Source organism: Zongyangia hominis, assembly GCF_014385095.1.
Taxonomy (GTDB): Bacteria; Bacillota; Clostridia; order Oscillospirales; family Ruminococcaceae; genus Zongyangia; species Zongyangia hominis.
This window is the reverse complement of sequence record NZ_JACRTC010000003.1, coordinates 224,596-282,266: the sequence shown is the minus strand read 5'-3', so window position 1 is coordinate 282,266 and position 57,671 is coordinate 224,596. Positions and strand designations below refer to the sequence as shown.

General features: G+C 56.2%; 51 protein-coding genes and 1 tRNA gene (2 of these 52 only partly in view). 25 read left to right on the top strand and 27 right to left on the bottom strand.

Annotated elements, in window-relative coordinates; translation table 11 throughout:
- Window positions 1–273, top strand: the 3' end of a protein-coding gene (locus H8709_RS06665; protein ID WP_262397592.1) for a pyridoxamine kinase. Its footprint begins 603 nt before the window's first position; only the last 273 of its 876 coding nucleotides appear in the window; its start codon lies beyond the left edge, outside the window; it ends in the stop codon at window positions 271–273.
- Window positions 274–444: 171 nt separating this feature from the next.
- On the opposite strand, the gene mscL is transcribed toward H8709_RS06665, so the two are convergent.
- The 5 genes from mscL to H8709_RS06640 form a co-directional block, all read right to left on the bottom strand.
- Complete coding sequence (mscL, locus tag H8709_RS06660; RefSeq protein WP_262397591.1) at window positions 445–888, bottom strand: large-conductance mechanosensitive channel protein MscL; 444 nt, start codon at window positions 886–888, stop codon at window positions 445–447.
- Window positions 889–1,223: 335 nt separating this feature from the next.
- Window positions 1,224–2,093 (bottom strand): class II fructose-bisphosphate aldolase, encoded by an 870-nt coding sequence (locus tag H8709_RS06655; protein WP_262397590.1) that lies wholly within the window; start codon window positions 2,091–2,093, stop codon window positions 1,224–1,226.
- 546 nt (window positions 2,094–2,639) lie between these two features.
- Window positions 2,640–4,124: a DUF1846 domain-containing protein gene (locus H8709_RS06650; protein ID WP_262397589.1), complete on the bottom strand. Its 1,485-nt coding sequence runs from the start codon at window positions 4,122–4,124 to the stop codon at window positions 2,640–2,642.
- 219 nt (window positions 4,125–4,343) lie between these two features.
- The gene (locus tag H8709_RS06645; protein WP_262397588.1) at window positions 4,344–4,979 is read right to left on the bottom strand and encodes an HAD family hydrolase; all 636 of its coding nucleotides are present in this window, start codon (window positions 4,977–4,979) and stop codon (window positions 4,344–4,346) included.
- A 26-nt stretch (window positions 4,980–5,005) separates the two neighbouring features.
- Window positions 5,006–5,341, bottom strand: coding sequence for a DUF4870 domain-containing protein (locus H8709_RS06640; protein ID WP_262397587.1), 336 nt, complete (start codon window positions 5,339–5,341; stop codon window positions 5,006–5,008).
- Window positions 5,342–5,612: 271 nt separating this feature from the next.
- On the opposite strand from H8709_RS06640, the gene H8709_RS06635 reads away from it, so the two are divergent.
- The 6 genes from H8709_RS06635 to H8709_RS06610 all read left to right on the top strand — a co-directional run bounded on the left by H8709_RS06635 (window position 5,613) and on the right by H8709_RS06610 (window position 11,380).
- Window positions 5,613–5,831, top strand: coding sequence for an HPr family phosphocarrier protein (locus H8709_RS06635; protein ID WP_262397586.1), 219 nt, complete (start codon window positions 5,613–5,615; stop codon window positions 5,829–5,831).
- 216 nt (window positions 5,832–6,047) lie between these two features.
- The gene (locus H8709_RS06630) at window positions 6,048–7,079 is read left to right on the top strand and encodes a LacI family DNA-binding transcriptional regulator (protein ID WP_262397585.1); all 1,032 of its coding nucleotides are present in this window, start codon (window positions 6,048–6,050) and stop codon (window positions 7,077–7,079) included.
- 26 nt (window positions 7,080–7,105) lie between these two features.
- A complete protein-coding gene (locus H8709_RS06625) occupies window positions 7,106–8,002 on the top strand; it encodes a ribokinase (RefSeq protein ID WP_262397584.1) in 897 nt (298 codons plus the stop codon).
- 119 nt (window positions 8,003–8,121) lie between these two features.
- A complete protein-coding gene (locus H8709_RS06620; protein WP_262397583.1) occupies window positions 8,122–9,288 on the top strand; it encodes an aldo/keto reductase in 1,167 nt (388 codons plus the stop codon).
- A gap of 124 nt (window positions 9,289–9,412) precedes the next feature.
- Window positions 9,413–10,396 carry a radical SAM protein gene (locus tag H8709_RS06615; RefSeq protein WP_262397582.1) on the top strand — a complete coding sequence of 328 codons (984 nt, stop codon included), beginning with the start codon at window positions 9,413–9,415 and terminating at the stop codon, window positions 10,394–10,396.
- Between the two features lie 162 nt (window positions 10,397–10,558).
- Window positions 10,559–11,380 (top strand): helix-turn-helix domain-containing protein, encoded by an 822-nt coding sequence (locus H8709_RS06610; RefSeq protein ID WP_262397581.1) that lies wholly within the window; start codon window positions 10,559–10,561, stop codon window positions 11,378–11,380.
- 34 nt (window positions 11,381–11,414) lie between these two features.
- Here the strand turns inward: H8709_RS06610 and H8709_RS06605 are convergent, their stop codons facing one another.
- On the bottom strand, window positions 11,415–12,287 hold the full coding sequence (locus tag H8709_RS06605) for a PHP domain-containing protein (protein ID WP_262397580.1): 873 nt from the start codon (window positions 12,285–12,287) through the stop codon (window positions 11,415–11,417).
- A gap of 290 nt (window positions 12,288–12,577) precedes the next feature.
- On the opposite strand from H8709_RS06605, the gene H8709_RS06600 reads away from it, so the two are divergent.
- Window positions 12,578–13,426, top strand: a complete 849-nt coding sequence (locus tag H8709_RS06600) for a patatin-like phospholipase family protein (protein ID WP_262397579.1) — start codon at window positions 12,578–12,580, stop codon at window positions 13,424–13,426.
- A gap of 54 nt (window positions 13,427–13,480) precedes the next feature.
- On the opposite strand, the gene H8709_RS06595 is transcribed toward H8709_RS06600, so the two are convergent.
- The gene (locus tag H8709_RS06595) at window positions 13,481–13,906 is read right to left on the bottom strand and encodes an RNHCP domain-containing protein (RefSeq protein WP_262397578.1); all 426 of its coding nucleotides are present in this window, start codon (window positions 13,904–13,906) and stop codon (window positions 13,481–13,483) included.
- A 372-nt stretch (window positions 13,907–14,278) separates the two neighbouring features.
- The gene (locus tag H8709_RS06590; protein ID WP_262397577.1) at window positions 14,279–14,854 is read right to left on the bottom strand and encodes a CDP-alcohol phosphatidyltransferase family protein; all 576 of its coding nucleotides are present in this window, start codon (window positions 14,852–14,854) and stop codon (window positions 14,279–14,281) included.
- Window positions 14,855–15,137: 283 nt separating this feature from the next.
- Between H8709_RS06590 and H8709_RS06585 the strand changes: the two genes are divergently transcribed.
- From H8709_RS06585 to H8709_RS06550, 8 genes are all read left to right on the top strand, one after another.
- Entirely contained in the window at window positions 15,138–15,461 is a 324-nt protein-coding gene (locus H8709_RS06585) for a DUF2651 family protein (protein ID WP_262397576.1), read from the top strand.
- Window positions 15,462–16,129: 668 nt separating this feature from the next.
- Window positions 16,130–18,922, top strand: a complete 2,793-nt coding sequence (locus tag H8709_RS06580) for an ATP-binding protein (protein WP_262397575.1) — start codon at window positions 16,130–16,132, stop codon at window positions 18,920–18,922.
- A 283-nt stretch (window positions 18,923–19,205) separates the two neighbouring features.
- Window positions 19,206–19,874, top strand: a complete 669-nt coding sequence (locus tag H8709_RS06575) for a response regulator transcription factor (RefSeq protein ID WP_262397574.1) — start codon at window positions 19,206–19,208, stop codon at window positions 19,872–19,874.
- Window positions 19,871–21,298 carry a sensor histidine kinase gene (locus H8709_RS06570; RefSeq protein ID WP_262397573.1) on the top strand — a complete coding sequence of 476 codons (1,428 nt, stop codon included), beginning with the start codon at window positions 19,871–19,873 and terminating at the stop codon, window positions 21,296–21,298. The genes H8709_RS06575 and H8709_RS06570 overlap by 4 nt, the downstream gene beginning before the upstream one ends.
- Window positions 21,273–22,034, top strand: a complete 762-nt coding sequence (locus tag H8709_RS06565) for a hypothetical protein (protein WP_262397572.1) — start codon at window positions 21,273–21,275, stop codon at window positions 22,032–22,034. Before H8709_RS06570 ends, H8709_RS06565 begins: the two co-directional genes overlap by 26 nt.
- Window positions 22,035–22,206: 172 nt before the next feature.
- The gene (locus tag H8709_RS06560) at window positions 22,207–23,565 is read left to right on the top strand and encodes a hypothetical protein (protein ID WP_262397571.1); all 1,359 of its coding nucleotides are present in this window, start codon (window positions 22,207–22,209) and stop codon (window positions 23,563–23,565) included.
- 2 nt (window positions 23,566–23,567) lie between these two features.
- Window positions 23,568–24,314, top strand: coding sequence for an ATP-binding cassette domain-containing protein (locus tag H8709_RS06555; RefSeq protein WP_262397570.1), 747 nt, complete (start codon window positions 23,568–23,570; stop codon window positions 24,312–24,314).
- A 17-nt stretch (window positions 24,315–24,331) separates the two neighbouring features.
- Window positions 24,332–26,749 carry a hypothetical protein gene (locus H8709_RS06550; RefSeq protein WP_262397569.1) on the top strand — a complete coding sequence of 806 codons (2,418 nt, stop codon included), beginning with the start codon at window positions 24,332–24,334 and terminating at the stop codon, window positions 26,747–26,749.
- 275 nt (window positions 26,750–27,024) lie between these two features.
- Here H8709_RS06550 and H8709_RS06545 read toward each other — a convergent pair.
- The 4 genes from H8709_RS06545 to H8709_RS06530 all read right to left on the bottom strand — a co-directional run bounded on the left by H8709_RS06545 (window position 27,025) and on the right by H8709_RS06530 (window position 30,248).
- Window positions 27,025–27,115: transfer RNA gene (locus tag H8709_RS06545), tRNA-Ser, on the bottom strand.
- A gap of 142 nt (window positions 27,116–27,257) precedes the next feature.
- Entirely contained in the window at window positions 27,258–28,328 is a 1,071-nt protein-coding gene (locus H8709_RS06540; RefSeq protein WP_262397568.1) for a lipid II:glycine glycyltransferase FemX, read from the bottom strand.
- 30 nt (window positions 28,329–28,358) lie between these two features.
- Window positions 28,359–29,726, bottom strand: a complete 1,368-nt coding sequence (locus H8709_RS06535; protein ID WP_262397567.1) for a hypothetical protein — start codon at window positions 29,724–29,726, stop codon at window positions 28,359–28,361.
- The gene (locus tag H8709_RS06530; protein ID WP_262397607.1) at window positions 29,727–30,248 is read right to left on the bottom strand and encodes an RNA polymerase sigma factor; all 522 of its coding nucleotides are present in this window, start codon (window positions 30,246–30,248) and stop codon (window positions 29,727–29,729) included.
- 320 nt (window positions 30,249–30,568) lie between these two features.
- Here H8709_RS06530 and H8709_RS06525 point away from each other — a divergent pair, with 320 nt between their 5' ends.
- The 3 genes from H8709_RS06525 (at window position 30,569) to H8709_RS06515 (ending at window position 33,147) form a co-directional block, all read left to right on the top strand.
- Complete coding sequence (locus H8709_RS06525; RefSeq protein ID WP_262397566.1) at window positions 30,569–30,907, top strand: helix-turn-helix domain-containing protein; 339 nt, start codon at window positions 30,569–30,571, stop codon at window positions 30,905–30,907.
- Window positions 30,908–31,052: 145 nt separating this feature from the next.
- Window positions 31,053–31,964 carry a DMT family transporter gene (locus H8709_RS06520; protein ID WP_262397565.1) on the top strand — a complete coding sequence of 304 codons (912 nt, stop codon included), beginning with the start codon at window positions 31,053–31,055 and terminating at the stop codon, window positions 31,962–31,964.
- A 229-nt stretch (window positions 31,965–32,193) separates the two neighbouring features.
- Complete coding sequence (locus H8709_RS06515; protein WP_262397564.1) at window positions 32,194–33,147, top strand: polysaccharide deacetylase family protein; 954 nt, start codon at window positions 32,194–32,196, stop codon at window positions 33,145–33,147.
- Window positions 33,148–33,185: 38 nt separating this feature from the next.
- Here H8709_RS06515 and H8709_RS06510 read toward each other — a convergent pair whose 3' ends face one another.
- Window positions 33,186–34,277 carry a M23 family metallopeptidase gene (locus H8709_RS06510; RefSeq protein WP_262397563.1) on the bottom strand — a complete coding sequence of 364 codons (1,092 nt, stop codon included), beginning with the start codon at window positions 34,275–34,277 and terminating at the stop codon, window positions 33,186–33,188.
- Between the two features lie 374 nt (window positions 34,278–34,651).
- On the opposite strand from H8709_RS06510, the gene H8709_RS06505 reads away from it, so the two are divergent.
- Both H8709_RS06505 and H8709_RS06500 read left to right on the top strand, forming a co-directional pair.
- Window positions 34,652–34,864 carry a helix-turn-helix domain-containing protein gene (locus H8709_RS06505; protein WP_262397562.1) on the top strand — a complete coding sequence of 71 codons (213 nt, stop codon included), beginning with the start codon at window positions 34,652–34,654 and terminating at the stop codon, window positions 34,862–34,864.
- Window positions 34,865–34,880: 16 nt separating this feature from the next.
- On the top strand, window positions 34,881–35,084 hold the full coding sequence (locus H8709_RS06500; protein WP_262397561.1) for a helix-turn-helix domain-containing protein: 204 nt from the start codon (window positions 34,881–34,883) through the stop codon (window positions 35,082–35,084).
- A gap of 121 nt (window positions 35,085–35,205) precedes the next feature.
- Here H8709_RS06500 and H8709_RS06495 read toward each other — a convergent pair whose 3' ends face one another.
- From H8709_RS06495 to H8709_RS06480, 4 genes are all read right to left on the bottom strand, one after another.
- Window positions 35,206–35,775, bottom strand: coding sequence for a DUF1349 domain-containing protein (locus H8709_RS06495; RefSeq protein ID WP_262397560.1), 570 nt, complete (start codon window positions 35,773–35,775; stop codon window positions 35,206–35,208).
- Window positions 35,776–35,954: 179 nt separating this feature from the next.
- Window positions 35,955–36,410 carry an RpiB/LacA/LacB family sugar-phosphate isomerase gene (locus H8709_RS06490; RefSeq protein WP_262397559.1) on the bottom strand — a complete coding sequence of 152 codons (456 nt, stop codon included), beginning with the start codon at window positions 36,408–36,410 and terminating at the stop codon, window positions 35,955–35,957.
- A gap of 15 nt (window positions 36,411–36,425) precedes the next feature.
- Complete coding sequence (dhaL, locus tag H8709_RS06485; protein WP_262397558.1) at window positions 36,426–37,064, bottom strand: dihydroxyacetone kinase subunit DhaL; 639 nt, start codon at window positions 37,062–37,064, stop codon at window positions 36,426–36,428.
- A 93-nt stretch (window positions 37,065–37,157) separates the two neighbouring features.
- Window positions 37,158–38,162: a dihydroxyacetone kinase subunit DhaK gene (locus H8709_RS06480; protein ID WP_262397606.1), complete on the bottom strand. Its 1,005-nt coding sequence runs from the start codon at window positions 38,160–38,162 to the stop codon at window positions 37,158–37,160.
- Window positions 38,163–38,534: 372 nt separating this feature from the next.
- On the opposite strand from H8709_RS06480, the gene H8709_RS06475 reads away from it, so the two are divergent.
- Window positions 38,535–39,947, top strand: coding sequence for an L-fucose/L-arabinose isomerase family protein (locus H8709_RS06475; protein ID WP_262397557.1), 1,413 nt, complete (start codon window positions 38,535–38,537; stop codon window positions 39,945–39,947).
- A 442-nt stretch (window positions 39,948–40,389) separates the two neighbouring features.
- On the opposite strand, the gene H8709_RS06470 is transcribed toward H8709_RS06475, so the two are convergent.
- Window positions 40,390–41,463, bottom strand: coding sequence for a YIP1 family protein (locus H8709_RS06470; protein WP_262397556.1), 1,074 nt, complete (start codon window positions 41,461–41,463; stop codon window positions 40,390–40,392).
- A 341-nt stretch (window positions 41,464–41,804) separates the two neighbouring features.
- Between H8709_RS06470 and H8709_RS06465 the strand changes: the two genes are divergently transcribed.
- The gene (locus H8709_RS06465) at window positions 41,805–43,028 is read left to right on the top strand and encodes an ROK family protein (protein ID WP_262397555.1); all 1,224 of its coding nucleotides are present in this window, start codon (window positions 41,805–41,807) and stop codon (window positions 43,026–43,028) included.
- Window positions 43,029–43,100: 72 nt separating this feature from the next.
- Here H8709_RS06465 and H8709_RS06460 read toward each other — a convergent pair whose 3' ends face one another.
- The 9 genes from H8709_RS06460 to H8709_RS06420 form a co-directional block, all read right to left on the bottom strand.
- The gene (locus tag H8709_RS06460) at window positions 43,101–44,501 is read right to left on the bottom strand and encodes an oligosaccharide repeat unit polymerase (protein ID WP_262397554.1); all 1,401 of its coding nucleotides are present in this window, start codon (window positions 44,499–44,501) and stop codon (window positions 43,101–43,103) included.
- Window positions 44,502–44,535: 34 nt separating this feature from the next.
- Window positions 44,536–45,645, bottom strand: a complete 1,110-nt coding sequence (locus tag H8709_RS06455) for a leucine-rich repeat domain-containing protein (RefSeq protein ID WP_262397553.1) — start codon at window positions 45,643–45,645, stop codon at window positions 44,536–44,538.
- A 339-nt stretch (window positions 45,646–45,984) separates the two neighbouring features.
- On the bottom strand, window positions 45,985–48,348 hold the full coding sequence (locus tag H8709_RS06450; protein WP_262397552.1) for a glycogen/starch/alpha-glucan phosphorylase: 2,364 nt from the start codon (window positions 48,346–48,348) through the stop codon (window positions 45,985–45,987).
- A 94-nt stretch (window positions 48,349–48,442) separates the two neighbouring features.
- Window positions 48,443–49,990, bottom strand: a complete 1,548-nt coding sequence (malQ, locus tag H8709_RS06445) for a 4-alpha-glucanotransferase (RefSeq protein ID WP_316248749.1) — start codon at window positions 49,988–49,990, stop codon at window positions 48,443–48,445.
- Window positions 49,987–51,021 (bottom strand): LacI family DNA-binding transcriptional regulator, encoded by a 1,035-nt coding sequence (locus tag H8709_RS06440; protein WP_262397604.1) that lies wholly within the window; start codon window positions 51,019–51,021, stop codon window positions 49,987–49,989. Before H8709_RS06440 ends, malQ begins: the two co-directional genes overlap by 4 nt.
- 355 nt (window positions 51,022–51,376) lie before the next feature.
- Window positions 51,377–52,345: a carbohydrate kinase family protein gene (locus H8709_RS06435; protein WP_262397551.1), complete on the bottom strand. Its 969-nt coding sequence runs from the start codon at window positions 52,343–52,345 to the stop codon at window positions 51,377–51,379.
- Window positions 52,346–52,659: 314 nt separating this feature from the next.
- Window positions 52,660–54,081, bottom strand: coding sequence for an L-fucose/L-arabinose isomerase family protein (locus H8709_RS06430; protein WP_262397550.1), 1,422 nt, complete (start codon window positions 54,079–54,081; stop codon window positions 52,660–52,662).
- A 167-nt stretch (window positions 54,082–54,248) separates the two neighbouring features.
- Window positions 54,249–55,187, bottom strand: a complete 939-nt coding sequence (locus H8709_RS06425) for a transketolase family protein (RefSeq protein ID WP_262397549.1) — start codon at window positions 55,185–55,187, stop codon at window positions 54,249–54,251.
- Window positions 55,188–55,200: 13 nt separating this feature from the next.
- Window positions 55,201–56,025 (bottom strand): transketolase, encoded by an 825-nt coding sequence (locus H8709_RS06420; protein ID WP_262397548.1) that lies wholly within the window; start codon window positions 56,023–56,025, stop codon window positions 55,201–55,203.
- Between the two features lie 697 nt (window positions 56,026–56,722).
- On the opposite strand from H8709_RS06420, the gene H8709_RS06415 reads away from it, so the two are divergent.
- Together H8709_RS06415 and H8709_RS06410 are read left to right on the top strand one after the other, a co-directional pair.
- Window positions 56,723–57,649, top strand: coding sequence for an ROK family protein (locus tag H8709_RS06415; RefSeq protein WP_262397547.1), 927 nt, complete (start codon window positions 56,723–56,725; stop codon window positions 57,647–57,649).
- Window positions 57,642–57,671, top strand: partial view of a D-sedoheptulose-7-phosphate isomerase gene (locus H8709_RS06410; RefSeq protein ID WP_262397546.1) — the 5' portion only. The gene runs 525 nt beyond the window's last position; only the first 30 of its 555 coding nucleotides appear in the window; its start codon is at window positions 57,642–57,644; the stop codon falls past the right edge of the window. The genes H8709_RS06415 and H8709_RS06410 overlap by 8 nt, the downstream gene beginning before the upstream one ends.

The following is a 57,671-nucleotide window of genomic DNA, read 5'->3' as shown; positions in this document are numbered from 1 at the left end:
CGGGGCAACGACACCTTCTGGAAGGTGGGCTGCCGCTACATTCCCGCCTCCTACCCCGGCACCGGGGACACCTTCGCCAGCGTGGTGATCGGCAGCCTCCTCCAGGGGGACAGCCTGCCGGTGGCCATCGACCGGGCGGTGCAGTTTATCTCCCAGTGCATCAAGGCAAGTTACGGCTTTAACTATCCCAACCGCAACGGGGTTCTTTTAGAAAAGGAGTTGGGCATCCTCAAAATGCCGGTACTCATCAGCGGCTATGAGATGCTCGAATAAACGCGCTTTGGCACCACATTTTTGTTTTGCATCCGCAGTCTTCTCGAATCGTTCCCACACGGTTCCCGGGAATTTGAAGCCTTCGTGGCGGGTGCGTCTCTTTCATGATCAAATACAAAAAGCCCCGGACTTTTGCGTCCGGGGCTTTTCTCGTTTTCTTTTGGGCCGCCGCTATTCCCTTTGGTTCTTCTGCTCTTTGAGCAGGTCTCTGATCTCGGTGAGCATGGCAAGCTCTGCGGAAATTTCCGGCTCCTCAGGCGCTTCCTCCGTGATCGGCTCCTCCTTTTTGCGGTGGAACAGGTTGATGGCTTTGACCATCAAAAAGACCACCAGGGCAATCAGCAGGAAATTGATGATGTTCTGGATGAAGGTGCCGTAATAGATGGCTGTCTCGGGGACCTCCCCCACCGCCTGGGACAAGACGATCTTAAATTCCGTGAAGTCGATTCCGCCGATGAGGTAGCCGATGGCCGGCATGACCACATCTTTGACCAGGGAGTTGACGATGGCGGTGAAGGCGGTGCCGATGATGACGCCCACTGCCATGTCCATCACATTGCCGCGGGAGATAAATTCCTTAAACTCCCCGATCAGGCTTTTCGCTTTTTCTTTCATCTGCCCATCTCCTTAGCTTTTGCGCACGCCGGGCGTGATGCGCCGGACGCCGCTTCTGTATTGGATCGGCTGCGCTGACCATGAAGGGAGTTTGCCTCCATCGATGGCACTTCGTAAAACAGGCCGCGCTATCGGGTGTGCAGCTCTCCGCGCCCCAATGCGTTGGCGCCACGGCGTCGACCTTTGTTCCACAAGCACAGCTTCGCTGTTTTTCAGTATAATGCGACAAACATGACTTGTCAACGCGCTCTTTGGGTCGGAAAGGCCGGGCCAAGGAAAAGAAAAAAACCGGTATGGAAAAATCCATACCGGTTTTACTTTTTTAAAAGGAGAGATTATTCGCCAGCCTGAATCTCGAAGGTGGGCAGGCCTTTGACTTCGGGAGTCCAAGCCTTGTCTTTTCCACCCAGGATCTCGATGAGCTCGCCCAGACGACGTTTGAAGCCCTTCTTAACCAGGACCCACAGGTCGTAAGCGCCGTTGCCCTCGGTGTTGGCGTTGACAACTTCCGCGACAGCTGCTTTGAGCAGGTCGTTGCAGAGGTTGACTTTGTTGATGCCCATGGAGCAAGCTTTGCGCAGCTGCTCGTCGCCGGTGCCGGAACCGCCGTGCATAACCAGCGGGAAGTTATTGGTGACTTCTTTGATCTCTTTGAGCAGGTCGAACTGCAGTTTGGGAACGACATTGACATAAGCGCCGTGAGCGGTACCAACGGATACTGCCAGGCAGTCGATGCCGGTATCTTTAATGTACTGGAGCGCTTCCTTCGGATCGGTGTAAACGCCAGCGTCTTCCATGTTCTCGCCGTTGCCTACGTGGCCCAGCTCAGCCTCGACAGAAACGCCGACTTCGTGAGCGATTCTCACCAGCTCTTTAACTTCTTTGACGTTCTCATCGTAGGGCAGCATGGAGCGGTCAACCATGATGGAAGTGAAACCGGAGCGGATGGCCAGGATAGCCTGATGGAAGTCAGCACCATGATCCAGGTTGATGGCGACCGGAACTTTGGATTCCTCGGCGAGTTTGCGGAAAACCGGGCCGATGAACTCAAAATCAGGATGATGGGTGATATGTACATCAAGAATGATCGGTGCGTTGAGCTCCTCCGCGATTTCGATGGCTGCGCGTGCATCCAGCTCGGAACCCACGTTTGGCGCTGCAACGGCGTAATTGCCTTCGCTTGCACGATCAAGGATTGCTTTCATGGTTACTAACATAAGTAAACGCTCCTTTTTCAAACAGTATTTGTTTTTCTTGCGGTGAATTGTCCCTACATTTTACCGCCATGTTCATTGTAGCAGTTTACCCGGAATTTTACAAGCTTTTACAATGCCAAAGTTCGTCCATTTCCTCCCACAACTATTGTGAAGTTTGATTCATCTTGTTAAAAATATAACAATTTTATGAAAAGCCCTATCTATCGCTCCCAGTTTGGGACAAGTTTCATCCACAACTTCCAAAAAAACCGGCACTTTTACCGCTTTTCCACTCTTCCTGTACGGACAGCCCCGTGGAAAAGATGGAACTTGTTTCATCCCAAAATCTTAAAAAGGCGAAAAAAGCACCTTTGAAAGCCTCCTTCCAAAGGTGCAACAATTACCCACAATGGTTAACTTTTGGTGATCTTTTGTTTTTCGCCTCTTCCGGGAACGGACAGGCGAAAAGCTGTCCGTTCCCGGGACCCCTATGAAACCCTACTCGCTCGCATGGATTTGGAAGGTAGGCAGGCCCCACACCGCAGACGTCCAGGCCTATTTATGATAGAGCTTTTTGGTTTGATATTTTGGCTCGCAGGTCAGGTTGATGCCCAGCTTGCGGAAGACCGAATCGTCCACCTGGGAGAGGATGACGGAGGAATGTGCCTCGCATCCGCGGAGTTTGGGAAGTTGGCGCATCGCAAGCTCCGCCGTGGGATTGGTTGCGGCACAGATGGAGAGAGCGATCAAAATCTCGTCGGTGTGGAGCCTCGGATTGTGGTTGCCCAGGTGCTTGATTTTGAGGTTCTGGATGGGCTCAATGATGATGGGGGAAATCAGATGCATGTCGTGGTTGATGCCGCCCAGGGCTTTGAGTGCGTTGAGGATGACGGCAGCCGACGCCCCCAGCAGGGAGGAAGTCTTGCCGGTGATGATGGTTCCGTCGGGGAGCTGGATGGCGGCGGCAGGCAGGCCGGTGGCCTCCGCCCGGTCTAAAGCCGGCTGGACCACCGCCCGCTTTTCGGGGGATACACCCGCCTGGTTCATGAGCAGTTCCACTTTATAGACGGCGTCGGCGTCCACCCGTCCCTGGCGCTGGTCGCACAGGGCGTGGTAGTAGCGGCGGATGATCTCTTCCCGGGAGGCCTCGCAGACCGCGTCGTCGTCCACAATACAGTTGCCCGCCATGTTGACCCCCATGTCGGTGGGGGACTTATAGGGGCTTGTCCCCGCGATCTTTTCAAAGATGGCGTTGAGGACCGGGAAGATCTCCACGTCCCGGTTGTAGTTGACCGCCTTCTCCCCGTAGGCCTCCAGATGGAACGGGTCGATCATGTTGACGTCGTTGAGGTCGGCGGTGGCGGCTTCATAGGCCAGGTTCACCGGGTGCTTGAGGGGCAGGTTCCAGATGGGGAAGGTTTCAAACTTGGCGTACCCCGCCTTGATGCCCCGCTTGTACTCATGGTAGAGCTGGGACAGGCAGGTGGCCATCTTGCCGCTGCCGGGGCCGGGGGCGGTGATGACCACCAGGGGCCGGGAGGTTTCGATATATTCGTTCTTGCCGTAGCCGTCGTCACTGACGATCAGGGGGATGTTGGCCGGGTAACCGGCGATGGGATAATGAAGGTAGACTTTGATGCCCAGGTTCTCCAGCCGCTTTTTGAAGGTCTCGGCGGCTGGCTGTCCGGAAAACTGGGCGATGACCACGCTGCCCACATAGAGGCCGATGCCCTGGAAGGCGTCGATGAGACGCAGGACATCCACGTCGTAGGTGATGCCCAGGTCCCCGCGGACCTTGTTCTTCTCGATGTCCGCGGCGTTGATGACGATAACGATCTCCGCCTGGTCTTTCAGCTCCAAGAGCATCTTGACCTTACTGTCGGGAGCAAAACCCGGCAGCACCCGCGACGCGTGGAAATCGTCGAAGAGCTTGCCTCCAAATTCCAGATAGAGCTTGCCTCCAAACGCTGCAATCCGTTTGAGAATGTGCTCGGACTGGAGCTGTACATATTGGTCGTTGTCAAATCCTTGCCTTTTCATCCCGTTCCCCCTTGCTTTTCTCTTTCCATCCTAAAACTGACAAGGAAAAACAGCACGTCATCGGTGCTGTCCTTTTCCATCTGCCTTTGGTTTTCTTTCGCCGGTTTTCCCCCGGCGGTCCGGCCCCCATCCCCGCAGGGCGCGGGCGTTTCGCTCCCGGGGCCGAAACGAAATCACTATGTTGTATTATAAAGAATAAATGCGCGTTTGACAACCGTTTTACAACAGTTCTTCAAAGCTCGTGATATAAAAGGTGGAGAGCCGCTCAATTTCTCCCGCGTCCACCGCGGCGCTGCCGCCGTCGGCCACGCCGCAGGTGGCAAATCCCGCGCCCCGGGCCGCCTGGATGCTGTGGAGGGCGTCTTCATACACACAGCATTCCTCGGCCGGCAGGGCGAGACGCCGGGCGCACTCGAGGAAGATCTCGGGGCGCTCTTTGCCGACCCCCACTTCCTCCACCGACACCACAAACTGGAACAGGTCCAAAATCCCCTGCCGCTCCAAGGCCGGGAGGGCCAGCGCCCGGTCGGTGGCGGTGGCCACGCACAGGGCGACGCCCTCCTCCCTGAGCTTTTCAAGATAATCCCGCACGCCGGGCTTTAGCTGCACCGTATGGGTATACTCCCAGAGCATCAGGTCGTTGAGGCCCTTCATGACGTCCGCGGCGGTCATGGGCAGGGAAAACCGGTCCACCGTGTACTGCGCGCCGTCGACAAAGGTCATGGCGGCAATGGCGATGTTGATGTCCCCCGGGTCCGCAACCCCGTGTTTTTTTAAAAAGAGGGGGACCACCCGGTCCCACGCGCCCATGGAATCGAGCAGGGTGCCGTCCATGTCAAAAATCGCGCCTTTCATGGGTCACTTCCTTCCTTTTGCTAAGTTTAGCCGACAATTCCCTCAGCGATGGCGCCGATGAAGGGAATGCGGAAGTCCTTGTAGCTGGCCGCCTGGACGATGCAGATGAGCCAGACGAGGAAGAAGGCAAAGCTCAAAACGCCAAGAATGAGTTTCCCCAGGAAAAACCAGCCCAAAACAAACCGGATGACCGCGGTGAGAACGGTAAAAATGGCGGACACCAGAATGGACTGCATGGCGTGGATGCGGACATAGCGGTCCTGTTTCTCTAGGAAAAAGATGATCAGTCCGGAAATCCATCCGAACACATAGGAGAGGGCCGCGGCGACGTTGGGCTTCATATTGAGCGTTTGATTCGACATTTTCTTTCCTCCCGCTTGTAATATGTGCCTATTATACCATATTTCCGGCCGGCGGCACAGCCAAACTTTCAAAAAGATTGGCCCGCTCTGTTGGCTCCATTCAGGGAGAATCCCAGCGTTTTTGTAAGTTCTGCATAAAATATTCCGTCTAATTTTTAACACTTCTACTAAAAAAATATTGATATCTGTGAAAAAGCGTGCTATAATAAAACCATACTCAAAGAGTAAAAAATTGGATTGCAATTTGATAAACGAAAGGTAGGTTTTGATCATGGTAGCATTTATCAAGCTGGAAAGCGCTGAAGATTTAAAGACATTCATGAACATGGCTTGGAATTGCGAGGACGATGTGGGCGTCCACACCACCGACGGTAAAATCGCGGATGCGAAATCCGTCCTTGGACTGATGGCGCTGGATTATTCAAAACCCGTACAGGTCGTCACTGAAAACAGCAAGTTCATCGAAAGCCTGGAGAAGTGGAGAGTCTAATCTTCGGGAGCTTTTTGACCCATTGCACGAAACGAACAAAACGGCTGTTAAATCCTCATTTAACAGCCGTTTTTCTCTGTCCATCTTCGGTTGACAAATGACAGCGGGCATATTATGATTACAGTAGAAAAACGATTTTATTTTGACATACTAACCAATTGACATAACGATCATCCCTTCGCTTTAAGTCCGAATCTGGAAGGTGGGAAGCTCTCAATGAAAGAAAACAAGCCTGCAACGATCAAAGATGTCGCGCTCCTAGCCGGTGTCGCTCCCTCCACCGTTTCGCTGGTGCTCAACAGCAGCGACAAGGTGCGTAAGGAAACCCGGGACAAGGTGCTCGACGCCGTAAAAAAGCTCAACTATGTGCCCAATAATTTCGCCGTCTCTCTGCGCCAGTCCCATTATATCTGCCTGGGGGTGCTGGTCCCCGATCTCTATAACTCCTTTTATTTGGAGATCGTCAAGGGGCTTAGAGACCGTTGCAACGAGACGGGATACCCCATCTATGTCTCCGAGACCAAAAATTCCCTGGCGGAGGAGGAGCGGCAGATTTCCTATCTGCGCAGTATCAAAGTCAACTGCTTTGTCTTTATCGGCACCGGGGACGACGACACACAGCTGGTGCAAAATCTGCTCATGAACCCCAATAACCATGTGGCCTACGCGGACAAGTACGACGAGACCGGCACCATTCCCCATGTGGTCATCGACAACTACCGTTCCGCCTACGACGCTATGACCTGCCTGATACAAAACGGATGCGAGAACGTCTATTATGTCACCCAGAAGGTCATGTCTGCGCCGGTGCAAAAGCGCATGGACGGGGTCATCGACGCCATGAAACAGCATGGGATTTACAGTGAAAATAAAATTGTGGTGGCAAACGACGTGCTGCTGGGCAAATTGGAGGCGGGCTATTACGCCATGACCTCCATCCTTTCCAAAGAGGTCCCCGACGGCGTCATGGCCTCCTCCGACTACCTGGCCATCGGCATGAAGCGGGTGCTGTCCGAGCGGGGGTTGCGCATCCCTCAGGACGTATCCATGATCGGTTTTGACAACATCGACATCAGCCGCTACACCGTCCCCTCCCTCTCCACCGTCAACCAGCCCCGGGAGCAGATGGGACGCCTCACCTTCTCCCTGGTCACCGACCGGGACGCCACCTACACCGCGGCCAACAACCGCTTTGTTCTCCAGCACGACTTCATCATCCGCGAGAGCATCCGCAGCCAAAAAGGATAAGATTTTACATAAAGGAGCGTTTCCCTATGAAAATTCTCAACTTTGGTTCGTTAAATATTGATAACGTCTATTCCATGGATCATTTTGTCCGGCCCGGTGAAACCACCGCTTCCCTCAAAATGGAAATTTTCAGCGGCGGCAAAGGGCTCAATCAGTCGGTGGCCCTGGCCAAGGCGGGGGCGGAAGTCTATCACGCCGGCAAGGTGGGCGTGGACGGACAGATGCTCATCGACGTCCTCACCCAATACGGCGCCGACGCCTCTCTCGTCAAAATGACCGAGGGCCGCACCGGCCACGCCATCATCCAGGTGGACAAGAACGGGCAAAACTGCATCCTGCTCTACGGCGGCGCAAACCAGGAGATCACCGCCCAGGATGTGGACGAGGTCCTCTCCCACTTTAACAAGGGGGACATGCTGCTATTGCAAAACGAGATTAGCTCCATCGACGCCATCATCGAGAAAGCCTATGCCAAGGGAATGGTGCTGGCCCTCAATCCCTCCCCCATCAGCAAGGAGCTCCTCCAAATGGATTTGAGCAAGATCACCTACTTTATCCTCAATGAGATCGAGGGCAACGAGATGACCGGGGAAGTGGAGCCCGAAAAGATCGCCCGGAAGATGCGGGACATCTATCCCGGTTGCATTGTGGTGCTCACTTTAGGCAAGCGGGGTGTCATGTACTACGACGGAAAGTCCACCTACACCCACGGCATCTACGACGTCCAGGTGGTGGATACCACCGCCGCCGGGGACACTTTTACCGGCTTTTTCCTCTCCACCGTCATGGCGGGAGAGCCGGTGCCCAAAGCGTTGGAATACGCTTCCATCGCCTCCTCCCTGGCCGTCTCCAAAAACGGCGCGGCCCCATCCATCCCCACCATGGAGGAAGTAAAGAGCGCCCATCTCACCCAAAAAGCATAACCGGGGCCGCGGGCCCCTTTCCTACCAAACGATAGGCGCCGGCTGAAGTCCCGGCGCCTTTGGCCTATCCTGACGGGAAGAAAGCATCCCGCGGGAACAGTAGAAAAGGAGAAAGTGCGATGAAGGAGAACATTACACGCCGTCCGCTGGGAAAATCCGGCGTTTTGGTCAGCCAGGTAGGCCTTGGCTGCGAGCATTTACAGGGCATGGAGGCCGGCGCCATCCGCGCCGTAGTGGACGAAGCTCTCAAGCAGGGGATGAATATCTTTGATATCTTTATGTCCGAGCCCCAGGTCCGCACCGATATCGGCAGCGCGCTGGCCGGGCGGCGGGACCAGGTGCTTTTGCAGGGCCACATCGGCGCGGCTTGGCTCAACGGCCAATACTGCCGCACCCGGAAGATTGACGAGTGCGAGCACTTCTTCGAGGACTTCCTTGTCCGCCTGCGCACCGACTACGTGGACATCGGCATGCTCCACTATGTGGACACCCCCGCCGACTTTGAAGCGGTCTTCCACAGCCCGGTCATCGAGTATGCCAAGCGCCTTAAGAAAGAGGGCGTCATCCGCCTTTTGGGCATGAGTTCTCACGACCCCGGCGTCGCCCGGATGGCCGTGGAGACCGGGCTCATCGACGTACTAATGTTCAGCATCAACCCCTCCTTTGACCTCGCCCCCGCCGGGACCGACCTGGACGGCCTGTTCGGCGGCATCACCGAGCGGCGGGAGGGTGTGGCCGGCATCAACGCGGCCAGGGAGCAGCTTTACCGCACCTGTGAAAGAATGGGGGTGGGCATCACCGTCATGAAGCCGCTGGGAGCCGGACGGCTTCTCAGCGCCGACACCTCCCCGCTGGGGGTCTCCCTCACCCCCGCCCAGTGCGTCCACTACGCCCTGGACCGCCCGGCCGTTTCCTCGGTGTTGGTGGGCTGCCGCACCCCGGAGGAGGTCCGCGCCGCCGCGGCCTATGAAAAAGCCTCGGCCCAGGAGCGGGACTACACCGAAGCGCTGGCGGGCGCTTGGCAGTTTGCCGCCGCCAAGGGCCAGTGCATGTACTGTAACCACTGCCTCCCCTGCCCCAAGCACATCGACGTGGCCCAGGTGGGCAAGTTCCTGGACCTGGCCGCCGCGGAGCCGGAGGTGCCCGCCACCATCCGGGCCCACTATGAGGCTTTGGAGCACCACGCCAGCGAGTGCATCGCCTGCCGCAGCTGCGAGCGCAACTGCCCCTTCCAGGTGCCGGTGGTGGAGCGGATGGAAAAAGCCGCGGCAATTTTTGGAAAATAGACCCGTTTAAGGGGACGCGCCCGCACGTCCCCTGTGTTTTGTAAAAAAAGGGACAGGGAGGGTGTCGGACCGAGCGTTTTAAGCCCTTTCTGCCGAAGGAACCCGGGAAAGGAGCGTGCCCCTCATGAAAATCGGACCCATCCACAGCATGGGCGTCATCGTCAACTACAAATGCAGCGCCAAGTGCCGCCACTGCTGCTATTCCTCCTCCCCCGGATGGCCGGGGGATTATATGAGTGTAGAAACCGCCGGGCGGGTCTTCTCCTGGATGAAAAGCCGCCGGGTGCGCAGCTGCCACATCGGCGGCGGGGAGCCGTTTCTTCGCCCCGAGGCGCTCCTTTCCATCTGTTCCCTCGCCAAGGAGCACGGCATCGGCATCGAATACATCGAGACCAACGCCTCCTGGCACATCTTGGAGGAAAAGACCGTTTCCCTCCTCCGGCAGCTGCTAAAAGTGGGGGTAGACTGTCTGCTCATTTCGGTAGACCCATTTCACAACGAGTTTATCCCCTATTCGAAACAAAAGGAGCTCATCCGCCTGTGCCGGAAGGAGGGCATGGGGACGTTCATCTGGCCCGGCAATTTCGGCGGGGACCTAGAGCTTCTCGACACCAGCGTCCCCCACCCCATTAAAGAGTTCGACGCCCTCTTCGGCGGGGACTACCAGTCCGACGCCGCCCGCTCCTATGGGCTCAACTGCAACGGCCGGGCCATCTCCCTGTGCCGCGGGGCCTATGTGCAAAAGCGGCCGGGGGACATCGCGGGAGAAAACGGACCCTGCACCTGCCTGACCTCCACCGGCCACTGCCATTTGGACCTCTACGAAAACTATATTCCGCCGGTCTGCACCGGCTTTACCATCGCTTTGGCCGACGTGGACGGGGTTTTGGACCGGGAGAAATATCCCGCCCTTTACGCCGCCTATGAAAGAGGGCCCGCCGGTCTCTGGGACTATGCCAAGGGCTTTGGCTTTACACCCTCCCGGGAGCGTTACGTCAACCGCTGTGACCTGTGCTTTGATTTAAAGCGCTTCCTGCTCCAAAACCACCCCACCGCAGACATCGGTTACCCCTCTTATTTCTCCCAGAGCGATTATGAACGAGGTTAAATAGGCATTTTTTGCTCCATGCAACCGCTGGTTGACAAAAAGAAAGCGCTGGTTGGTGGCCTTTTTCTCCCCGGCAAGTTATGCTGGTTGCAGGCTTTCAGCCAAGGTTTACCTATCTAAACTACCAAGGCGGGATCCCCCGCCGGAAAGGCAGTATCGTTCATGGAACTATCACAGCGTTTGCAAGCGCTCAGAAAAGAGCGCGGCTACTCCCAAGAGGATCTGGCCGAACAGCTGGGCATCTCCCGGCAGGCCGTCTCCAAGTGGGAGTCCGGCGCTTCCTCCCCCGATATAGGAAATCTCCTGGCACTCAGCGGCCTCTACGGCGTCAGTGTGGACGCCCTCCTACGGGGGGAGGAGGCCCCTCCGCCCGAAGCGCCCTCCCCTGCCCCGGATCTTCCCGCCGGTCTCGCCGATACCGGCAGCCGGAAAATTGTCCTGCACATCCCTTTGCGCCACTACGAATATAAAAGCAAACGCACTCTGCGGGGCCTTCCTCTCGTCCACATCCACTTCGGGCTGGGGTGCCGGGCCAAGGGCGTCATCGCCGTGGGCAACGTGGCCACCGGCATCCTTTCCTTGGGCCTTGTTTCCCTGGGTGTCGTTAGTTTCGGATGCGTTAGCGTCGGACTCCTTTCTTTGGGGGCGCTGGCCATAGGGCTTTTGATGGCCCTGGGCGGTGTGGCGGTGGGTGGATTTGCCCTGGGCGGCGTGGCCGTGGGCATCGTCGCGCTGGGCGGACTGGCCGTGGGCCAGTATGCCATCGGCTGGGCCGCCGTCGCCTCCCAAATTGCCATCGGGGACATGGCATCCTCCGGCCATCTGGCCATCGGCAACACCGTGGACGGTGTGAGGACGCTGACAAACTCCCTCCCCGCCAAATTTACGGAACTGCCCCGGGACCAGGTACGTGATCTGATTTTGCGGGAATTCCCCCGCATCTGGCGTCCCCTGCTCCATGTTCTCACTTCCATCTTCCATTAAAAATAAAAGACCCGGACTTTAAAGTCCGGGTCTTTTATTTTTCCTCGTTTTCCCCCTGGACGGCGATGTCCCCCAGGCGGATTTCTTCCCAGCGGGTATCGTTTACCCCGATGTCCAGAATGCCGCCCTCGTAGGTCTTCTGAAAGTCCCCGTGGCAGTCGCTGCCGCTGGTGATGAGCAGATCCCGCTCCCGGCAGAGGGCCAGGGCGTCCTCCCGCTGTTGGGGGGTGTGCAGCGGATAATAGCACTCGATGCCGTCGAGCCCGCACAGGAGCATCCGGCGCAGCGCCGCTTGATACTGACTCCGATCCCCCTTGATGGAATAGCCCGGGTGGGCGAGGACTGCCCGTCCCCCGGCGGCGTGGATGGCGGCGCAGGCCTCCTCCATGGACACAAAGCCCGCTTTGGCGTAGCTGCATTTATATTTCCCATACAGCTGCATGACCTCGTCAAAGTTGGAGGCGATTCCCTTGTCCAAGAAGTAATTGAGCGCCGCCCAACCGCCCCGGGCGGGGTTGTTGGGGTAGCGCAGGAATTCCTCCAAAGATACCTGGGGGAAATCTTCCTCCATCCTTTTTAGCAGATCGACGCTCATCTGGTCGAGCTTGCGCCGGTTTTCCCGCACCAGCTTTCGGAAGGCCGCGTCCTTGGCGCTAAAGCCATAGCCCAGCACATGGTAGACCCGGTTTTCGAACCCGCAGTCCAGTTCCACCCCGGTGACCCAACGCAGTTTCTCTTTCCGGGCGGTGGCTTCCAGCCGCCCCAAGGCGTCCAGGCAGTTGTGGTCGCAGATGGCCATGAGCCCTACGCCCCGCGCCGCCGCCCGCGCACAGATGGCTTCGGGGGTCATGGTGCCGTCGGAACAGGTGGAGTGAATGTGAAGATCGACTTTTTCTTTGTCCCGCATCCCCGCGCCTCCTTTACTCTTTTCTCTATTATACCCCTCCTCGCCGGATGGTCAATTGAATTTTGACGGTCGGACTGGTATAATGGGAGTCAGCCTGCGGCGACCGAGCGGTCCCAAGGATACAGCGCGGGGCGCAGACACCCTCACACGGCGAGCGGACGCCCGGCAAGGCTGGGTGTCAATTTTCGCTAGGGGAGCGGGGTCGCTCCCATGGGGGACGCAAAGGCATGGCCGCTGGACGGACCGCTTCCCATGATTTTGCGGCGGCATATGAAAGGAGCAATGCAAGGATGGAAAACATTGGACTGGTACTGGAAGGCGGCGGCCTGCGAGGGCTTTACACCATCGGGGTGCTGGACTTTTTTATGGACCACAACCTCTATCTGCCCTATGTGGTGGGGGTTTCCGCCGGGGCCTGCAATGGATGCTCCTATGTCAGCCGCCAACGGGGTCGCAACTATGAGATCAACATCGGTTACATCGAGGACCCCCGGTATCTCAGCCTGCGCAGTCTCATAAAAACCGGCTCCCTCTTCGGCATGGACTTTATCTTTAAAGACATGCCCCACCACCTGGTACCCCTCGATTACGACACCTTCTACGGCAGCGATACCGCCTTTTATATCGGCACTACCGACTGTGAGACAGGGCAAGCCCTCTTCTTCTCCAAGGAAGAGATGGACTACGACTGCACGCCGCTGGCCGCTTCCTCTTCCCTGCCCCTCATTTCCCCCATCGTCTCCTTCGCCGGACACAAGCTCCTGGACGGTGGCATCGCCGACTCCATCCCCATCGACAAATCCATTGCCGACGGGAACAAAAAGCATGTGGTGATCCTCACCCGGGACCGCGCCTATCGCAAGGAGCCGGGGAAGCATATGGCGCTTTTGCGGCGCAAATACCGCCAATATCCCCAATTTGTGAAGGCCTTGGAAAACCGGCATCTGATGTATAACCGCACCCTGGATGAGCTGCGGCGGATGGAAGCGGAGGGCTCTGTTTTCATCATTGCGCCCCAAAATCCGGTGGCTGTCAAGAGCACCGATAAAAATAAGCGGAAGCTCCAGGCGCTCTACGACACCGGTTATATCGAAGCCTCCCGGTGTTATGAAGCGCTCCTCGCCTTTCTGGAAAAATAGAAAAAGCTGCAAAAAGGCCGGTGAGACAAGCTGTCTCACCGGCCTTTTTTGTGCTTATTTCACCGATCCGTCTCCGCCCATGAGGGCCGTCATTTCTTCGAGTTTTTCCAATGGGAAAGGCGGGCGGGCCACCGGTTTCATCGCCAGTGACATGAGCATCATCGGATTGTCGTCGGCGGCAATTCTGTTGGAGCGCAGGCTCCCGCAGATGCGGCAGCGATGGATGATCGCCCACTCGCCATTCTTGCGGACCCATACGGCGATTGGCTCCATCCTTCCGCCGCAGCCGGCCGCCCGGTCCCCCGGTTCGTTGTCGACGTGGAGACTGGTCAGGCAATTCGGGCAATGATTTCTGTGCTCGCTTCCGGCTCCGGCCGGAACTACGGTTCTTCCGCAGCTTTTGCACAAAAACGTCTCGTTACAGGCGTGTTTTTTGTAATACCCTTTTTCAAATGATTTTTTTTTATTTTCCCGATTCATGGGATGGTTCCTCCTAAAAGTAAAATGCTACTTTTGGGAGGTTTGTGTTACCACTGACAGACGCAAACCTCCCGGTCAGCGTACAATCTCCGTGGTCTTATTATTCTTCATAAAGCTAATCTCCTAAATAATACTGAATGAAACCGTTTCCCCTTTGTCCCAAAGTGGTTGCTTTGACATAGGAGAACCTGTCTTCTCTACTCTACCGCCAAATATCTGAACTGTCAAGCCAACTGCCATCTATTGGTCTTAGTTCCCCTATGGCGCTCCCAAAGCGGCGTCAAGAAAGCCGGCGCATCGGGGGACGGCGCATGAGTATGGCTGCGGGCATCCGCCCTTCCAGCGCGAAAACAGCCGCTTTCGCGGCTATTTTTACTTTTGGCCTTGGTCGTTTTTTGCTGTCTCCTTTTTAAGCTCCCGGTACACGGGGAGATACATAATAAAAGAAAAGATCATGAATCCGGCGGAAATGCAGATCATCACCGTAGTTACCGTGCGGTCGAGAGTGGGAAACGCCACCGTGGCCAGCATGACGATATAAAAAATCACGGTGGAGAGCTTGCCGAACCACTGGGCGCCTTGGATTTTCGCGCCGCCCCGCAGCAACCGGTAACCGCCCAGCATCATCAGCACTTCTTTGATGATGAAGATGGATAGGAGCACCGCCATGCCGGGAATACGGATGGCCAGGCAAATGGCCACGGTGCCCTGGGTCAGCTTGTCCGCAATGGGGTCGATAATTTTACCAAAGTCGGTAATCATATGAAAGTGCCGGGCAATGATGCCATCCGCCATATCGGTCAATCCCGAAAGCAGTATGACGGCGGCGGCAATGTAATATTCCTGTACGGTTTCGGCTGTCAGATAAAAGTATACAAAGATAGGAATCAATAAAATCCTGACAAAGGATAGTACATTCGGTATGGTCCAAATCTTTTTCGCGTCCAAACTTTTTACCTCCGCAACTGTGCCCAACTGTGCGCCAGTCTTCTCTTTCCTGCCGCAATCATTCGACAACAAAATCATTATATCATACTAACTTATGGATGAACATACCATTGATTCTGTTTTGTCCCGGATTTTCTTCTTTCTTTCACGGTTGACGCCCCACCCCTTCTATGATAACATGTGTATCATATCACAGCGTTCCAGCAATAGCCATTAACTTTTTATTACGTTTTCCTGTGTATAAGTCATGCCTTTTGGCTTTTGAGAGAGAGGTCTTCCTTTGATGAATCTAACCAAGTCCGGAAAAATCCTGTTTTGCGCCCTCACCGTGGCGCTGGTGCAGCTACTTCTCTACTTGAGCAGCGGCTTTGTTAATCCCTTTCTCCTGGTGTTAACCCTGCTGCCGCTCCTGACCATCCTGCTCACAGTTGCCTTGACCCTGCTCATCCGCACCAAGTGGATGGTGATAGCCACCTTGGCCGTCTCCTACATTCTTGGCATGTTCTTATTTTTCAATACAAGCTTTTGGGTCTGGGTGGCGGTGTACACCGTGCTTGCCTTGGCCACCACGGTGTTAATCGGTATGATTAGCCGCAAAGAGTCCTAAAGCCATGCAAAGCGCCCGCTTCCGGGCGCTTTTTTATTGCGGCCAAAGAAAAGCAGAAAAATACCGCTGACACAAGTCGGCGGTATTTTTCTGCTGGAGACGAACTAAAAAGTTCAGGATGGAGGAAAGAATATAATTATAAAAAAGAGGAGAAAGCAATACAATTCTCGTTATATTGACAACTTGATTATAGCACAGAGTTGTCTTTCCTGTCAAAGCTTTTGTTGTAAATTCATGAAATATTCATATTGAGTTGAGTCAATAAGACCATTGACAACTTATTTTTTATCGTTTCGGTATTGGTCGCCAGCGAATTTCCCCCTCTTTCCCCAAGGCTGCCTGTTCCAAATGCTATGGGCAGCCTCGGGCGGGCGAAAACGCGCGCAGGGGAAGGCCGCCGCCGGATGCACGGCCATCGTCCATCGCCAGGGCCCAACAGTGGCAAAAAAATGGTGTTTTTGGGAAAATCCGGCCGGAAAAATGGAACACAATGTGTAAAAGCTATGGCGCGAGGGGATTGACTATGGTAAAATGTAAAGCAACACAATCCCAAAGCATCTGCTGTGCGGACAGGCTGTAACCAGCCATCCTTCCCGCGCAGTTTGAGAACATAATATGACCGTATCTATCTGTTTTTGCGGTTACAACTTTGAATAGAAGGTGTACAGATGAAATATTTCAGCCGAAACATGCGGTTTTGCGCCGTCTTTCTCATCGCCGTACTGCTCACAGCGCTCATGATACCCTGTGCGGCGCAAGCGGAGGAAAAGGTGCTGCGTGTTGCCTATCCCGATGCGGAAGGCTATACCATGACCACGCCGGACGGACATCGCTATGGCCTGGTGGTCGATTTTCTCAATGAAATCGCTAAGTATACCGGCTGGAAATATGAATATGTGGATACCAACAGCACCAATTTGCTCGATCAGTTCTTTTCCGGTGATTTTGATCTGATGGGCGGAAACTATTACGCGGAGGGATATGAGGAATACTTCGCCTACCCCGACTTCAACTGCGGATACAGCAAAATCGTCCTCTTAACCCGCCGGGATGATGACCGGATCAAGAGCTATGACCTGAGCACCTTCAACGGCAAAACCATCGGCGTTTTCGAGCGGGCCACCGAAAATATCCGCCGGCTCAAAGAGTATCTATCCAGCAACGATCTGGACTGCACCATCAAGACCTATACCTTCGAAGACTTGTCCATCACCGGCGATCTCTTCCCCTTTTTAGAAAATGGGGAGGTCGACATGCTGGTGGGCAACAGTAAAGACTCGGAATCCGGATTCAATGTGGCCGCCACCATTGAATCCCAGGCCCACTATATCGTGACCACCCCCGGCAACCAGGAAGTCCTGGACGGCTTAAATATGGCGCTGGAAAAAATTTATCAAGCCAATCCCAACTTTGCCTCGGAAGTCTATGCCGCCAATTTTTCCACCATCGGCAGCGGCCACATCGTGCTCAGCCGCCAGGAACAGGGCTACGTCCGGCAGAAAGGGACGGTGACGGTAGCGGTCCCCAACAACTGGCACCCCATATTCTGTTTGGATAACGAGGATCAGCACGACGGCCTGGTCCCCGATTTTCTAAAGGAAGTGGCCAATTATGCAGGGCTCCAGTTTTCCTATCTCTATTGTGACAATTATGCCGAATCGATCAGCAAGGTGCAAAGCGGCGAGGCCGATATGCTGGGCTTCTTTGTGGGGACAGAGGAGGACGCCATGGAACGGGGCCTGGCACTGACCTCCTCCTACACCAAGATGGATTCCATCCTCGTGCGCAACAAGGAGTCCACTTATCCGGCCGAAGGATTGGTGGGAGCGGTCCTGGAGGGCTGTGAGCTGCCCTCCAATATCGTGGCGGATGAGGTCAAGCACTACCTCACCGTCGCTGAAGCGCTCTCCGATGTCAACAAGGGCAAAGTGGACTTTTTCTATGGCATCTCTTCCCATCTGGAATATATCATGCAGCAACAGCATTTTCCCAATGTGGTACAGGTGAATCTGGTTAACGACAGCACGGACATCGGCTTTGCAATGGGCGTGCCGGTGGACCCGGATTTGTTCACCATCGTCAACAAGGCCATCAACAATATGACCGAAGAGCAAAGGGACACCATCAGCAGTCGAAACTTGGTTTCCATTGGCGAATCCCGGATGACCTTGACCGGCATCATTTACGCCAACCCCGAACTGGCGATTTCGGTGGTATCGGTCTTTTTGCTGCTCATCCTCGCCACCGTCATCTTGATTTTCCGCGCCCGGCTGCACACCGCGGCCATGCAGAACGAGCTGGAAAAGGCGGAAGCGGAAAGCCGGGCCAAGAGCGAATTTCTCTCCCGGATGAGCCATGAAATCCGCACCCCCATGAACGCCATTGTAGGGCTCACCGATTTAACGGGCATGATGGAGGGGCTGCCGGAAAAGGCGCAGGGAAATTTAGCGAAAATTAAATCTTCCTCCCATTATCTGCTGGGGCTCATCAACGACATTCTCGATATGAGCCGCATTGAAAACGGCAAGATGGACCTGAGCCGCGAATCCTTCTCCCTCGGACTCCTACTCGATGAGCTGCAAAACATGATGAAGGCGGAGGCCCAGGAGAGAAACCTCAACTTCCGTGTGGAGAAACAAATACAAAACGATGTGGTCCTCGGCGATCCGGTCCGGCTGCGTCAGGTTTTCCTCAACCTGCTCTCTAACGCCTTTAAATTCACCCCGCCCGGCGGCACTGTCCGCATCCTTGCCAGGGAGGACGCCTCTACCCCCGAGGAGGCCACCTTCACCTTCCGGGTCGCCGACACCGGCGTGGGCATTTCGGAGGAAGACCACGAGCGCATCTTCCTCAGCTTTGAACAGGTGGGCCCCAACATCACCAAGAGCCAAGGGACCGGCCTTGGACTGGCCATCAGCAAAAACATTGTCCAGCTCATGGGCGGGGAACTGCTCCTCCAAAGCCGGACAAACGAGGGCAGTGAATTTTATTTCACCGTCACCTTCCCTAAAGGCCGGAACTTCGCCCAAATGGCGCAGCCGGCTGCCTGTACAAAGAAAGACCGGCTGCAGGGCCTTTCCATTCTGCTGGCGGAAGACAATCTTCTCAACGCGGAAATCGCCAAGGAACTTTTGACTTTGCAGGGCGCACAGGTCACCCATGCGGAAAACGGCAAGCAGGCGGTTGCGCTGATGAAAGAGAGCCGGCCCGGAACCTATCAGATCATCCTGATGGACATCCTCATGCCGGAGATGAACGGTTTGGAGGCGACCCAGGCCATCCGTTCCCTACGCCCCGACACCGCCTCCATCCCCATCTTGGCCATGACCGCCAACACCTTCAAAGAGGATGTGGATGCGGCGCTGGCAGCTGGCATGACCGGCTTTATTCCCAAGCCCATCGATGTCAATTACCTCTATAACGCCATCGAACAGGCACGCAAGGACCGTGTCAAGCCCTGATCGGCGTTCGGCGTATCCCGAGGCAAGCCCTCGCCATGGCACGGCATCAGGCAAACCCCACCATGAAAAAATGAAACAAAAGGCCCGTCCCCGAAGCTATGGCCGCTTGGGACGGGCCTTTTTTGCAAGCCTTCCCGGCCGCGCGCTCCCCCCTCCCTTAACTTTCCCTTCACAGCGCCATGTTGCCGGTCACGCCCCAAGCCGAGTGGCGCGCGAGCTGATACAAGTTGGATGCATTTTTGTGTTATAATAAAACAATCACTGCAAAGGAAGGAGGAATGGAATGATGGGTGCCATTCGGATACTCATTGCGGAAGACGAGTCCACCATCGCGGAACTCATCGGCGTGGCGCTCGACCGCGCGGGATACGCTTGGGAACACGCGGCTACCGGGCGGGAAGCGGCGGACCGGCTGGAGGAGCGCGACTATGACTTGGTCCTACTCGACATCATGCTGCCCGAAATCGACGGATATGAACTGATGGAGTATCTGGGACAACTCAACATACCCGCCATATTCATCACCGCCAAGGGAACGCCCGCCGACAGGGTCAAAGGGCTGCGCATGGGTGCGGACGATTATATCGTCAAGCCCTTCGATCTCGATGAGCTGGTAGCCCGCGTTGCGCTGGTGCTGCGCCGGTACAACAAAAGCCGGGGCTTGCTCCATGCGGGGGATGTGACGGTGGATACGGCGGCCCGGGAGGTCATGCAAAACGGAACGCGGGTGGAGCTGACACCCAAGGAATACGATCTGCTTCTATTCCTCATGCGCAACCGGGGCGCCGCCCTCTATCGGGAAACCCTGTTTGAAAAGGTGTGGGGCGAGGACTTCACCGGTTGCACCCGGAAGCTGGATCTCCATATCCAGCGGTTGCGCAAAAAGCTGGGCTGGGAGGATAAAATCCAGACTGTTTATAAAGTCGGGTACCGGCTAGAGGCATCGCTATGAAATTTTCCGCTAAGCTTATACTCAGTGTCACGGTTATCGTCTCCATCCTCTTCTCCCTGGGGGGCACCTTACTGGTGGCCCGCAACTTTTCCCACGCTTTGGAAAATGCTGCGGCTCAAAACACCGGCCAGCACATGCTGGAACGGTACGCCATCGAGTCAAGCATACTGGGATATGTGTTGGGAGGCGCTCCCTATTCCAACGAAAAACTCAAGGAATACGCCCTGAGGATGACCGATTACTCCGACGCGGCAAGCCGGTTGATCGGCTTATACGGCGAGGACGGGGCGGTGATCGCCGAAAACCTGCCCGCCCTCCCGGATGAGGATAAACAGGCGGCCCTGATGCAGGGGGAGGACACCTACCTGCTTCGCCGGACGGCGGGGCGCACTTTCATGATCGTCACCTCCCGCATGGCCGTCGCTTCCCATCAGGCGACTTTGGTGGGCGCTTACGATGTGACGGCGCTCTACCATGAACGGGACCGGCAGCTGCGGGAATTCTTGCTATTGGATGCGCTGATTTCCTTGCTGTCGGTAGCGGCCGTGGGTATACTGTCCACCATCCTCACCCGCCCCATCCAAAAGCTCAACATCGCCAGCCGGAATATTGCGGCCGGCGCATACCACGAGCGCACCGAAATACGGACGCGGGACGAAATCGGGGAACTGAGCATGAGCTTCGACAGTATGGCGGCGGCGGTGGAGGCAAGAATTCATCAGCTTGACGACGCGTTGCGGCAAAGGGATGATTTCATCTCCGCTTTTTCCCATGAGATAAAAACGCCGATGACCTCTATCATCGGTTATGCCGATATTCTGCGCACGGCCGCCGTGGACAAGGAAAAACAGCTCCGCTATGCGAGCCTCATCTACCAGGAGGGAAAGCGTCTGGAGGAGTTGTCGCGCAAACTTATGGAATTGATGGCGCTGACGGAAAAACGAAGCGTCCTCGTCCCCATCCAGGCGGAGGGGATGCTGCTGCGCCTCAAGCGGCGGATGGACGCGGCCTGGGACGGCGTCCAGGTGCAGGTAGAAGCCGATACCGTCCCCGTCATGGCCGACGGCGCGCTCCTCGAGTGCCTACTTGCCAACTTGCTCCATAACGCGCGCAAATCCGAACCGCGGGACGCTGTGGTCTATCTGACGGGCAAACGCTTCGGCCCGCGCTACCGGATCACGGTGGAGGACCGAGGGTGCGGAATCCCTCCCGACGAGCTCGCGCGGATCACCGAGCCTTTTTACATGGTGGACAAATCCCGTTCCCGGGCCCAGGGCGGCGCGGGGTTAGGACTGTATCTGGGAGAACGGATCGCCCGGATACACGGCACAGCGCTGCATTTCGAGAGCGCGCCGGGAGAAGGAACCCGGGTTTGGGTGGAACTGGAGGTGATGGCGGATGCAAGCGCGGATCAAGACAGATAAAGCCCTCCTACGCGCCATTCTGGCCATCGTTTTGTGCGTCTTTTTGACGGTGGGCGCGGGCCTCTTTCCCCTGATTTACTTCCACCTGTCGGATGAGGCACAGATCCATGGCGTCCATTCCCGGAAAACCCCCTCCGCCAATATCGACCCTCAAGCCGAGGACATCTATCTTTTGGGAGCCATCCGGGACCTCTATGAAAGCGCTTCCTCCGCCCCCGACATCTGGTCGGCATCACAAAGCTTTCCCCAAGCGTATAAAGAACTGCTGGAAGAAGCGGGATTTCCACCGGGTTATGGCGCGCTTCTTCCAGCCCAGCCCGTTTTTTATTCCAACGCCGGTGGCGAAAACCGGATGCTTTCCCATTATGTGGCGGTGGCATCCGAGGCCACGGCGCAAGATCCGTTGATCCGCTTTCAGATCGAACAAAAGACCGGCAAACTCATCTTTTTAGGCATCGGACAGAAAGGGTTGGCAACCTCCCTCCCCCTGCCCGACCGGCAAAAACTAATGGACGGCTATCTCCAGTATCTGGGGCTGGATGTGCTCAATGACTGGAAGGAAAATGAAATTGGGCGGATGTCCGCCAAAGCGCAAATGCAGCTTTACTGTCTCTATAACGACGATGGGCTCCTACTATGCGTCGCACCCATTGGGTTTTATGACAATAACCGCCTCCCTGATCTGCTGTCCTCCCTGCTGACCTGGTCCCAACTCGTACCCGCCGGCCCCACATAGATACGACATAGATACACCCCCGTGCTAGGATAACGTTTGTAAGCAATGCGCGCCCGTACCGGCGCAGCGGCCATTGCTTACTCCGGCGCAGCAGCGCCTATGTTAACCCGGCGCGGGGGTTTTTCGCGCCTGAAAATCAGGGGCGATTCCGCCCCAGAAGGAGTGATGATCTTTGAAACGACTACTGTTCCTATTCCTTGCCATCCTGCTGCTCTTCACCGGATGCGCCGCGGGGGACCAAACAGAACAAAGCCATTCCACCTTCCACGGCACATCCTCCGGCGGCCCATTGGGGAAGTCGTCTTCCGCCTCCGGTGGACCAGCCTCGACACAGCTCCAGACACTGGGACGGGGCTCCGGCAACAGCAAAGGCTTCTACCGGATATCCATGGACCTCCCTACGGATGGCGACACCTATGCCCTGCTGCTTTATGTGGATTACGCCTCCCGTCAGGAAGTGCCATTGTGCGGGAAGCCGTCCTGTGCTCACAATACCGACGAGTGTACCGCTTATCTGCCGGGCAGCTCTTTTGAATACAAAATTCTAGCGGAGGAAGATCAGCTGTTTCTGTTTTATCTGCCCATTGGCGGCGGGGCGGTATGGATCGGGGGGGACGGCATCGAGGCGGCCGCGCCCTGTTTGTTTTCCATGAATCCGGACGGTACGGGGCGGACAAAGCTGCTCGATCTGCCCACCGGCACCCTCCTTGCCGAGCCGATTGTCTATGGCGGCGGGAATATTTACGCCACCGCCGAGACCACGCGGATGGAGAATGGGGAGGGCGGTCTCGCCCAGTCCGTGACCGAAAACCGCCGCTTAGTGGTCTTCAATACCGTTCAAAAAACCATGGAGGACGTCTGTTCTCTTCACTACTTCGACCTGCTGGTGGGCGCTTACGACAACCGTCTTTTGCTCAAACGATACGAATTTACAGAAAACCCCAACGCTCTCAGCGACAGCGCGTATAACGCCCTATTCTCCCAGACGCCCGTCCGCCTCGTCTCTCGGGACCCTGCCACCGGGGAAGAGAAAGAGCACATCGCGGGCAAAGGTGGGGAACTGGACGACCTTTGTGTCGCCGGGGACACGGTGTATATCGGCGGGCCCTCCTCCACCATCCGTCGTCTCACACTGGCCGACGACCAGGTGTCCCTGCTCACCGATAAGCTGCCGGCAGGCCGGCACTGGCTGGAAGCGGAGGACGACCATGTGCTGGTTATCTACATCGACAACCAGCAGGTCAATGCCGATGTGACCGATGTCCTTAAAGTGGACAGCGAGACCGGGGAGCTTTCCCCCTTTACCCTGTTTATCAAGAAGCCGCGGGAAAGGGTCTCCGTCCTGGCACGCAACGGGGAGCAGTATCTGGTGCTCTGCGGGTACCGCAGTGAGGAGAAAAAGACCTGGGCGGGTACCCATCAGGTGGAGATACAGGGTTGGAACTGCGCGCTCATCAATGTGGAAGATTACTGGAACAATCGGGACGCCTATATCCCCATCCAAAACAGCGGCGAAAACGAGGGGGGCTGATGATGCTAAAGCTTTGTGAAATACGGAAAAGTTATCGTGGCCACCTGGCCCTGGACGGAGTCAGCCTTCTCCTTCAGCCCGGCGTCACGGGGCTATTGGGACCCAACGGGGCGGGAAAATCCACCCTGATGAACATCCTCACCGACAATTTGCTCCCCGATAGCGGAGAAGTGCTCTTTGACGGCATTCCCATCCGCCGCATGGGGAAAGCGTACCGCCGCCTGCTGGGGTTCACGCCCCAGCAACAGGGGCTCTACGATGATTTTACCGGCCGCCGTTTTCTCAGTTATATGGCAGCTCTCAAAGAAATCCCCCGCAAGGACATCGGCGGTGAGGTGGAACGGACAGCGGGGCTGGTCAATCTTTCGGCTGAGCTGGATCAAAGGATCGGCGCTTACTCAGGCGGAATGAAACAGCGCCTGCTCATCGCACAAGCGGTGCTCGGCGATCCCCGCCTACTCATCTTTGACGAACCTACCGCGGGTTTGGACCCCAGGGAGAGGGTCCGGGTTCGCCAACTGCTGGCGTCGCTGGCCCAGGAGCGGACGGTGCTCGTCGCGACCCATGTGGTTCCGGATATTGAGAGCATCGCCGACAACGTCATTTTGCTCAAGTCCGGTCGGATAACGGCGTCGGGCCCACCGGAGGAACTCATCGGCCGCTATGCCCCGGGGGCAACGCTGGAAACGGTATATATGCAGCTTTTTGACAAGGAGGTGGAAAGTGAATGCGCCCAAACGGAAGAGTAGGCCTAGTGAGGTGCGAATTGTGGAAGGTTTGGGGGAAAAAAGGATTTTGGTGTGTCGTGGCGGCTCTTTTCGCAGTCAACTTGTTTTTGCTGTGGTACATCGACCGGCCGGAACGCACGGGAATTCCCGCCGGGGCCAACCAGCGTCTCGCATCGGATTTGCAGGGACTAAGCGAGGAGGAAAAAACCGCCTTGCTGGAGGGCTCTTACGAGCGAGCCGCCGCCTATGCCCTAATAGAGCGCATCCGCCTTGCTCAGGCAGCGGGCGGCGAAGACCTAGAGGAGCGGATTGACTTTATGAAGAGCGAGCACCCGGGCCTCGCGGAAAAATATGAGGCCGGCTATGACAGCGCCGCCGCATCGCCGCGCTATGCCGTGGACTGGCAGCGGGAAGCCGAATTTCTCGCCCCAGTGGTGGAAGAACTGCGGCAGATCCACGGTTATCCCGCCTTTTTGGAGGAAATTCGGAATAAGTCGGAACGCCTCTCCGGCATCTCCATCTTCGGAGGCGCGGCAGATTCATTTTCCACGCGGAACATCCGCAAAACAGCGGCGGACTATGCCCGTCTTGGGAACCGGAACCTATCTTTTGACAATTCCCACGGCCTGTTGGCCGCCACTGATTCGATATACGGCGATGTCTTGTTCCTCCTAGCATTGTTTGCTCTCTCCTGCGTCCTGGTGTTTGAGGAAAAGCAAAAGGGGCTCTTTTCTTTGCTTCGCGCTTCTCCAAAGGGGCGCAGACCGCTCATGGCCGCCAAGCTTTCCGCCATGGCCGTCAGCGCCGGAATTTTGGCCCTGCTCCTGTTCGGCGGTGGGCTAATCTGGTGCGCCGCCACCATGGGGCTTGGCGCCCTGGACCGCCCGTTGCAGTCGGTGGGCGCATTTATGGGCAGCGCTCTGCCGCTCACCATCTGGCAGTATCTGCTGCTGTTTTTTCTCACCAAATGGGCGACGGGATGTCTGGCAGGGCTCTGTGTCTTCTTCATCTCCCTGCATGTGCGGCATCCGGCTCTGGCATTTCTGGCCCTGGCGGCGCTGTTTGGGACGGGATTCGCCCTGTATGCAGGTATTTCCCCCTTCTCCAGCTGGAATTTGCTCAAATACCTCAACCCGGCGGCTATCCTCAGAACCAATACCATTTACACTACCTACCGAAACTTTAACCTGTTCGGCTGGCCTGCCAATCAAATCCCAGTCACCGTATTTTTCCTGTGTATCGCGCTCATCTCGCTGGTGGCCGCCTGTTTGCTCACCGCCGTCCACAAACGAAATTACAGCGTTTTTCAGATGGCCCTTCCATCGCTTGGCCACAGCCCGCATATACGCCGCCGCTCACCGGCCGGCGTGTGGGGACAGGAGGCCTATAAACTTTTGATAAAAAACAAAGCGGCGCTTTTCCTGGCTCTTTTTGGAATTCTTACCGTCTTTCTCCTTCCCCGGCAACCGGCCTACCTCACGCCGGACGAATGGCAATATCGAGCGGCTTTGCAGGAGTTGGAGGGGATATGGACACCGGAGAAGCAAGGGAAAATCGACGATCAGCTCGCGCTCATCGAAGATGCACAGGAACATATCGAAGCCATCGATAGGAAGGAGAGCGCCGGAGAAATCAGCCGTGCTCAGGCCGATCAGATGAGCGCTCCATTTGACCGCGTCCTCCAAGGCAGGGAACTCTGGGATGCTCTGGCGCAGCGTGCGGAAACTCTCCAGGGACGGCCCGGCGCCGGTTTTTTATACGACACAGGATACCGCACCCTATTTGCCCGCACGGGAAACGCAGGGAATTTGCTCCCCCTCCTGGTAACAATGGTGCTATGTTTTTCCACCCTCTTCGCCATGGAATATCCCGGCGGGACAATTCGCCTCATTGGTGCGGCTCCTCTGGGAAGGCGAAGGACAGCGGCTTCTAAATTGACGCTCTGCTTTCTGCTGACGCCGCTGTTGCTTGCGCTGAGCGCCCTGCCCGAACTTGTATCGGTTGGTATTACCTACGGCTTCCCCGGCTTGTCTCTTCCGGCGGCCAGCTTGCCTGACTATGCCGGACTACCAATCTGGCTGCCGGTCTGGGGGCTTCTGGCCGCGCATTATCTATGCCAAATGATAGTCTGTATCGCCGCAACGGCTTTGTTATGCGCCCTTTCTCTGAAAACAAGGAAACCTATTTCCTCCATGCTGCTGGGCGCCATGCTATTAGGAGGTCCTGTGTTACTTACAGCCATGGGGCTTTCTTCGGCTAAGTATGCCAGCCTGCTGCCTGCCCTCGAGCTGGGGAGGTATGCGGCGCAGCCCGAAATATTCGCTTTGTTTCCCTGGTTCTTTCTTTTCTATTTGGCGGTGGGCGGTGTTTGCACAACCTATGTCTTCGTCCGCTTTGGCCAGCCGTGGACTTTTTCGGCGCATCGCCGCCCAAGCCATGGGGCTAAGCGTTCATAAAACAAGTACCGCTCCATGCCGAACCTCCTTCTAAATACAAAGCAGGGGTGAGCCATTTGCTCGCCCCTGCTTTGTATATAAGGCTCGTATGTGTTAAGGAAGGATTCGCTGCCCCGGCGCGGGTGGATTGTCTGGACAATGAAAAAAGCCTGGAGCGCGTATTGGCTCCAGGCCCTACCTGGTGGCATTGCAGGTTCAATCGCTGCCCCGGCGCGGGTAGGTTGCCCGGACAAAGAAAGAACCTGGAGCGCGTATTGGCTCCAGGCCCTGCCTGGTGGCGGAGACGGTGGGATTCGAACCCACGGACGGTTTCACCCGTCAAACGATTTCGAGTCGTTCTCGTTATGACCACTTCGATACGTCTCCCTATTTCTTTTTCTTTCCAGCGGAAAGCACTGAAGGGTCCCGATCCCTCAGATAAAAAATATTATAGCAAACTTTCCTCTAAAATTCAATGCTAAAATGAGCGGTACCGCCGGACTCTGGCGGCACCGCTCATTTTGCATTTCTAAGACGGCGTGCTTTTGGAAGTATGCATCCGCTGCGCCATCTTCCGGTGGGTGCTGGAAAGGAAGGTGAAAGCCCGATAGAGGTTGGGGCGCAGGATAAAATCGAAGTCCCCGACCAACTTAACGACCTTGCCCTGAAAGGACTTCTTAAACCGGTAGATCCCATAATAGCTGCTTTCGGGGTCATCGTAAAAGGGAATCCCCTGGAAGTCATAGGTGTGACAGCCGGTTTCTATGGCCCATTGGATCATCTCCCACTGCATGAGATAGTTGGGCATGACGTTGCGGTGGTCGTTGTCCGAAGCGCCGTAAAGATAACAGGTCTTCCCCGCGTAGTTGACAGCGATGGCCCCCGACACCGGCTCCCCCTCATAGTAGCACAGATACAGCCGGGCGGCAGACTGCATGCTTTTGAGGAGCCTCTCAAAGTAGGCAAGAGGCCGGGGGGTGAAGCCGTCCCGCTCTGCCGTGATTTGATAGAGCTTATAAAACTCCGGTAGGTGGCTTTTGTCCTGCACCAGGCACTGGACGCCGTGGCGCAGGGCCACCCGGATGTTGTAACGGCACTTGCTGTGAAAGCCGGCAAACACCTCTTCGGGCGTCTTCCCCGCGATGTCCAGCATGTAGTTGATTCTGGTCTGGACCGTGGTCAGGTCCTTTTGGTCCGGTTGGTACCGGAACCCCAGGTTTGTGCAAAGCGAGATAAACGCCTCGTCCGTCTCCTCCACATAGGGGTCAATTTTGAGCAGGAAGCCGTTATATTTCTTTGCCACCATCTGCACGCCCGCCATCAAGTCCTCCAACACCTCGGGGGCGTCGGGAGGACACAGGGGCCCTCTGGGCGCATAGAGGATGCTGGCGCCGAATACTGGCGCTTTCTTCACGAGGACCATCATGGATCCCACAATGCGCTGATCCTCTTTATCCCGGCTGACGATGATGGAGCAAATCCAATTGGACTTGACCTTGGCCCACCGGTAGGACTGCATAAACGTCCCCTGGGGATGGTGGGTGACAAAGTCCTCATATTCCATTAAGTTTTGAGGGGAAAGAAATTCCAAAGCACTCATCTCATTTCGTGTGAATTGTACGCGATCTGTTTACCTGATCTTTTTAATGGAGTGGATGATCACCTGTTCTTGGGTGTCGCCGGTGTCTCTGCCCTGTTCGTCGAGGCAGGGCACTTTCATTACCTGTAAGCGGTACTCCCATTGGGGCAGGGTGTCCGCCATCTGCTGCACCTGATATTCGCTAAGTCCATCAAAGCTGCTGGAGAAGCTGGCCAAGATGCCCCGGTCCTCGTCCAGATAATAGTAGATGTCCCCCTCCTGGGGCTGCTCGGTGATATAGACAAAGACCACCCGGAGAACAATCTCGCTCCCCTGGCGCTCCCAGCTCAAAAGACAGGGGAACCGGCCTTCGCTGCGCCCGCCCCAGCGCCCGGTGTAGGTCCCGGCCTCCGGGTCGTAGCTGAGCGCCAAATCCGTGCCTTCCCCACTGCTGCCGTGGACTACCTTCACGTCGGGACCGAAAAATTCCCGCACCCTTTTTTCCACGATGTCCGCCGGTATGGTAAAGGTACTGTCATCCATCGAAAGCCCTTCCAGCCGTGCCGCGTCGGCGACCAGGTCATAGGTGGGCTGGACGGTGGAAAAATCCTTGCCGAAGCCGTCGAGCTGGCCGCCGATGAGGGCGAGATTTTCCCGGATGACAACTTCCCCTTCCAGGGCGTCGGGGATTTTCCACTGCGCCGGCACCTCTTTAGGCCACTGATCGGGGGAATTGTAGCCGCTCTCCAAGGCTTGCAGCTCTCGGCTCATCTGCTGGCGCAGGGCGCTTATCCGGTCCCGCTTTGCCTGATAGGCCTCGATCTGTTCTAGCTCCTCATCGGTGAGGGCCCGCTCTCCGTTTTTCTGTGCCCAGAAAAGGCGGTCCATCATCTCCTGCTCAACAGAAAGGGATGCCTCCAATTGATCGAGCTCGCCATACTTCTCCTTGACTTTCTGATACTCCTCCTCGGGCAGGGGTACCCGGCCATAGAGTTTGTAGACCTCCTCCACCGTCATGTCCCCTGCGGAGACCATCTGGACGATGAGGCCCGCGTTCATCGGTTCCAGCCCGGCAGCCTTCCGCTCCTCGTTCCAGTTCTCAAGGCGGAGGGTAAAATACCGGTCAAAAATGCCGTAGGAAGCGCTAGACGGATTTAAATCGTCGGGGTTCATCCCCATCTGGGCCGCCAGGCCCGGCAGGTTGAGCACCGTAACCGCCACGGCGGTAATGCATCCCAGAGAGATCAGCACTGCGAGAGCCACCGCCAGAACAAACGTCTTTCTCAGCGGCATCTTCCTGTACACTTTCGCCTGGGACTGGGCGGCCACGGTGACGCGCTGCAATAGATGTTCCTCATCCAAAAAGAGATCTTGGGTCTGTTGTGTTACTAACTTTTCATAAAACTCCTGTGAGGTCACTTATGGCACCTCCCTATACGTGTTTTTTAATTCATTGAGGGTTCGATAGATGCGGCTGGTGGCGTTGGATTCGGAAATTTGCAGATACTCAGCCGACTCCCGGATGGTCAGCCCCAGCCGGAAATGAAGGATGAACAGGCGTTTGGTCACTTCCCCCCGCTCCTCGATCATCTGCCAAATCTCCTGCATCAGCGCGCCCTGGGAGAGATCGGGATATTCCTCCTGGGCAAACTCGTATTCCAGCCCGTCCACCGCGTCCTCGTCGGAGAGGGAGCGGATTTCCTTCTGGCGCTTCAGATGTCCGTAATACCGGGTCAGCTCGTGCTTGACCGATTTTATCAGATACTTGCGCGCCGACTCCACATCCATGGTCCCCTTGCGGAGCATCCTGCGAAAAAAGGAGGTGTACACCGTCTGCAAAAGGTCGTCGGTGTTGCCCACATCCCGGATACAAGCCACCGTGTAGGCAAAAATGTCCCGATAGGTCTCCCGATAGATCTTCTCAAACTCCTGTTGCATCATCTGCGCCAAAAAATCCCCCTCCTCTCCCCTTGTATTTCGCTCTGAATAGCTATTCACTAATAATAAGGCGTTTTGCAGCAGTTTTCTTGCAAACTTTTTCATAATCTCCAAGCCTACATTCGTAGTCTAACTCCAGTCTACACTCGTCGTCTTCCAATGTCAATCCTTTTCTTCAAAAAGCGAAGGATTATCGTCATTATAGTCCATATTTGGATAATATTCAATAGATGGAGCATATTTTATACTGATGATAGAAGTATGGCGAATCTAAGTCAAAGGCTGGCAGAACGATGATTGTATACACCCCTCTGTGGGAAACGATGAAGAGAAAAAATGTGACGACCTACACCCTGATCAATAAGTGCGGCATGAGCAGCCACACCGTCCACCGTCTCAGGCACAATATGGGCATTTCCACCCAGCTCATCAATGACCTGTGCCGTTTGCTCGAGTGCCGGGTGGAGGACATCCTGCTCTACCTCCCCGACGAGGAAGTTTCACCTCCGGACGGGGACAAGACGTCTCCAAAAGATAGCAAGACGCCCCAGAACAGGGGTAAGGCGTCCCCAGACGAAGACAGGGCGTCCCCGGACGGGGGCAAAACACCTCGCGGCAGTAACGAGGCGCCTCCAGAGGAGGACAAAGTGCCCCAGCCCTAAGACGGGAGTTAGGCGTCACCGGCGCCTTGATGCGGCTTCGTCTTGCAAAAAAGGACCGGTTTCGCTATAATAAATGGGTATCCATATCCGCTTCCCGCTGTGGAGGCGGATTCTTTTTCGCAGATTTTGGGAGGGGTCCACCATCATGATCAACAATGTCCGCAGCAGTAAGCTCTTCCTCTTCGGCGTCGCCGTGATCTGGGGCTTCGGCTTTATCCTCAACCAATTTTCCATTGATGCCGGCATGTCCCCCAGCATGATTTTGTTTTTACGCTTTCTCATCGGCGCCGGCGCTCTCGCCCTGCTCTTTTTCCGGCGGCTGCGCGGCTTCACCCGGCGGGAGCTCCTCATCGGCTGTGGATGCGGCGTCCTCCTCTTCGCGGGCTTTCTCCTGCAGACTACGGGACTGCTCTACGTCACCCCCTCCACCACCGCCTTTCTCACCTCCGTCTGGGTGGTCATTGTCCCCTTCCTCACCTGGGCCTTCTACCACTTCCGCCCGCCCATGAAGGTCTTTTTAAGCGCCCTGCTCTGCCTGGGCGGCGTCTTTTTCTTGAGCGTCACCCCCAGCTTCCAGTTTTCTATGAACACCGGCAGCCTGCTCATCCTCATCTGCGCCGTAGTCTTTGCCTTTCACACCATGACCCTGGGCTGGGCGGCCCAGCAGATGGACCACATCAAGGTGGCCTTCTTGCAGATCGCCACGGCGGCGGTCCTTTCCGGGATCTATTTCCTCCTGTTTGACTGGGACACCTTGCCCGGCGTCGACTACGGGGCCGGACTCTGGCCCGTCATCGTCATGGGGCTTGTCAATACCGCCTTCGCCTATTACGTCCAGTGTCAGGCGCAAGTCCACCTCACCCCCTCCCACACCGCCATCATCCTCTCCATGGAGTCCCTCTTTTGCACCATCTTTTCCCTGCTCTTCGGCTACGACGCCCTGAGCGTCCATATCCTCATCGGAGGACTGCTTCTCCTTGGCGCGGCGGTACTGGTCAATCTCACCCCCGCCGACGTGGAGGCCCTCACCGCCTCCGACGACAAAGGGGCCGAATAATTCGCCACGCCAGTCCGTGAGACAAGCAGATGGAGGCGCTGCGGCCGCTGGAAAGACGCTGGAAAGACATAGAGCCCACAAAAAAGCGCCCGGAAAACCGGGCGCTTTTCTTTTCCTCCCCGTCCCTCCTTGTCCCGTGTACTGATTGTCATCCTCCGGCAATATATTGATAGTAAACCGCTTATCTCCCGATGGAGCGCGGTCTTATGAAATCGGAGGCTGTGTTTCTATGATCTTTCCGAAGGTATTCAAATTAAACCGGCGGGTTCTCGCCGCCGCTCTGATTAGCGTTCTTGCCCTGTCCTCCTTAGGCGTCCTGGCCGCCAACCGGTCTGGCCCCGCCGTCAGTGCGGCGGAGCCGTCCCAGCCGGAAACGGCGCTGGGAGAAAAAACGGAGGAAAAGTCAGAGCAGGCCGTGGAAGTGCCCATCCTCATGTACCACCACATCCTCAAGCATGGCAAACAGCTGGGCGCTTACACCATCACCCCCGACGAATTTGAAAAGGATTTGCAGTATATCCGGGAAAATGGCTACACCACCATCAAGACCGACGACCTGGTCAATTATGTCTATCACGGCGTCCCCCTGCCGGAAAAGCCCATCATGATCACCTTTGACGACGGGTATTACTCCAATTACGTCTACGCCTATCCCTTGCTCCAAAAGTACGGGATGAAGGCGGTGATCTCCATCATCGGCAAATACACCGACCTTTACAGCGAGCGGGGGGATCTACACATCAACTATTCCCACCTCAACTGGGATCAGCTGAGCTCCATGGAACATATGGGCACCATCGACATTCAAAACCACACCTACAACCTGCACACCACCGACAAGGGGCGCAAGGGGTGCAAGAAAAACTGGGGAGAAAACGCAGAGGAATACAAAAAGATGTTCCGGGAGGATGTGCAGAAGCTATCCGACCAGATGATGAAGGAGATGAACAAGGACGACACCTTCTTCGCCTACCCCTTCGGCTACTACTGCAAGGAGGCCGAAGAGGTGCTCAAGGATATGGGCTTTCTCGGCACCTTTTCCTCCGAATCGGGGCTCAACTATATCACCCAGGACCCTCAGTGCCTATTCCATCTCAAACGAAATAACCGCGTCCACAATCTGAACACCAAGGACTTCTTTGAAAAAATCATGAAGTACCGCAAAAAGGACGCGGGAAAATAACAAGAGCCGCCGGACAGCGCTGTCCGGCGGCTCTTGTTTTACGAGTGCGCTTCGCTTTCCCCCGGCGGGGAGGCGCCGCCCTCTTCGGCGGTGATATAGTCCTGATAATCCGGGTCGTAGATTTGGTAGATCCGGTTATAGTCTTTGGTGGCCTCGTCCTTGACCGTTTTGGACTTCTTCTGGGAGAGGAAGCTGACGATGTCGTACATGTCAATCCAGATTTCCCCATTGCCCTCAATCTGGGAGTCGTCGAAGATCAGCTGCATCCCCAGGTGTAGATGGGGAACCGTCATATTGTTGGCCCCCTCCTTGGTGGAGTAGCCCGTCATCCCCAGGTAGCCGATGACGTCCCCGGCATTGACGGCCATCCCCTCCTCCAACCCCAGGTGGTAGGGGTGCTTTTGGCGCAGATGAGCGTAATAGTAGTACCGCTTCTTGTCAAAGCTGAGGATGCCGATGCGCCAGCCCCCGTATTGATTCCAGCCCATGTGTTCGATGGTGCCCCCCTCCACCGCCACGATGGGGGTGCCGATGGAACCCACCAAGTCGTTGCCCAGATGGGGCCGGGAGTAGCCGTAGGATCGGGAGGTGCCGAAGTCGTCGTAGTGGCTGTAAGAGTAGCCCGACGCGATGGGGGAAAAGACCTTGAGCCCGTACTGGGTCTCCACAAAAGTTTCCCCGGGCAGCACGTCGCTTTCCCGCTCCATGTCGTAATATCCCACAAATTCACCCAATACCGTCTGGTAGACCTCATGGTAATAATCATAGTACTTCATGTCGGCGGTGAGGGCCGACATGGATTCCCCGCCCCGCAGCCGCTGTACCAGCGCGTCCATGTCCTTGGCCTTGTAGCGCTTCCACTCCCCGCCGTACTTGGCCCCCAGATAGCCGAGCATTTCCAGCCAGTCCAGGTGCAGCGGCTCCTCACAGCTTTCGATGTCCAGCTTCATGGCCTTTTTCATGGCGGAGTCCGGCACGTCGAACTCCGCCCATTTGATATAGCCGCCCTTCTCCACCGGCTGCGCCTGGGGGAGCAGCTCGGGGGTGAGCTTCGCGTCCAGCGTCAGGAAGGAGACGATCACCAAGGCGGCCGCCGAAAGGGTCAGCCCCATTTCCACCCATTTTTTCAAACTCGATCACCTGCATCTCATCCATGTTGTTCTATTATAGCTTCGCTATAATAGCCAATGCGCAGGGCATCCGCGCTGCGCGCTCCGCCCCTCTTGATATATATGTGGACGAGCGCAAATAAATTAATCTTCTTTTAAAAGCCTTTCCATACGGCTCAAATAGCTTTCGATGCGGACAAGCCTCTCCTAGAGGCCACCCTTTGTCCCGTGGCCCGCCATGCGCCGCCAATAGGCCCGCCTGTATGCGAAGCACATGGATTTCCTGCGAAAGCTGCGTCTCTCTTTTCGTCTCATCACCACCAAAAGATAACTTTTGGTATCATATTATTCTCACAATGCCACAAAATAGTAGCATGAGCAAGAGGGGTGATGTTATGTTTTTTCAGCGTTTAGAAGATTTGCGCAATGATCACGACAAGACCCAACAGGAGATTGCCGACATTCTCCATTGTCATCGTGAAGTGTACCGGCGCTATGAAAAGGGAGAACGGGAAATTCCCACCTGGGCCGTCATCAAGCTGGCCGACTACTACGGCGTCAGCACCGATTACATCCTGGGCCGCACCGATATACCAGATTGCCGCTGATTTCGGGAGGTATACTATGTACTTTCAGCGTTTAGGGGATCTCCGCGTCGATCACGACAAGACCCAACAGGAGATTGCCGACATTCTCCATTGTCATCGTGAAGTGTACCGGCGCTATGAAAAGGGAGAACGGGAAATTCCCACCTGGGCCGTCATCAAACTGGCCGACTACTACGGCGTCAGCACCGATTACATCCTGGGCCGCACCGACAAGCCCTAGGGGGCTTCCCCTAGGGTGCAAAAACCGCCCCCAGCCGTGTTTTTGCGGCTGGGGGCGGTTTCTTTCGTTATGAATGGGGTCCCCTCGTCGGGCGCATCGGGCCCGACACCAAGCACCTCCCCTATTTCCCTGCGCGGAGGTCGTCCAGGGTGCGCTCCTCAATGGAAATTTGGGAGAAGTCCCGGGGCCCGCCCTCGCCCAGAGGGGCCTGGGCCACCAGGCCCGCTTTCACAGTCCGGCCCATGGGCACATGGCAAAAGCGAATCAGGTCGAAGGTCTCCCCATCCAGGGAGAAGTGGACGGCGAAGTCCTCCCCCTTCCGGGCCACCTGGAGCCAGATGGATTCCCGGTCCACATAGGGGCCGATAGCGTCGTCGGACACGCCGTTTGTCACCACACTGATGGCGGCGGACCGGCCGTTGTCCACCACCTCCGAGCAGCCCTTAACCCAGTGGCGCTCATCGTCATAGAGGATGATACCCGCGCCGTCGTATTTGTTGTGAGGCTTCATGGCCGCCTTGACCCGGATGACGCAGTCCCCCGTCACCTCCCGGTAATAGACCGGCGCGCTATGGACGACGTCGCTCCCGTCCAGCGGCGCGAAAAGGTCCGTTTTATCCGGCGCCGTGACGCTCACATCTTTACCGCTCCATTTGGCGCTGCTTTCATTGATCCAAGCATAACCTTCCATTTGCTTCCCTCCTTTTTCCCGCGCGCATCCTGCCCTGACGACGGACTTCGGGTGGGCGGGAGCATAAAAATGTCCGGCGGCGCAGTTGCCGCCGGACATTGCTGATCTCTTAAAAAGCCATGGCAGGGCATCCGCACCCAGGGTAGAAAACTGGTGCACGGGGCCGCCATCCGCCGCGATTATTTCTTGCGGAAGCTCTCCGCTTCCAGCGCGCGCATCCGGTCGACCTTGCGCTGGCTCTTTGTCTGGAACTCTTTGGCGTCCAGGAACGCTTCCAGAATCTTTTTGGCGTGCTCGACGCCGACCACCCGCTCGCCCATGGTGATGATGTTGGCGTCATTGCTCTTTTTGAGCCGCTCGGCGGAGAAGACGTCGTGGCAGGTGCCCGCATAGGCGCCCTGCACCTTGTTGGCGCACATGGCGACGCCCAGTCCGGTGCCGCAGACCAGGATGCCCCGGTCATACTCTCCGGCCGCTACCTTGCGGGCCAGGTTGAAGGCTACGTCGGGATAATCGCAGTCGTGGGATTTCTGATAGGCCAGGTCGTCGATCTCGTAGCCCAGCGCCTTGGCATGCTCATATAATGCCTGTTTCAGGCTTTCCGCCGCGTCGTCGCAGTCAATGACTAATCTCATGGAACTTACCTCCTCTTATAACAGGGAAATGATGGAATCGGCCATGGTGCAGATGAGCAGGCAGCAGGAAGTGGCTCCCGCGTCCAGCACGCCCCGGGAACGCTCGCCCAGACGGCTGGCCCGGCCCTTCTTGGCCACCAGGTCCTTGGTGGAATCGCGGCCCGCCTCGGCGGCCGCTTTCATCTTGGTGAGGGCCGCGGCAAAGTCGTCGCCGGCGTCCACCGCCGCACAGTAGGCCGCCGCCGCCGGCGCGATGGTGTCGAGGAGGGTTTTGTCGCCCACCTCGGCCCCGCCGATGTTGCGGATGGCCTCCTCGGATTTGGTGATCATCTCTTTGAAGACGTCCTTGTCGATGTCCTCTTTGCCCTTGCTGGCCCGGAACATGGCCCGGAAGATGCAGCCGTAGAGCGGGCCCATGGAGCCGCCAATGTCCTCCATGAGCACGTTGGAGAGGGTCTTGAGGCTCATGGACAGGTTGCCCGGCTCCGCATCCAGGGCCTCTTTGCACATGGTGAAGCCCTTGTTCATGTTGATGCCGTGGTCGCCGTCGCCGATGAGGCCGTCGATGTCGCTTAAGTACTGTTTGTTGTCCTGGATGGCTTTGATCATGTCATAGACGATCTTGGCGCCATCCTCGTTTTTAAAGCTTGCCACTCAAATTCCTCCTGTCACATAGCTTTCCCCATGCGAAAACGCATGGGGAAAGGAATTGGTCCGTCTGTTCGCTTCCCCAACGATTTCCGGTGTTTATTTAGGAAGCTGGGTCAGTCCCATGCAGCCGCACTCCATATCGATGCACTCTTTGAGCTCGTCGTCGAGCTTCATGAGGGACAGGGTGATGCCGTTCATCTCCAAGGAGGTGAAGTAGTTGCCCACATAGGATTTATAGATCTTGATGCCGCGGGCGGAGAGCTCCTCCTCCACGTTATTAAAGAAGATGTACTGCTCCAAAAGCGGGGTGGAACCGAGGCCGGAAACCAGCACGACCACCTCGTCGCCGTTTACAAAAGGCAGGTCGGGGACGATGACGTCCACCATCTCTTTGGCCATCTCTTTGGCAGTGGCCAGAGGTTTGACCGCGATGCCCGGCTCGCCGTGGTGGCCGATGCCCACTTCCATGGTGCCCGGCTCGATCGTAAAGTTGGGGTGTCCTACCTCGGGGATGGTGCAGGGGGCCAAGCCGACGCCCATGCTGCGGGTGTTGTCGATGGCTTTCTGCGCCGCCGCGATGACGCCGTCCAAGTCAGCGCCCATGGCCGCCTTGGCGCCGCCCACCTTCCACATGAGGATCTCGCCGGCCACGCCGCGCCGGGTCTCTCTTTTGTCCTTGGGCGCGGAGGGCACGTCGTCGTTGGCGACCACGGTCTTGACCACGATGTCGTCGTCCTCGGCCATCTCAATGGCCATCTTGACGTTCATGTTGTCCCCCGCGTAGTTGCCGTAGAGGCATGCAACGCCAGCGCCGCCGTCGGCTGCCACAAAGGCGTCGTAGAACATTTTCGCCGGCGGGGAGGAGAACAATTCGCCCATGGCAACCGCGTCCACCATATTCTTGCCCACATAACCCACAAACGCGGGCTTGTGGCCGCTGCCGCCGCCGGTGACGATGCCGACCCGGCCCTTCTGCGGCGCGTTTTTGTATTTGAGCACCCTTTTGTTCTTGGTGGGGCTGAGGGTCTCGGGCATCGCCTTGACGACGCCTTCAATCATTTCATCCACCACGGTCTGAGGATTATTGATGATCTTCTGCACGATAAAACCTCCATTCGATGTTTGTTCCAATCGCAACGCCTCCGGACCAGGTAACCGGCCCGCGTTTTTCACTTCCTCCGGCACCTTATCAACTTGTCCGTCGAGCATGGACAAGTTGCCAAATGGTGCGGAAAAATTTCAGATATTCCATGAAATTATTATAGTTTATCAGATAACAATTGTCAATTTCGATTTAATGTTTTATAATAGAATTCAGGAATGGGGCTAAATGTAAGTACAACCTCACATGCTCTTGACACCGGTATTTTTAGGGAAATCCTTCAAAAACACTTCCGATCTTCCGTGATAATGCCGAGAAGAGGGCTTCCTTCTGTACGCAACCAAACCCAAATTATATAAGGAGGTAACACAATGATTTCCAAACCTAAAATTGGCGTTCTTGCGTTTTCCGACGGCGATCCCGAGGCGTTTGACTTGCTCAAACCCATCGTAGACCGGGAATTTAACTATGTGGTGGACGCTCTCAAAGAGTCCGGCGAAGTGGAACTTGTCCTCGGTGAGCGCATCGTCAACTCGGTAGAGGCCGCCAAGGAAGAGGCCCAAAAGATGGTGGCTAAAAACGTGGACGGCATGATCTTCTCCTACGGCGTCTTTGCCTTCCCCAACTTTTCCGCCATCGCCGCCAAATTCGGCAAGGGCCCCTTCATGCTGGTGGCGGGCTTCAAGCCCGACTGGCCCGGCATGGTGGCCATGCTGGCCGCGGGCGGCGCGCTGCACCACCTGGGAATCGAACACTTCCGCACCGCCGGCGACGTCAAGGACCCGGCTGTCCTGCAAAAGCTCATCGACTTTGCCAAATGCGCCCGGGTAGTGAACCGCCTGAAAGGTTCCACCTACGGCCTTATCGGCGGTCGGAGCTTGGGTATGTATTCGGCCACCGTCAGCATGCAGCAGTGGCAGGAGAAATTCGGCATCGACATCGAGCATGTGGACCAGTCCGAGATCATTCGTCTGGCCGAGGAGGTCCCCGAGGAGACGGTGGAGAAGGCTTTCCAGTGGCTCACCGACAATGTGGCCGAAATTAAATACGACGGCGACCGCCTGACCCCCGAAAAGCTCAAGACCCAGATTCGTCACTACGAGGCCACAAAGAAGATTCGGGACGCCTACAACTTTGACTTTATCGGCGTCAAATGCCACTACGAGATGAGCAAGCATGTCTGTACCCAGTGTCTGACAGCCGCCTTCATGAACGACCCCTACGACTGGAACGGCCCCAAGGAGCCCACCGTCATGGCCTGTGAGGCCGATTCCGACGCGGCGCTGACCATGCAGATTCTCAAGCTCCTCACCGAAGACCCGGTCTTGTTCATGGACGTGCGCCACTATGATGCGGACTACGACGTCATGGTCTTCTGCAACTGCGGCTCCGAGTCCACCTATTACGCCGGCCGCTCCGACGACTACAAGGAGAATCTGAAAAACGTCACCCTCTACCCCTGTCTGGACCTCTATCCCGGCGGCGGCTGCCATGTCAACTGCATGACCGCGCCCGGCCAGGCCACCATCGCCCGGCTCAACCGGTACAAGGACCGTTACCGCATGACCATCATCCCGGCCGAGTTTGTCACCCTGCCCCGGGAAAAGATGGCCGAGACCACTGAGGAGTGGCCCCATGTCTTTGCCAAGCTCCCCTTCGATCACGATATCTTCATCCAGAAGTTTGACGCCAACCACTGCCACGCCGTCTATGGCGACCATGTGGAGGAGCTCAAAACCATCTGCAAGATGCTGGACATCGACATCGAAGTGCTCGGCGAATAAAAGCGAACTACATAAAAACCCCCTGGCCAAATTGCCAGGGGGTTTTCTGCGCCTGCGGCGGGCAGGACGCGACCGGAGTTCAGTTTGCAACATCGCCGCGTGGCCCGCGCTGTTATCGCGAAACAGCTACAGCGCGGCATCCTCCACCGCACCTACCGGTGAGGACGACGCGCCTCGGGTCCTCTCTGTGACATCGCCGCGTGGCTCGCGCTGCCGCCGTGAATGAGCATAGCGCGATGTCCCCCACCGATAGGTGGCGCGCACCGGGCTTTACTGCAAACCCTCGCCGCGTGGCTCGCGCTGCCGCCGCGAATGAGCCATAGCGCGGCATCCCCCACCGGTAGGTGGCGCGCACCGGGCTTTACTGCAAACCATCGCCGCGTGGCTCGCGCTGCCGCCGTGAATGAGCCATAGCGCGGCATCCCCCACCGGTAGGTGGCGGTTACCAGAGGCTAGAGTTTATCATCTGAATCTGGGTCATGGCCCAGCCCAGCATTTTCATGGAGATAAAGGCGGTGATCAGGAACATGATGAGGAACGCCAGCGGATAGAGGAAATAGAGCTTATTGTCCTCCACCTTGGCGCAGACCCGGCTGGCCTGATAGGAGCACATCACCCACACGAACAGGGCGAAGATGGCCACATAGATGGACCAATCTGGGATGAGGAAGGCCAAGAGGATGGCAAGCGCCATGCAGAGGGTAACCGGGAAGGTGGAAACGCCCATGGCCGCGAAGGTCCCTTTGAGGGAGACTTGCCCTTTGCCGATCTTGCCCACCAGGAAGGTCAGGCCGCACAGCAGGAAGTATCCCAAAATAGCCATCACGAGCCCGCTCAGGAAGAAAGGCAGGAAGGGCAGGCTAAACCCTCCGTAGCCGAACATGGAACCCATGCCGCCTATCAAATGGTCCACCAAGGAACCAACCTGGGAAAAGATGATGCCGAAAAACAGCGCTACAAACAGGGCGTTGACACCGGCAAAGAAGAAGCCGATGCCCATGTCCTCATGTCTGGTGGCCGCCTGGACCATATCCACCGGTTTTTTAAAGAAGGCGCCGATTAAACTGCCCACATTGTGGAAGAAAACTCCCACCTTGCCTGGCCGACGGGGAGGCATGGGCGGCAGGGGCATCTGGCCGGGGTACGGAGGCGGCGCCTGCTGTCCCTGAGCCGGGCCATAGGACGGCGGCGTTTGAGGCGCGCCATAGGTCGGCGTCTGGGCCCCGTAAGGCGGCGGTGTCTGGGGTGCGCCGTATGCGGGGGGCGTCTGACGCGGCATACCGTACTGCTCCTGATAAGGGGCCCTCCCCTGGGCGTCGTAAGCTCCTGTGGAAGCCGGAGTCGGGGACTCATATCCCGCGTCTGTCCCGGGCTTTTGAGGGATGGCATCGGTCGAGTCGGGCTGGGCAGGTTCGGCCACAGCGGTCTGCGGCGCGGCAGCCGCAGCGGTTTGCTGACAGGTGCAGATTTCTCCCTCTTCCAGAGGTCTGCCGCAGCGGGTACAATATTTGGGCATGACATTTCCTCCTCATTACACAGGGCTCTCCCCCGCTTCATTAGTTTTACTCTACCATATTTGCCCTCATCTTGCAATGAAGTGCCGGCCATTTTCACCGAAAAAAGGACAGGTTTTTCCTTTTTCCCATGTACCGACCTTCCCTTGTTCCAAACTGACCAAAGTTATACCGAAAAAAATCGTCTTTTTGCCTCTTGCCTCAATAATTCTGATAAAAAATGTAGTAGTATTATATATAAAACTGAGAAAAAATTAATAAATATTGTATTTTCTGCTCAGATATGTTATATTCTATAAGGAATTTTATACCTATTCTAATAGATGAGCGAGGAAACATAAGAATGACCAAAGTAGTCAAGCACAACTCCATGCGCAGTACCAACACGTTGGCATTGTTTGAATGTATCCGAAAATACGGGCCCATCACCAAGAAGGAAATCCAGCAGCACACGGGGTTGAGCTGGGGCAGCATCTCCACCATCGCGCTGGAACTGATCTCCAAAAAGCTGATCGTGGAAATCAAAAGCAGCGAGACCGTGGTGGGACGCACCCCCTGTCTGCTGGACGTCAGCAGCACCGACAATTTTATCATCGGCGTGGACGTCAACCTGTCCGGCCTTACCGCCGTCCTCATCGACCTCAAATGCCGCATCATCAAAAAGGTGCGGGAGGAGATGTCGGTTCCCAATAAATCCAACATTCTTTCCAAAATCAGCCACATGATTTCTGAGCTCATCGATTCGGTGGATGATCGGCACAAAATCAAGGGCATCGGCCTGGCGCTTCCCGGGGACATCGACGCCCAGCAGGGCGTCTCCATCTTTGTGCCCCACTTCGAGGACTTTTCCAAAGTCCCCATCAAAAAAATTTTGGAGGACGAGTTCGGTATTGAAGTCACCATCGAACACGACCCCAACTGCATGGCCCTCACCGAGCGCCGGATGGGACTGGCACAGAATGTGGACAATTTCATGTTTATCCGTCTGTCCATGGGCATCGGCATGAGCATCATTATGGGCGGCAAGATTTACCGCGGGCTCAACGGCAGCGCCGGCCAATTTGGCCACGTCACCATGAATCCGGACGGGCCCCGGTGCTCCTGCGGCAACTATGGTTGTCTGGAGACTTATGCCTCCTGTGAAACCATCCTCCGCAAATCCCGGGAAGGGATGAAGATGGGCCGGGCCCCGGTCCTCGAAACCCTACTCAGCCAGGGCGACCGGCTGACCCTGGCCACCGTTGCCAAGGCGGCCAGGGGTTCCGATGAATTTATCATGAGCATTTTCGACGACGCCGCCACCTATCTGGGCATCGCCATCGCCAATGTGGTCAACATCTTTAACCCCGAGCTCATCGTGCTCGGCGGGGACTTAATGAATTACCAGGATATTTTCCTGAGCAAAATGCGCTGCTTTGTGGACTTTAAGTGTTGGAAAAACGCCAAACATCCCATCGAGGTTTCCACCTTCGGCTCGGAGGCTGCCGCCATCGGCGCGGCGCTACTCTTCACCGATAAGATTTATGAGGAGGTCGTGTCGGACCATTCGGAAAAGATCGGAGACTAGTTTTCATCAAAAATCCCCCTGCCGCTGTTGCGGCAGGGGGATTTTTGGGTATACAAAAAGCGTCAGAAACTTTTAAGGCGCGGACTGCTTGCGGGGTTTTGTGTGCAAGCGCTTTAACAGCCAATCCCAAATTTGGGGCGCAACGTTCAGGATGAGGAGCCCCACCGTGGTCACCATGACGTCGGCGCTGTACACAAAATCCGTAAACCCGGTCTGACTCATGAGCGCCAGCTTGCAGGCCATGACGGCGGAGAGAACCACCGTCACCGGGGTCTTGGGGAGCTTGAGCATGAGTAGGAAGAACACCGCGAGCATGAGCCCCACCCAAAAAATGGAGAACAGGATACCCCAAAATCCGAAATTTGCGTAAGCCTCCCCCAGAAAGCAGGAGTTCATGACACCGGCCGTCCCGTCGTAAACCCTTTCGGAGCCGTAAAAGTCCATGATGACCTTGGCCGAGCGCAGATGCCTGGCCGGGTCCGCCCCTACCAAGCGCAAAAGGGTCGGGGTAAAGCTGCGCCCGCCCAGGTAGGGATAGATGGCCGGGAACATATCGAAACTGTAGCTGAGGGTGCCCACCTGGGTGAAGATGATGCGTCCCAGCGGTCCGTTATAGATATCCAGCCAGCCGTTGGGCATTCCCCCCGCACCCAAAACCGTGTAAAAGAGCATGGTGAGCCCCGCCATGGCCGCCCAGAAGACGCCTTGCACCCACCGTTTGAGCCCGCCCCGGATATAGATGAAGATGAGTAGATAGATAAACAGATGGAAGATGACGGGGCTCTTGGAGAAATTATTGGTCTTTGTCACGAGGGCGGCGGCAAAGAAAACAACGGTCAGCACATGCCATTTCATTTTCCGGGTGGAGAGAGAAAAGGCAAAGGTGATATAGGAAACGAGGGGGATAAACTGCAAGATCAGGAGATTTCGCACATACTGGTTGATGACAATGATGGAATTGATGCGGGTGCGTTCCAGCGCAAAATTGAAGTCCGCCGGCGCGGCGATCATCTTGAGAAGCGGCAAATAGCCGATTTTTAAAAGGTACACCGCCAATAGTAGGAGGCAGACGCCGCCGCCCGCTATCACCAGCCAGAAGATGACCTCATCCTTTTCTTTGCGCACCGGCGCTTGAAGATAGGCGTCGTAGGCGGGCCCCGCTTTCACTTTGGCGATGTTGAAGACACCTAAAATCACCAGCGGCAGCAAGATCATGGCGGCGATGGTCACATAGAAGACGGTTGGAAGCACCCCGTCCCCCTGGGTCAGGTATTTGAGGGTGTAATGCTTGTCAAAACCCAGCATAATCAGGCTGATACCCAGATAGGTCTGAATCAAAAACAAAAAGTAGGTCAAAGAGACCACATTGATTTTTCCGATGTTCAAGGTCCCGGCGGCGCGGTGGAAAAGATAGAGCGACACCATGAGCCCCAAAACCATCAGCAGAAGATAGAGCAGCGTCATGAATTTCATCACCTCTCGTCAGCAGTAGAAAACGCCGTTTTCATCACAGTAAGTCGTGCTTTTGAGCGATGATGTACTTTTTTGTCAAGAAATCCCCCGTACTGAAATGGGAGACGAGAAAGTCGATTTTGGTCCGGTCAAACTCGGGGTCCAGATAGTTGGCGCTAAAGTGCTCGAGTCCGTGCAGCGGGGTCAGGTCCTGCGCCCGGGTTCCCTCCAGATGGAGCGCCTCCAGCGCCCCACAACCGGAAAGCGGGTCCAGGTCCGCCACGTCGTTATCGCTGATGTCCAGGACGCGAAGACTCCGGCACGCCGGCGCAAAGGCCAAATCCGTCAACAGGTTGTGGGAGAGGTAGACTTCTTCCAGCCTTGGCGTCTCGCCAAGACTCGCCATCGCAGAGATGGCGTTACCTTCCAGGTTGAGCTTTTCCAGGGACGCCATCCCCACAAGCGGCGCCACGGCGGTAATTTTGTTGTTGGCCGCGCGGAGAATCCGAAGGTTCCCCATGCCGGAAAAGCTGTCGATGGAAGAAAGCCGGTTGCCCGAGATGTTGCACTCCCGAAGTCGCGCCAAGCGACGGACACCGTCGCCGACGGCGCTGATGTTATTGAGTGCGAGGTCCAAAAATTCCAGCCGCTCCAAGGAAAAAAGGGGCGTCATATCGGTAATGCGGTTCTTTTGTAGCTGAAGGCTTGTCAAATTCTTATGTCCTTGTAAGCCCTCCAACGAAGCGATGGCGTTTCCGGACAGGTTTACTTCCCTAAGTACCGGCAGGTTTTGGAGGACGCTGATGTCCCGCACACCGGTGCCGGTGATGGTCAGCTTTTCGAGACTTACGAAATACCTAAGATCGGAAACGTCCTCCAGCGCGGCGTCCCCGGTGAGAACGAGGGCATTGAGATCCATCAGTTCCAGGGCATAGATGTCCCCTGACGGGCGCTTGAGATAACGGCGGACCGCCGCCTCAAATTTTTCGTCCCCAAACTGTACCTGGCCGCCCTCCTCCACATATTGCGGGTCGGCCTGATTCTTAGGAGATACACCGTGCCCTCCCACAAGCAGGTAGACGGCGCTGATGAGCACCGCCACCACAGCGCAGACGATCATCCATGTCCACCCCGGATGTCCCTTCCCCCACGCTGCTAGTCTCACCCACCACTTCTCTTTTCCCTCCATGGCGTCTTTCCCTCTCTCTTTACTTCCGTGCTCTTCTTCTCTCTTTGCTCTAATCCGTCCGCCGCTTTGGCCCGGCGTATCCGGCATCCGAGCCGCGCTTTCACCACTTCTATTTCTCTTTGTTTCTCAAACCAAGTGGCTCCTAATTTATTAAGGATACCACAGCCACTCCCCTAAAAGCAAGGAGTTTACCCGAGTGCCCGCTCTCTTTCCCCTTTTCTTTTATCCTGTCCATATTTTTAATTCCATCCACAACAAAAAAGGGAAAAGGCAATTGCCTTTTCCCTTGTTCCAAATTGGATGGTTTCGTCCCTCTTACTCCTCCACAGGGGCGATGTCCCAGATGTCCTTGGCGTACTCCCGGATGGTGCGGTCGCTGCTGAAGCGTCCGGCGGAAGCCATGTTCATCCAGCATTTGAAGGAGAATTTCTCCCGATCGGCGTAGTCCCGGTTGACCTTCAGCTTGGCCGCCACATAGGAGGGCAGGTCGTAGAGCAGCTTATACTGGTCCGGGTCGTGCCAGGACGCGCCTTTGAGGAGGCTGTCGTAGAGCTCCTGGAACATGCCGGTGTCCCCGTCGTCAAAGGTGCCGTCGATGAGGGTGTCCACCACCCGCTTGATGCGCACGTTGCCCTCGTAGAGCGCCACCGGGTCGTAGTGGTCGAGGGCTTCCAGCTCCTCCACCCGGGCGCCGAAGATGTAGTTGTTCTCCATCCCCGCGGCCTCCACGATCTCCACATTGGCCCCGTCGTAGGTGCCTAAAGTCACCGCGCCGTTTAACATGAACTTCATGTTGCCGGTGCCCGACGCCTCGGTGCCTGCGGTGGAAATCTGCTCGGAGACGTCCGCCGCCGGGAAGAGGCGCTCGCCGTAGGAGACGTCGTAATTGGTGACGAAGACCACTTTGAGCAGGTCCTTCATCTCCGGGTCGTTATTGATGCGCTTTGCCACTTCGTTAATGAACTTAATGATGGCTTTGGCCCGGTCATAGCCCGGCGCGGCCTTGGCGCCGAAGAAATAGACGGTGGGGGTAAAGCCGGTGATGGCGCCGTCCTTGAGACAGAAATAGATGTCCAGGATAGCCAGGGCGTTAAGGAACTGCCGCTTATATTCGTGCAGGCGCTTGACCTGGATGTCAAACAGAAAGTCGGGGGAGAGCTTGACGCCTTCCTTCTCCCAGATCATGTCGCACAGGCGCTGCTTGTTGATGCGCTTGATGTCCCGGAAGGCCGCCAGCACCGCCGGGTCTGCCGCGTCCTGCTTGAGTTCGGTCAGGCGGTCGAGGTCGGTGACCCAGCCCTCGTCCCCCAAGAGTTTGGTGATATAATCGGACAGATGGGGGTTACAAAGCCGCAGCCATCTTCTCTGGGTGATGCCGTTGGTCTTATTCTGGAAGCGCTCGGGATAGAGGGCGTACCAGTCGGAAAGCTCCCGCTTTTTGAGAATTTCGGTGTGAATCTTGGCCACCCCGTTGACAGAGTGGGAGAGATAAATGGCCAAATGGGCCATATAGACTTTTTTGTCCCGAAGAATAGCCATCTCCTCGATTTTTTCTTCCCCGCGGCCCGCGGCGGCCAGGTCCTTGCGCAGCTGCTGATCAATGCGCTCGATGATCTCATAGACGCGGGGGACGATTTCCTTTACCAGCTTCGCGTCCCATTTTTCCAGCGCCTCAGCCATGATGGTGTGGTTGGTGTAGCCGAAGGTCTTACGCACGATGTCCAGGGCGTTTTGGAAGGAGACGCCCTCCTCGTCGATAAGAATCCGGGTGAGTTCCGGGATGGAGAAGACCGGATGGGTGTCGTTGAGCTGGATGGCGTTATAGGTGGGGAAGGACGCCATGGTCCGGCCGTTTTCCTTGTGGGTGCGGATGATGTCCTGCAGCGACGCGCTGGAAAGGAAGTACTCCTGCTTGATTCTTAAGCTTCTCCCCTCGTCGGTGCTGTCGTTGGGGTAGAGGACCCGGGTGATATTCTCGGCGTAGTTTTTCTCCGCCACCGCCTCGTCGTACTCGTAGTTATTGAATTTCTCGAAGTTAAAGTCCTCGATGGCCTCGCACTGCCACAGGCGCAGGCTGTTGATGGTGTCGTTGTGGTAGCCGATGACCGGCATGTCGTAGGGGACGGCCAATACCCGCTTGCCCTCCAGCTCCACGGTGCAGGTCCGGTCGTCCCGGCGGATGCTCCACGGATCGGGATGCTTGAGCCAGTTGTCGGCCAGCTCCTTCTGGAAGCCGTCCTCAAACTGCTGGCGGAACAATCCGTAGCGGTACCGCAGGCCGTAGCCGTTGAGGGGCAGGCCCAGCGTGGCGCCCGAGTCTAAAAAGCAGGCCGCCAGCCGTCCCAGGCCGCCGTTGCCAAGGCCCGCGTCCTCCACTTCCTCCAGCTGATCCAAATTGATCCCCACTGCCTTCATCTCTTCCTTGAGCTCGTCATGGAGGCCCAAATTCATCAGGTTATTCTGAATCATCCGGCCCATGAGATACTCCGCCGAGAAGTAATAGGCATTTTTGACCTTCCGCTGTTTTTCCACGGTGGCCTCATGCAGCGGGATAAGCTCCCGCATAATGGCCTTGGACAATAGGAAATTGAGCAGTTCTCCACTGATGTCCTCGCCCTGGACCCGCCAGAGCTCTATATCGCGTTTTACATCCGCTGCGATGCGTTTGGTGTCAAGCATATTTTCCCACTTTCTCCGGCGACCAGGGGTCTCTTTTCTCCGCCGCACACTCTCGCCGGTGCCGTCTGCCGCGGCGGGCGCAAAACGCCCTCTTTTATCGTTCATATATTTTACAGAGCGCCCGGAGGTGTTCCGAAAGCTCGTCTGTCAGTATGCCTTTGTTCATCCGCCACTGCCAGTTTTTCCCCACCGTGGACGGCTCGTTCATCCGCGCCCAGTCCCCCAGCAGCAGGACGTCCTGGAGCTGGATAACCGCCAGATCGGCAACGCTTGCAAAGCAGGCGCGGACCGTTTCCCACGTGAGAACCTCCACCTGGGGTTCACAGCCCAGGTACGCGCCTGCAAAGGCCTTCACCTTGTCAGGGGCGTGAATGAAAAAGCCGCAGAGGGTCTCGTTGTCATGGGTGCCGGTGTAGACCACCGCGTTTTTCTTGTGATGGTGGGGCAGGTAGGCGCTGCGCTCCTCGGGGGAAAACGCGAACTGCAAGACCTTCATGCCCGGAAATCCCGACGCCGCGAGCAGCTCTCCCACGCCCGCGGAGAGCGCGCCCAAATCCTCGGCGATGATAGGCTTCTCCCCCAGCGTCCGGCGCAGCGCTTCAAAGAACCCGATGCCCGGGCCCCGCATCCACCGGCCGCACCGGGCGGTCTTGTTGCCGTAGGGCACCGCCCAATAGTCGTGAAACGCCCGGAAGTGGTCGATACGCACAATGTCGCACCGCTCAAACACCGCCCGGATCCGCTCCATCCACCAGCGGTACCCGCTTTCCTTGTGTACCTTCCAGCGGTAGAGAGGGTTGCCCCAGAGTTGGCCGTCGGCGCTGAAGAGGTCGGGGGGCACCCCGGCGCAGAGGATGGGATTACGTTGCTCGTCCAGGAGGAAAAGCTCGGGATGGCTCCAGACGTCGGCACTGTCCTGGGCCACATAGATGGGGATGTCGCCAATGAGGAAAATTCCTTGTCGATTTGCGTATATTTTTAAGTCTTTATACTGTTTGTAAAATAAATATTGGGTAAATACGACAAAATCCGTCTCATCTTTCATTTCCTGACGGAAGGCCTCCAAGGACGCGGGCTCCCGCAGCTTGACGCCCTGTTCCCACATCTGCCAAGGGGCGTTATGAAACTTCTTCTTCCCCGCCATAAAGAGGGCGTAGTCGTCGAGCCAGCGGCTGTTTTCTTTTTGGAAAGCGGCCACCTCTCCGGCATACGCTTCCCTCCCCCGCTCGTAAGCCCGGCGCAATAGGGCAAAGCGGTGGTCGAACTGGGCCTTAAAGTCCACGAAGCGGGGGTCGCCGACCAGGAGGCTGTCGTCGATGTCCTCTTCCCGCAAGAGCCCCTCCTCCACAAGCAGATCCAAATCGATCAGGTAGGGGTTCCCCGCAAAGGTGGAGAAGGACTGGTAGGGGGAATCCCCAAAGCCGGTGGGACCCAGGGGCAGGAGCTGCCAGCAGGCGATGCCGCTTCGTTTTAAGAAGTCGACGAACCGGTAGGCCTCCTTCCCCAGCGTCCCGATGCCGTGATTGCTGGGCAGGGAGGTGATATGCAATAAGATCCCCGCCCGCCGCTCCTTGTCACGGATGGGTCCGGCGGGTTTGACCTTCACTTTCACTGTCATCACGTACTCCTTCCTTTCTATCAAGGCTTTCCCCTTTCCGGGCCTTCCCCCTGTCTGGCCGGGTGGGTGGACCCCCGCTCGATGATCTGACAGGGATAGACGCTGTGGCGGTGTCCGCTTTTCTGCTCGATGATGTCGAGGACCGTGGTCACCGCTTCCAGCGCCATCTGCTCGCTGGGCTGACGGACGGTGGAGATGCCCGGATGGGTGTAGGCGGTGATATCCAGGCCGTCAAAGCCCAGGATGGCCACCTCCTCGGGAATCTTCTTCCCCATTTCCAGCGCCGCCTTCATAGCGCCGATGGCCATGACGTCGGAGATGGCGAAGATGGCGGTGACGTCGGTTTCCCTCAGAAGGCTCCCCGCTGCCTCATAGCCGCCTTTATAGGTAAAGTTGCAGTTTTTGTGCAGACGCTCGTCGTAGTGGATGCCGTATTCCCCCAGTGCCTGGAGATAGCCCTCCAGCCGCAGGCGGTTGATGCTCTGTTCCTCGAAGGCCCCGGCCAGCACGCCGATGCGGCGGTGTCCCAGCTCCAAAAGATACCGGGTGGCTCGGGCGGCTTCATAAGTGTCGTCGATGGAGATGGTGGAGTAAGCGTTGCCCTCCATGTCGCTGGACACCTGGATGGTGGCGAAGACAAAGGGCACCTCCAGCAGGGAGAGCCGCTCCTTTTCATAGTGGAAAATGCCGCCTAGGAAGATGATGCCCTCCAGCCGCCGCTCCATCTGCAATTCCGCCGCCTTGCGGATTTCGTCCTCGTAGTCGTCGGCCTGGGAAAGGAACATGGCGTAGCCCCGTCTGGTCAGCTCCCCCTCGATAACCTTGATCATGGGGGAGAAAAAGGGGTTGGTGATGCCCTTGACCACCACCCCGATGGTCCGGCTCTTGATGCGCTTGAGATTGCGGGCGCTGTTGTTGGGGACATAGTTGTGTTCCCGCATCACCCGCAGGACCTTTTGCTTGGTCTCCTCGTTGACATCGGGGTGGTCGTTGAGGACCCGGGACACGGTGCTGACCCCCACGCCGCACAGCTTCGCGATGTCCCGGATGTTCATGTTGGCCACGGCGCTCCCTCCCTTCTTGTCGGAGTATGGACCTGCATCCTGATGCTCATACAGGTGGGATCGTTTCCAGTATCGTTACCGGTAACGGTTCCAACATTTGCGGTTATGATAACACATCCCCCATTCCTTGTCAAGATATTCGGTAGAGGAAAAAACGATGCGACTTCCCGCAATGTTTAAAATATTTGTAAATAAAGGGATGCTCCCGCACCAGGACCTGGTTTCGTGGATGCGGTGATGGGCAGCCATCCGACGGGTCGAAACCGCCCGACAAGCCTTTTTGATGAGGCATCTATTGGCGGCAAAAAGCCCCCGGCTTTTTGCCGGGGGCTTCTATCTGTGCGTTTTATTTGAGGATGGGCACATTTTTAATACAGTCGTACACCTCTTCCAGGGTGGGCATGGAGGGGATGGCGCCGTAGCCGGTGGTGGTGATGGAACCGGTGGCGTTGCCAAAGTCGATGATGTCGTGGAGCTCCTGGGCGGTGGCCTCTTCCACCGGTTTACCCAGTTCCAGCACCTTGTAGAGGACGCCGGAGAAGAAGGAATCGCCCGCGCCGTTGGTGTCGATGGTCTTGACGTCATAGGCGCCCAGCTTGACGGTGTTGTCCCCCACCCGCCCATAGGCGCCGTCGGCGGCCAGGGTGATGGTCATCATCTTGATGCCGTACTGATCCATCAACATTTTGGAACCCGCGTCCAGGTCGGTTTGACCGGTGAGGAATTCCAGCTCCTCGTGGGAAATCTTGACGATGTCCGCGTACTGCATGGCTTCCAGCATGACGTCCTTGGCCATCCCTAAGTCCGGCCAGAGGGATTCCCGCAGGTTGGGGTCGTAGGAGATGAGCTTGCCCTTGCTCTTGGCATACTTGGCCGCCTCCATGGTGGCGGTGCGGGAGGGCTCATGGGTCATGGACACCGAACCGAAGTGGAAAATTTTGGTGTTGTCGATGATGGAGAGGTCCACCTCGTCAAAGCCCAGCATCATATCGGCGCCGGGATTGCGGTAGAAGGAGAAGCGGCGGTCGCCGGAGGGCAGGAGCTTGACAAAGGCCAAGGTGGTATTACATTCATCAGTCATAACCACGCCCTTGGTGTCGATGTCCGCTTTTTCCAGCGTCTCGATGCACACATCACCGAACATGTCCTTACCCACCTTGCCGATGAAGGCGGCCTTTTTCCCCAGCTTTGCCACGCCGGCGGCCAGGTTGCAGGGCGCCCCGCCCGGCTTTTGCTCAAAAACAATTTTGTTTTCCGGATTGGCATAAGGCGTAAAGTCGATAATAAACTCGCCTAACGATACAACATCATACATAATTCGCGCACTCCCATCTTTTTTGTAAGCGTTTTTTACCTTTTCATATCCCCGCATATTTCCATGATTCTTATTACGTTTTCTTCTTCTTTTTCCCTCAGTAAGGATATGAAAAATATCTATTCTTATATTACAAAAATTCAGGACAAGTTGCAAGTAGGTGAAGGAAGTTCGGCATTTTCACGAAAAAAGGAAGGGATTCTTGTGCGCTTGCCGAAAAACCAAACGCCCGGCGCTAATAGCGCCGGGCGTTTGGCTGCGGATTGCCTATCAGTATCGTTCTGTTAAGAACAGGAATCCCTCATTTGCGGACATTATTTGGAGCCTCTCAGCCAAGCCTGAATGTCCTTTTCCTCCGGGTCCACCGGGTCGGGGGTGATGCCCAGATATTTGCATGCCTCGTACATGACGGGGACGATATACTCGTGAATGCCGATAGCATGGTGGATGTAAGGTCCAGTGATGACCTTTTCTTCCCACAGGGGCCAGTCATTGACCTCAATCCACAGGAAGGAACCGCGGGAGAACGGGCCATGGTAGCCCTTGGCCTTGCCCATGAGCAGGGAATACTCGCCGTGGTCGCCGTCAAAGCGGATGATAGAGATGTCGCCGCCCTTGATTTCGCCCTCGCCGGTGCCTTTGCACTGGGACGGGAAGGTGAAGTGGGTGCGGAATTTGCCGTCTTCCATGAGAGAGGGCGGGAAGTTGCCGCAGTGGAAGAGGAGCTCGCCGTTTTCATTCTCCCAGTCGCGCACGGTAATGTCCGCGAAGAAGGCCGGCTTCTCGCCGAAGGTGGCCGCCTGGGCCATGACGGAGGAAATGGCGCCGCAGATGTCGGTTTCGCAGGCAACGGGGAAGCCTTCCTCGGTCAGCAGGCCGTTGGCCAGACAGGGCATGATCTCCATGCAGTCCTGCATGGCGTTCCAGCACTGGATGGCCGCGCAGTTGCACTGGTATTCGTCGGCAAAGGCTTTCATGGCCAGCTTCATGGCCGCCACGCGGACGATGTATTTCTCCTCCACACCTTCGCAGCAGATCTTCTTCTTGATGTCCTCAACGGTGGCTTTGAGCGTATCACCGTTTTCGGATTCCAGCGCCTTGGTCTTCATCTCCAGCTCAGTTAAAGAGATGGGATGAGTCTCGATGCCGAACTTTTCTAGGAGCTCGCCCTCGTTGCAAATGACCGACCAGAAGCCCGCCGGACGGGTGTCGATCTGGAGGATTCTTGTCTTTTTGAAGTGCTTGACCACGTTGGCGGTGCGGATGAAGTTGTCAAACCCTCTGGCAAAGACTTCGCTATCCAGGGTGGAGTTGGTAATGTAGCTGAATTTGACCCCAAAGCGGCGCAGGACCTTGCCGGTGGCGAACATGCCGCACTGGGTGTCGCGCAGGCGCTGGCCGTCGGCCAGGGGCGCCTCGTCGCGGGGGCCCCACAGCAGGGTGGGCTTGCCCACTTCCCGGGCGATGCGGGCCACGGAATCCTCGGTGCCGAAGTTGCAGTGGGGGATGAAGATGGCATCCACCTTGTTGACCTTCATCTTGTGGATGATGGCCTCCACATCCTTGATGTTGTCGACGATGAGGCCCTCTTCGTTGATGTCCTCGATGCCTACAATTTCGATGCGGTCGGTATATTCATTGAGCTTTTCGCGGATGAGCTTATTAAATTTAATGGCGTCCGGCACGCTGAAGATGGTTCTTCTGGTGGGGATGTAACCAAGAATCAGTTTTTCCATAGGAACTCCTTTCTCTTGTGGGCAAGCCCACAGAAATCTGTATCATTCGATCAAAACCGGCTGCTTTTTTTGCGCTTTTTGACGAAAATGCCGCTGCTTTCAACGATGGAGGTAAACAAAATCTCCTTATGATGCATAAGGAGATTTTGTTTTATGTTTTAGTTTGCTTATTTCTTCGCGATGACTTTCTTGGCAGCCTCTGCGATATCTTCAGGTCTCATTTTGTATTTCTCCTGGAGGAAGGGCAGGAAGCCGACTTCGCCGAAGTGATCTCTGACGCCGATGGCCTCGGTGGGAACGTAAACATCCCGCTCAGAGAAGTCTTCCAGAATTGCGGAGCGCAGGCCGCCGACGATGTTGTGGTTCTCAGCGGTGACCAGGCAGCCGGTCTTCTTGACGGAAGCGGCAATGGTTTCGCCGTCGATGGGCTTAATGGTATGTACATTCAGGATTTCCGCGTTGATGCCCTCTTTGGCGAGGAGATCGGCGGCCTTCTGTGCCTCAGCGACCATGTAGCCGGAAGCGGCGATGGTGACATCGGCGCCCTCTTTGAGGACCTCAGCCTTGAACAGGTCGAACTCGAAGTCGCCCTCATGGACGTCCTGGGCCTGGGTTCTCTGATGACGGATGTACATGGCATGGGGATAATCGTTGATGACAGGCAGCGCTTTTTTAAACTCCGCCGCATCCGCCGGCTCATAGATAACCATGGTCGGGATGGAGCGCATGACGCCGATGTCTTCCATGCTCATATGGGTTCCGCCGTTGGTCTCCGCGGTGATGCCAGGGTCGGTGCCGATGAGCTTGACGTTTCTCTTGGCATAGCAAACGGAGATCGTGATCTGATCACAGGCGCGGCGGGTCAAAAACGGGGTGAAGGTGGCGACATAGGGCTTAAAGCCATAGGCGCTCAGGCCCGCGGCATACTCTACTGCCATCTGCTCGGCAATACCCACATCCAGAGCTCTGTCGGGGAACTCTTTTCTCAGGTTTTCACTGCCGTGCGCTTTAGCAAGGTCAGCGTCGATGAAGACGACTTTTTCGTCTTCCCGCATCAATTTTGTAAATTCTTCATGGAAGATTGGTTTCATTAAAGTGACACTCATTCTATTCCCCTCCTTACTTTACTTCGCTGTACATCTGAGCAGCCTTTTCGCCGGCGATGCCCATATGATGGCAGCCAACCTGATCCGCTTCTGCGAAGGATACGCCCTTACCTTTGACGGTGTGCAGAACGATCATGGACGGTTTGTTGTTCATGCCTTTTCTCTTAGCCAGGCAGATGGTCTTATAGATGGCGTCCATATCATGGCCGTCGCACTCGAACACGTTGAAGCCAAAGGACTCCCACTTGTCCATGATCGGCTCCAGGCTGACGGTCTCGTCCACCCAGTCGTCGATCTGCGCTTTGTTGTAATCGGTGAAGGCGATCAGGTTGCCCAGTTTCTGCTGAGAAGCGGTCATCGCGGCCTCCCAGATGGAGCCCTCCTGGCTCTCGCCGTCGCCCAGGATCGCGTAGATGGTGGCGCCGTCGTTCATAATCTTGGACCCTTTGGCCAAACCGACTGCGCAGCCGAAGCCCTGGCCCAGAGAACCGGCGGTCATATCGATACCGGGGGTTTTGTTCATATCACAGTGGCTGGGAAGATTGGTGTTGGAAGCATTGAGGGTCTTCAGCCAATCCATGGGGAAGAAGCCTTTCAGCGCCAGTGTCGCGTACAGGGTGGGGCCTGCATGTCCTTTGGACATAACCACTCTGTCTCTGCCTTCCATCTGCGGATTCTTCGGGTCGATGTTCAGCACTTTATAATAAAGAACCGTGATCAACTCGACGCAGGACATACAACCGCCCAAATGGCCGGCGCCATGGGTCGCAATCGCATCACAAGTGTGATAGCGAATTTCTTTTGCTTTCTCTTTCAGATCAACTTCTGGAAAACTCATAGTATCCCTCCTGATTCAAATTACTGATAGGCTGTGCCGCATATACAAAGTGCACAAACGAGGCCAGTTCGCGCACCACATATACGCACATCTCGTTATAATTAAGATAGGGTGTCCCTATTCCTAATCACTGGGGTCAAAAGCCGCGTGTAACCGCAAAAAATCACACGCCCGGACGGAGTCAACCTGCTGTATTTTTCCGCCAAAAGATGCGTATTTTTGCATACATTTCTACGAAACATGTACAAACAACCCTACAAAGTCCTGACATACAGGCGCAGGATTTTCCAACCGCATCTTGTCCTCATTATATAACAGTTGTCCCGCAAAATCAATGCTTTTGCTCAGGTAGATCTATGGAATTAGTTGTCGCTAGTAGATCTTACAAATTCGCACAACTTTTTGTAAGATTCTCACAAAGTAATGCTTCTCTTTTTATCTATATGGCTTTCCAAAAAATGGAGCGAAAAAAGTGGTACTAGTCTTCTATCGCCACTCGCTCAAAAAACGAAAGGATTCCCATCCTTTTTGTTTTCTCGTCCTTTAATGTTCATAATTTAGACATAATGATTCCTCCTATATTTGCCCACGGACTTGCCAATTTATCGCATTATGATACAATAGGGGAAGTGTTGAGTTTCCCTTTGAGGGATGCTATAATTTAGAATAAGAAGAGCTGAAAAGCAGGGAGGTTCTTATGTTCTTTTACAAGCATGTGCTGGGGATTGACATCGGCGGCTCCAAGATGCTCGCTTCTATTGTGGACAGCGATGGAAACCCGGCCATAGTCTTCCGCCACGAGTTTACCGAGAAGATGACGGTGGCCACCCTGGCTGAAGCCATCCTGACCCTGGCCCGCAAGGCTATGGGCGCCACCAAGCGCAAGGCGGAGGCCATCGGCGTCACCATCCCCGGCGTCGCGGATGTGAAGCAGGGTCTTTGGCTCTATGCTCCCTTTTCCGGCGTCAGCAACTTCCCCATTGCCAAACTGCTCAGTGACGCCTTCCACCTTCCCGTCTACATCGACAACGATGTCAACGCCTGCGCGCTGGGGGAAAAAATTTACGGCTGCTGTCAAGATACCGACGACTTTGCCTGGATTACCATCAGCAACGGCGTCGGCGGCGCCATCTTTTCCGGCGGCCGGCTCATTCGCGGGTTCCGCAACGGCGCCGGCGAAGTGGGGCATATTGTGGTGGAGCCTGAGGGCAATATCTGCCCTTGCTCCCATGTGGGCTGCCTGGAGGCCCACGCCTCAGGGCGTGCCATCGCCGCCGCTTACGAGAAGCTGACAGGCAAGCAAAGCAATGCCAAAAAGATTGCGCAGCTGGCCCGGGTAGGCGATGAGTCCGCGTTGAAGGTGTATGAGCAGACCGGTTTCTATTTGGGGCAGGCCGCCTCTTATGTGGCCAATATCCTCAATCCGGAAAAAATTGTCTTTGGCGGTGGCGTTTCCATGGACTTTGATTTATTGGAAAACGGCATCCGGGATGCCTTGGCCAAAATGGCCTTTGCCACTACCAATGAAGAACTGAAACTTTGCAGAACGGCGCTGAGCTATAACGCGGCTCTCATCGGCGCCGCGACCTTAGCCCAAACGAAAGGTGGTAAGTACATTGCATAACGCACAAGATTATCTCCATGTA

Bases quoted from the DNA above. Each gene is read 5' to 3' on its own strand.
- mscL (WP_262397591.1), bottom strand. From the start codon at position 888: ATGAAAGAAAAAGCGAAAAGCCTGATCGGGGAGTTTAAGGAATTTATC.
- H8709_RS06655 (WP_262397590.1), bottom strand. From the start codon at position 2,093: ATGAAAGCAATCCTTGATCGTGCAAGCGAAGGCAATTACGCCGTTGCA.
- H8709_RS06650 (WP_262397589.1), bottom strand. From the start codon at position 4,124: ATGAAAAGGCAAGGATTTGACAACGACCAATATGTACAGCTCCAGTCC.
- H8709_RS06645 (WP_262397588.1), bottom strand. From the start codon at position 4,979: ATGAAAGGCGCGATTTTTGACATGGACGGCACCCTGCTCGATTCCATG.
- H8709_RS06640 (WP_262397587.1), bottom strand. From the start codon at position 5,341: ATGTCGAATCAAACGCTCAATATGAAGCCCAACGTCGCCGCGGCCCTC.
- H8709_RS06635 (WP_262397586.1), top strand. From the start codon at position 5,613: ATGGTAGCATTTATCAAGCTGGAAAGCGCTGAAGATTTAAAGACATTC.
- H8709_RS06630 (WP_262397585.1), top strand. From the start codon at position 6,048: ATGAAAGAAAACAAGCCTGCAACGATCAAAGATGTCGCGCTCCTAGCC.
- H8709_RS06625 (WP_262397584.1), top strand. From the start codon at position 7,106: ATGAAAATTCTCAACTTTGGTTCGTTAAATATTGATAACGTCTATTCC.
- H8709_RS06620 (WP_262397583.1), top strand. From the start codon at position 8,122: ATGAAGGAGAACATTACACGCCGTCCGCTGGGAAAATCCGGCGTTTTG.
- H8709_RS06615 (WP_262397582.1), top strand. From the start codon at position 9,413: ATGAAAATCGGACCCATCCACAGCATGGGCGTCATCGTCAACTACAAA.
- H8709_RS06610 (WP_262397581.1), top strand. From the start codon at position 10,559: ATGGAACTATCACAGCGTTTGCAAGCGCTCAGAAAAGAGCGCGGCTAC.
- H8709_RS06605 (WP_262397580.1), bottom strand. From the start codon at position 12,287: ATGCGGGACAAAGAAAAAGTCGATCTTCACATTCACTCCACCTGTTCC.
- H8709_RS06600 (WP_262397579.1), top strand. From the start codon at position 12,578: ATGGAAAACATTGGACTGGTACTGGAAGGCGGCGGCCTGCGAGGGCTT.
- H8709_RS06595 (WP_262397578.1), bottom strand. From the start codon at position 13,906: ATGAATCGGGAAAATAAAAAAAAATCATTTGAAAAAGGGTATTACAAA.
- H8709_RS06585 (WP_262397576.1), top strand. From the start codon at position 15,138: ATGAATCTAACCAAGTCCGGAAAAATCCTGTTTTGCGCCCTCACCGTG.
- H8709_RS06580 (WP_262397575.1), top strand. From the start codon at position 16,130: ATGAAATATTTCAGCCGAAACATGCGGTTTTGCGCCGTCTTTCTCATC.
- H8709_RS06575 (WP_262397574.1), top strand. From the start codon at position 19,206: ATGATGGGTGCCATTCGGATACTCATTGCGGAAGACGAGTCCACCATC.
- H8709_RS06570 (WP_262397573.1), top strand. From the start codon at position 19,871: ATGAAATTTTCCGCTAAGCTTATACTCAGTGTCACGGTTATCGTCTCC.
- H8709_RS06565 (WP_262397572.1), top strand. From the start codon at position 21,273: ATGCAAGCGCGGATCAAGACAGATAAAGCCCTCCTACGCGCCATTCTG.
- H8709_RS06555 (WP_262397570.1), top strand. From the start codon at position 23,568: ATGCTAAAGCTTTGTGAAATACGGAAAAGTTATCGTGGCCACCTGGCC.
- H8709_RS06540 (WP_262397568.1), bottom strand. From the start codon at position 28,328: ATGAGTGCTTTGGAATTTCTTTCCCCTCAAAACTTAATGGAATATGAG.
- H8709_RS06530 (WP_262397607.1), bottom strand. From the start codon at position 30,248: ATGATGCAACAGGAGTTTGAGAAGATCTATCGGGAGACCTATCGGGAC.
- H8709_RS06525 (WP_262397566.1), top strand. From the start codon at position 30,569: ATGAAGAGAAAAAATGTGACGACCTACACCCTGATCAATAAGTGCGGC.
- H8709_RS06520 (WP_262397565.1), top strand. From the start codon at position 31,053: ATGATCAACAATGTCCGCAGCAGTAAGCTCTTCCTCTTCGGCGTCGCC.
- H8709_RS06515 (WP_262397564.1), top strand. From the start codon at position 32,194: ATGATCTTTCCGAAGGTATTCAAATTAAACCGGCGGGTTCTCGCCGCC.
- H8709_RS06505 (WP_262397562.1), top strand. From the start codon at position 34,652: ATGTTTTTTCAGCGTTTAGAAGATTTGCGCAATGATCACGACAAGACC.
- H8709_RS06500 (WP_262397561.1), top strand. From the start codon at position 34,881: ATGTACTTTCAGCGTTTAGGGGATCTCCGCGTCGATCACGACAAGACC.
- H8709_RS06495 (WP_262397560.1), bottom strand. From the start codon at position 35,775: ATGGAAGGTTATGCTTGGATCAATGAAAGCAGCGCCAAATGGAGCGGT.
- H8709_RS06490 (WP_262397559.1), bottom strand. From the start codon at position 36,410: ATGAGATTAGTCATTGACTGCGACGACGCGGCGGAAAGCCTGAAACAG.
- H8709_RS06475 (WP_262397557.1), top strand. From the start codon at position 38,535: ATGATTTCCAAACCTAAAATTGGCGTTCTTGCGTTTTCCGACGGCGAT.
- H8709_RS06470 (WP_262397556.1), bottom strand. From the start codon at position 41,463: ATGCCCAAATATTGTACCCGCTGCGGCAGACCTCTGGAAGAGGGAGAA.
- H8709_RS06465 (WP_262397555.1), top strand. From the start codon at position 41,805: ATGACCAAAGTAGTCAAGCACAACTCCATGCGCAGTACCAACACGTTG.
- H8709_RS06460 (WP_262397554.1), bottom strand. From the start codon at position 44,501: ATGAAATTCATGACGCTGCTCTATCTTCTGCTGATGGTTTTGGGGCTC.
- H8709_RS06450 (WP_262397552.1), bottom strand. From the start codon at position 48,348: ATGCTTGACACCAAACGCATCGCAGCGGATGTAAAACGCGATATAGAG.
- H8709_RS06440 (WP_262397604.1), bottom strand. From the start codon at position 51,021: ATGAACATCCGGGACATCGCGAAGCTGTGCGGCGTGGGGGTCAGCACC.
- H8709_RS06435 (WP_262397551.1), bottom strand. From the start codon at position 52,345: ATGTATGATGTTGTATCGTTAGGCGAGTTTATTATCGACTTTACGCCT.
- H8709_RS06430 (WP_262397550.1), bottom strand. From the start codon at position 54,081: ATGGAAAAACTGATTCTTGGTTACATCCCCACCAGAAGAACCATCTTC.
- H8709_RS06425 (WP_262397549.1), bottom strand. From the start codon at position 55,187: ATGAGTGTCACTTTAATGAAACCAATCTTCCATGAAGAATTTACAAAA.
- H8709_RS06420 (WP_262397548.1), bottom strand. From the start codon at position 56,025: ATGAGTTTTCCAGAAGTTGATCTGAAAGAGAAAGCAAAAGAAATTCGC.
- H8709_RS06415 (WP_262397547.1), top strand. From the start codon at position 56,723: ATGTTCTTTTACAAGCATGTGCTGGGGATTGACATCGGCGGCTCCAAG.